We start from the raw sequence: 57,671 nt of genomic DNA, 5'->3' as shown, positions 1-57,671 counted from the left end.
CATGACGTCGATTTTGCTGTTGCTTGCCATTTCTATTGAGTCACTTGCACTGGCTTTTCTTACCTTGCTTGGCGCTAGTTGCAGCTTTGCATTGGCCTTCTATCGCTTTATGTACACCAACACCAACACCAACACCAACACCAACACCAACACCAACACCAACAAGTCAGTAGACGACATTGATAGTGGAATGTACGCGCTAAATGGCGCTTTAATTGGCTTATTTATCGGTAACTTTTTTGGTGTGACACCATTATTGGTTTTAGTGACTGTGTTAGGTGCGTTAGTCACGGTGCCGATTGCCCACATCGTATTCAGTTTTAAGAAATATCGCGGTTACACTAGCGCCTTTATCCTCACCACTTGGTTGATTTATATTATCCAATCAACCTTTGAACTATCAGCGTTCTCTGCACCTGATTCCGCACTGATGCCACTCATCAGTATTGAGGCTAGCTCATGGTTCAACCTGCCGACAGTGGTGACCCCGTTGTTAAAAGGGATAAGCCAAGTCAGCTTCATCGAAAATGCGTTGTCGGGGCTCGTAATCTTGGTTGCCATCGCACTCAACAATATCAAGCATGCCATTTGGGTTATGCTCGCAGTAATAATTAGCACCGTATTTAGCGGTTTGATTGGCGCTTCTAGCGAACTAGTAGCCCAAGGTCTTTACGGATACAACGCCATTCTTGCCACTTTAGCACTTGTGCTCTATCCGCGAATCCCTTGGCCGTTAATCCTATTAGGCATACTGTTAAGCTGCCTCATCACACTCGGTTTTCATGAACTGTCACTGTTACCACTCACCGCCCCTTTCATTTTGAGTACTTGGGCTGTGGTTTACTTGTCCAACCAGATCCATAAACGAACTATAAGTTAGGCAACATAGTTACAGGCCGGTTTTTAAGCGCTCAACATATTGCTTGGGTGTCAAACCTCGATGTTTCTTAAACATCCGATTAAAGCTCGCGACATTGGTATAGCCGAGCCTCGTCGCGACTTCTTTTATTGGCACTGAATACATCAACAACTCCACCGCCACGTTACTTAGCGCATAGCCCATAATGGTAGAAAAGTTTATGCCTAAGTTATGCAATCGGCGTTGAAATTGCTGTTCAGATAACCCAAGCAAACTCGACACTTTATGCAGTGTTGGCAGGCCGAAATGGCGACTGTAATTGATCATCTCATAGGTCACCTTATGCTCATCCGCGGCATCAGGCATGTTGAGATAATTATCTAAGTCATGAAAGTTCATTGCCAAGCTCATCTTGCCGCTAGAAGGGGCTTGATTACTCGATAACCTCGACTGGCTTGGTATCCAGATTTCAGTTCGTGACTGGCCCCACTGAATATTGCACCCAAAATACTCTTGATAGAGTTGAGTGTTCTCGCGATAACCTGCGATAGAGACGGCTGCGGGAGTAAAGTCGTCTCCCAAGTAACGCCTTAATATCTTCATCATAAAGATGGCAACTCGAATTGAGTCATGAACTTTACCCACCTCAGTATAAGCAGGATTGTCGTAGCACCATTTGATGAAATTACCGACTTGAGCGCCATACAGAAAAGCCCCGGACTGCAAACAGTGCAACCCGATGTTAACTCGGCGTATGGACGACGCCAGATCGTGCCCCGAGAAAAACCAGTTAGAGAGAGGGCCTAGCCTTTCAATATCCACTCTATCAGCCAGCTTCAAGATAATATCGGAATCATCAGTTTGTTGTTCAAGCAAGCCATACCATTTGTCCACTTCACTTACGGGGATAAGGTTCATCGGGTTATTAAACACCGATTTAGGAATACCTAATTGCTCAGTATTCACAGCCTTATTAGTCGTTGCGTATTGGTAAATACCCAAAATACCCAATGCTCTTAAGAAGTTACAATTGTTCATTAGCCACCATACTTAGAAGTCACTATTACAGATCAAATCATAATGACATCATTATTAAAGTAATTGGTAAATTATCAACTTCTAAATCTGATATCAATCACACTCGGTGCTCAATTTAACCTAGGGTATATCAATGAGTTTAGTTAGTGTCCCATTTGTCGGAACCGGCGCAGATACCGCACTACACGTAGTTGCAGGCGTAGTGTTGGTCGCAACCATCGCTGCTGCATGTTACGGCTTCTGGCGTGTACATGAATTACCAATCAACAAGGCTCACAGTAAAGAGCATCAACAACTCGGTTTGATCACCGCATTAACATGGATTGGTTTTGTATGGCACTGGGTATGGGTACTAGCAGTAATTTTGGCCTTCGTTGATATGGAAAAAGCCATCATCAATCTAAGAGACACATGGAAGTCACCGACCACAACCAAGGAGCAAACAACTTCCGACAAGCAAGATGAGGAGAGCCAAACATGTTAGAAGGCTTGGCAATTTGGGCACTGTTCATTTACTTACTCAGACTTGTTGGTATGCCTTGGAACAAAGGCACCAAGGCGTTTGCGTACCTAGGGGGTACATCTTGGTTGCTGTTTGTATGGGTTGGCCTACTCAACTTTACTCCGATGGATCTATCGGGAGGCTCAGTGGTACAGTCTCCACATATTCAGCTGCGTCCAGATTCAACTAATGTTTCGGGAAAAACTTCCAAAGTCCACATCGACCCGAACCAGGATGTGACTGAAGGACAGCTAATTTACGAAATTGATGACACCAAATATGTCATCGCAAGAGACAAAGCCAGCGTTCAACTTGAATCTGCAGAGGTCGCTTTAGACACAGCTCGCCAAGAAGTGAGCATTGCAAAAGTCAGCTATCAATCGGCGCTTGAAGACATCAAAGCTTCAGTCGCACAAATAGATTCGGCTAAAACAGACTTAGTACTGCAGTCAAAGACGCTTGATCGTTACCAGAAGCAAAACAAAGTGGTAGAACATACGATCACTGAAACTGACATCGACCAACAAACAGCAAAGGTAGACTTAGCGACGTATAACGTTACGACGTTGGAATCTCAACTTAGCAAGAAAGAAGTCGATGCCGAGAATGCGAAGTTAAACATCCACAAAGCTGAAACCAATGTAAGCAAGAAGCAGACTGAAGTCGATTCAGCAAAGGCAACACTGGCACAAGCACAATGGGACTTGAACAGCACCAAAGTCACGGCACCGACTGACGGCTTTGTAACGAACTTTATTCTTCGTGAAGGTCAGCGTGTTTCAATGATGCCTCGTATCCAGATGTATACCGAAGAGAAGTACGTGCTGATGCGAGTTAACCACCAAGCGATTCGTAATATTAAGGTCGGTCAACCTGCGGAATTTGCGACAGCGGTATACCCAGGAAAAGTATTCTCTGCAACCGTAGAAGGTATTGTAGAAGCGACTGGTGAAGCGCAAGCAAGCTTGCTGGGTATCGACGAGCAGGTTCGTGTTACCACAGGCAAAAACCTTCAGAACAAGCACCACTTTGTTCGTTTAAAAATTGATGAGGCAGAGGGTTACGATATTCCTGTTGGCTCTGTCGGATTAGCGTGGGTAAGCGGTGAGAAGCCTATCAGCTTTATGGCGTTCCTAGACGTAATACGCGGGATCATCATTAGAATGAAGTCTCAACTGTACTTCTTCTATTCCATCTAATACTTCCTATTGGTGAAACAATACCCAAGCCCGTGCGCTCTTAGATCGCACGGGCTTTTTGTTTATTCACTATTCGTCGCTAGAAAGAACACAAACTCGAAAAACGAATAAACACTCTAAAGTTGCAAATCGCAATTGCATTTTGCAACCAAACATTGCAAAAACGCAAATTAATCGCTCAAATACGCACCAGATTGCTATAAAACTGCCGTTTTACGTGGTTTTAAAAGTTGGCACACTAACTGCAATGTATATATTGACCCTTCTTAAGCCGAGGGTCACCTAGCCAACTGACGTTGTTAGTGAACCTATTCTTGTTCACAAAATATATAAGCCAATTGCGATTATTGCGATTGGCTATTTTTTTGCCTGCAGTTTGGCCGACCACTCTCCTTTTCGATACAGACACCCATTCAAACGTATAATAATCAACATTCATAGCCAACCAAGAACAGCAGATAACCAACCCGTTATAGAAAACGTTTTCTATTTATTTTTTTGAAATAAACTCAGAAAATAACCTTATGTTTTACAAGATAATTACTGCAATAACTGATTTTAAATCGCCCTTATTGACAAAATTAGCATTGACTATGTGATTTATATCACCATAATGCGCACGTTTGCCTGCAATACGGCGACCGTTAATTTTAATTTTGATCATTTGCGGAGGTAAAAAATGGCTGCTGATAATAACTACAGTCTAGGGCCGGTTCCTACATCGGCTAGGAAAGGAGTCGCTTCACTCACCATGGTAATGCTTGGACTCACTTTCTTCTCTGCAAGTATGTGGACAGGTGGTTCACTCGGGACAGGTCTTTCATTCAACGATTTCTTCCTCGCCGTTCTCATCGGTAACCTAATCCTCGGTATTTACACTTCTTTTCTTGGCTACATCGGCTCATCTACTGGCCTCTCTACTCACCTTCTTGCTCGTTTCTCTTTCGGTACTAAAGGCTCATGGCTTCCTTCTGCGCTACTTGGTGGTACACAAGTCGGTTGGTTTGGTGTGGGTGTTGCGATGTTTGCGATTCCAGTACAAAAAGCAACGGGCATTGATACCAACACCTTGATTATCGTATCTGGCTTGTTAATGACGGGGACGGTGTACTTCGGCATTAAAGCACTAATGGTACTTTCAGCGATTGCAGTACCTGCGATTGCGATTCTGGGTGGTTACTCCGTACTAACAGCTGTAGACAGTGTTGGTGGATTAGAGCAACTGCAACTTATTAAACCAGAGACGCCAATGGACTTCTCCATGGCACTAGCAATGGTTGTAGGTTCGTTTGTAAGTGCGGGGACGTTAACTGCCGATTTCGTTCGCTTTGGTAAAAAGCCAGCAAGCGCAGTATTGATTACTATGGTTGCGTTCTTCATCGGTAACTCGCTGATGTTTATCTTCGGCGCAGCAGGCGCAGCAGCAACCGGTCAGGCTGATATTTCAGATGTGATGATCGCGCAAGGTCTACTGCTTCCAGCCATCATCGTGCTTGGATTGAATATCTGGACAACCAATGAAAATGCACTTTATGCATCTGGTCTAGGTTTATCTAACATCACTGGTCGCTCAAGTACTACAATGTCTATCATTAACGGCATTATCGGTACGATTTTCGCGCTTTGGTTATACAACAACTTCGTTGGTTGGTTAACCTTCCTTTCGCTGGCGATTCCACCAATTGGTGGCGTAATCATCGCCGACTTCTTCGCGAACCGTAAACGTTACAAAGATTTTGCAAATGCAGAGTTCCAAACCGTTAACTGGGCTGGCATTATCGCGGTAGCAACAGGCGTAGCCGCTGGTCACTTCCTACCTGGCGTTGTTCCTTTGAACGCAGTGTTAGGTGGTGCAATCAGTTACCTCGTGCTTAATCCTCTATTGAACAAAAAAGCTCTGAAATCTCAGGCCGCTTAAGGACACACTATGACAACCTTATTAATCAAGAACGCGAAACTTCAAGACCAAGAGGGCTTGAAACAGATTCTGATTGAAAATGGTCAATTTTCTCGCATTCTCGATAATGACGCGCAAATCAATCATCAAGGCGACATCCTTGATGCTGAAGGTGGCATTGCAGTTACTCCTTTCTGTGAACCGCACATCCACCTAGATACTACTCAAACTGCTGGTGAGCCTAACTGGAACATCTCTGGCACTTTGTTTGAAGGTATTGAGCGTTGGGCTGAGCGTAAAGAACTGCTATCAATCGAAGACGTAAAGTCTCGTGCCAAGCAAACACTGAAATGGCAGATAGCTAACGGTGTTCAACACGTTCGTACACACGTTGATGTGTCAGACCCAACGTTAGTTGCGTTAAGAGCGATGGTTGAAGTTCGTGAAGAGATGAAAGAGTGGGTCGACATCCAGATCGTTGCATTCCCTCAAGAAGGTATTCTTTCATACCCTAACGGCAAAGAGTTGCTTGAAGAAGCAGTGAAGATCGGCGCTGACGTTATCGGTGCAATCCCTCACTTCGAATTCACTCGTGAATACGGCGTTGAATCTCTGCATTATGTGTTCGAGCTTGCACGCAAGTACGACTGTCTGATCGACGTTCACTGTGATGAAATCGACGACGAACAGTCTCGCTTTGTGGAAACATTAGCAGCCCTTGCTCATAAGTTTGAAATGGGCGAGAAAGTAACCGCTAGCCACACCACTGCAATGGGTTCGTACAACGGTGCTTACGCATCTCGCTTGTTCCGTCTATTGAAGATGTCTGGTATCAACTTCGTGGCAAACCCGCTAGTGAACATTCACTTACAGGGCCGTTTCGACGATTACCCGAAACGCCGCGGTGTAACGCGCGTTAAAGAGATGCTAGCAGCAAACATCAACGTTTGTTTTGGCCACGATGATGTGTTTGACCCATGGTACCCACTGGGCACAGCGAACATGCTTCAAGTTCTGCACATGGGACTGCATGTGACACAGGTTATGGGCTACGACCAAATCAACAACTCACTTGATTTGATCAGCAAGAACTCTGCTCGCACATTGAACATACAAGACAACTTCGGCATCGAAGAAGGTAAGCCAGGTAGCTTGCTGATTCTTCCTGCTGACAATGGCTTTGATGCAGTGCGCCGCCAAGTATCAGTGCAGTACTCAATACGCCACGGTAAGGTGATTGCAGAGACTCAACCAGCGAAAACAAAAATAAATTTAGATCAAACTGAAGATATCAACTTCAAGCGTTAATATCGTCTATACTAATGATCAAAAGGAAGCTGAGATGCTTCCTTTTGTTGTGTTGGACGAAGCGACAAAACTATCACTAAATCAGTGTAAATCTTGTACATTCGCACGGTATGACAAAAAAAGCACAAATTTCTTAAGCAATGCGTGTACATCTCAAAAGACTGTGTTAACATGCTCTCGCTCTGTTAGCCGGAGTTATTTAAGTTAGATGAATAGTAAAAAATTGACATGTAAAATCGTTACCCGTTTTTGTAAGTAGTTTTTCCTTATTTCTTAGCAATATTAAATAATTCAATTATCAGCGCATTGCATTAAATGCAATCAACAACTTAGAAAATTTATGAATAAGGGACAAATTATGTCTAACACAAATACTGGCACTGTAAAATGGTTTAACGAAGAGAAAGGTTTCGGCTTCATTTCTCAAGACAACGGCGGCGCTGACGTATTCGTACACTTCCGTGCAATCGTTTCTGAAGGCTTCAAAACTCTGAAAGAAGGCCAAAAGGTTTCTTTCGAAGTTGAAAACGGTCAAAAAGGCCTACAAGCAGCAAACGTTGTTGCTCAATAATTAGCTCTTATAGCTAAAAAGAATTTTAAAGCGCTGATTTTTATCGGCGCTTTTTTATGCCTGCTTATAAACATTTCCCCTCTCGATACAGGCTTCCCCCCGTAAACTCTGAACAAATGCAAATCACCAGCCAAGCGTCCTCAACCTAGACTTTCTCAGTTAAAGCTCAACGATCAATTTACGTCACTTTTTGTATGCACTTCCCTAGACAACACTTAATTCTCAGCAATCTTTTGATACTAACTCACGCTACGCCGAAAGTTTGATAAGCCCAAATATGGTTAAAGAACAATCCATTAGATTGCACTTATGAATACGCAATCGATATTCATAATAAAAATGAGTTATTTATCCAATCCTCATCCACTAATCATATAATTTTTAAAGCAAAGACCTTCGAAATCCGCTAACCTTGTTCGCAAGTGGCTTAGTTGTTTTGGTATCTGCAGTAAAAATAATGAACAAAGACGAATTTCAGAAATCCACCGCAAATCTAAAAAAAGCGGTGCCTCTTATGATGAAGAACAGGGTGTCAACGACACCTGCAAATTACGCACTTTGGTACACCTATGTCGATAACGCTATTCCCCAGCTGACTCAAGACATGGATGGTGTTTTAGAACACTACGGTATTTGTCCTCCTGCCGTTGGTGAGCAGCTATACAACAATTATGTTGCCAGCAAATCCGAAACCAATATCAATGACCTTCGCGCTAATTTGGAACTGTTAGTTTCTGAAGTTTCCAATTCAATGAATGACACCCTGACCGACACCTCCGCTTTTTCTGACATGATCGATAAAAGCTTCGAGGACTTGGCTCGTGTTGATAATGAAAGGCTATCTATTGATGAAGTCATGTCCTTAGTTCGACAGCTGGTGTCTGAATCCCGTCATATTCGTCACTCTACTCAGTTTTTAAACTCTCAGCTAAACTCTGCAACCTCAGAGATCACCAAGCTGAAAACTCAATTGGTAGAAGTGCAGAAAGATGCGCTCTTCGATAGTACAACCACACTCTATAACCGTCGCTCTTTCGACCGTGACATAGAAACCCTGTGTGAAGCACAACAATCTTTGTGTCTGATTCTTCTCGATATCGACCACTTTAAAAATTTCAACGACACCTATGGCCATTTGTTTGGTGATATGGTTCTTAAAGGGATCGCTCGTAAGCTGAAGTTAAGTTGCCGTGAAGGTATTTCTGCTTATCGATTTGGTGGTGAAGAGTTCGCACTGATTGTGCCTAACAAATCTTTGCGTATTGCTCGTCAACTCGCTGATACCAATCGTCGCTCTTTAGAAAAGCTGTCGATCAAAGATCGCCGCAGTGGTCAACAAGTCGGCAGTATCACTGCATCGTTTGGTGTCGCTGAACTTGAACCCGGCGAATCAGCTCAATCGCTGATCGAGCGTGCTGATAAGCTACTTTACGAAGCGAAATCACTTGGCCGTAACCGAGTCATGCCTTTGTAAGACACACCAACAATGCTCTTATCGACATATTAGTCGGCTCGTATTTAAAATACTAGAAAGCCCCAAAGACATTATCTTCGGGGCTTTTTCTTTAGCTGTGTAAATTGATTTAGCTACCTAGGTTTCACCGTTAGATCTGGAAGCAATAATTGAGGCAGTAGTCTTCACCACTCTTTGCTCTGAACTCTTTATCTTCACTGCATGCCTTTGGTTTACCCTTTGCGTCACCTTGAATCAAACTGATCCAGTGTCGCATCGCTGCAATGGTCTCTTCACGCATTGTGGTTGTTGCTTCCATTGGTGATTGACCAAACGTGGTACATGATTCCAACTGAATATCATCGATTTCCACTAGCTCAATACAACCTGTCCCTTTATGGCAACCAAACATCACTTCTAGGTGACTGCCACTGCCATCTCGGAACAAGATAGAGTCTGGGTCGTTCTTCTCACCCATGTAAGCGACAAACTGCTTAGGGTGCTTCAGACCACTGTGCTGACCATCTTTAAAGTAAGCCATAATATGACGGTAATCGACTACGTAGCTGGTTACGTCTTGGTGTGAGCCATTCTCTAGTGGGAATAGTCGATCAAGCAGCTGCTTTGCTTTCACTTGCTTTTCAGTTTGCTGATTAGCACTGATTGTCTCCACGGCAAAGACAGCTTCAGCGATAAATGGCTTTGATTGTTTTTGGATTTCTGTTTTATCGAATGTAAGCATATTCATAGTCTTTCCCTCTTGACCAGTCCGGTGATAACCACCGATTTCTACAGCAAAAATGTGTCCTAGAGCAATTATTCCAAACTAACGTTTAATTTATTTGTCATTTTGTGAATTGCTTAGTTTGTAGATTAGCGCTTTTTTACATACAATTTCACAACAAAAATTTTACAATGTGAATTTTACAAATATGGCCTTGTCAAAAAGTTTAGTTCGTCAGTCACATTTCCTAGGTACGAAGATACGTAACCTAAGAAAACGTAACCATTTAACGATGGAAGACCTGTCTGCGCGTTGTATTAGAATCGACCCAGAATGTGCCCCTTCCGTTTCTTACCTTTCAATGATTGAACGTGGAAAGCGGGTTCCGAGCATCGATATGCTGGAAGTGATTGCACAGGTCTTTCAGAAGAATCCGACGTGGTTCCTCGACGACGAATCTGAACAACAAGCCATTGCTCCTGATAAGGGGAATCGTGGTGGGATAAGTGGCATGGCGCTCGAGCCGAGCTTCCTATTCTCAAACGACATCCTGCAAATTGCGATTCCTGAGATGCTGTCACAAACGGGCATTTCAGGCCGCCAGTTTGCGCACCTCTTGATTCGAGCACACCAAGAGAGCAACCAGAACCACTTCCCTGACCTTGAGCGCGCTGCGGAAGAGGTAGGCTTAAAACGTCTTAACCTCAGCGTAGAAGACCTGATAGACATCGCTAGAAGCCTAGGAATCAACATCCGCTGGGTGACGCGCACGCCGCAAGACGTAGTCGATGAGCTCGGAATTAACGCTAAGCAGTTAGTGACCTCCTTCTTTGAGCCTCCCGGTACTATCTTCTTAAACGAGATTCTTAAAGAATACCCAACTCGTCTGAAATACGACCTTTCGGTTTATATCGGCCATTGCATTCTGCACAGCAAAGAAGGCCTAAAGAGTGTGTTGTCGGTCGGTAACAACAACACATGGGATGACAACCAGATATCAGGCTCTTCACAGCTCAACTCCCAAGACATTCTTCAAGCATGGCGAGACTTTGAATCCAGCTTCTTTGCTGGCGCACTTCTGTGCCCGAAAGTCCCGTTTAGACAGCTACTCGACCGCACTGGTTACGAAATCGACGTTCACAAAAGAGCAGGGGTTTCCCCCTCTGTTGCGATGCGTCGAATGACTGTAGTATCGCCCTACCCTCACTGGCACTACTTTGATGCTTATGGGCCGGGGAAACTCAAGGCGGTATATCGCGGGAACGGGATTCCACTACCTTGGGGAAATATGAGAACGGTCGCTGACCCATGTCAACATTGGGCTGTGTTCCGTCGATTATCAGAACCTCGAGCGGGAAGCTCGGCTCAAATCTCCATTTTGAATGTGGGTGATGAGCCAAGGATCTACTGCTGTGAATCCATCAATATGACGGATCCTGCGGGTAACAATCGTGTGTTGTGTGCTGGTATAGATCTCAACCCTGCGATTGATGCTCAAGGCGGTAATTCAAGAGACATAGCAGAGCAGCTAAAAGCGTCATGCGTTAACAATGGTGGCTCTGTGGCAATTCCGCGTAACATCAAGAAAGATCTCACGACAATAGCCAAGATTCTAAATATAAATTGGATTGAACGTGGGATTGAGACAGAGGCGAGGCTTATCTGCTCCAGAGGTGGAGAATGCCCACGCCAGCCAAGCTGTTACTCGAAGTGTGGTGAGTAAAAAAGTAATAACAAAAAATAGAACCTAAAATTCAGGCAAAAAAAAACCAATCACAATAAGGGTGATTGGTCATATATTTTGTGTGAACAAAAAAGGTTCACTAACAACGTCAGTTGGCTAGGTGACCCTCGGCTTAAGAAGGGTCACCATTACTAATGCAGCATGCGTGCCAACTTTTAAAACACGTATTTACTACGCATCTGGACACGTATTAGCCGTATATCCTTGTTTGTTTTGCAAACTGGAATTGCAAATTGCGAAATTCAACAAAAACGCTAGTGATTATGTTGTTATTAATAAATCATTAAAGATTCATTACCCTTCCCAAAAATGTCATATTTCCCTTAGATTCAATTACTTTAAGCAGCAATAAACCTCCCCCTAGGGTTACTCAACATAAACGGTTACTCAACATAAACGGCTACTCAACATAAACAACCCCCTAAACAACGCCCATAAAAAAACGCGAACATTGAGATTCAATATTCGCGCTTATTCGATTTCTATGACAGAAAGAACTTAACCCACGAGACGCCTTTTTATAAAGCGACTCCTGTTCTTCAATATCTCAGCAAAGATTACTTCTGAGGAGCTGGCTTAGAGCGGCTTCTCGACGGTGAAGGTTTGTTGCCTGTCGGCTTATTTGACGACTTGCTTGGGCCGTAGCTACCGCCGTAACCAGACTTCTTCGGCTTGCCTGCAGGTTTACCCGCGTTGTTTGGCTTACCAGTACCGTTAGATTTACCCGCACCGCTTGGTTTGCTTAGAGTATTCTGAGCACCCGCGTTATTTGCAGCAGGTTTATTGCCCGCACTACCGCGCTTAAAGTTGCTGCCGTTGTTTCTTACTGACTTATCTTCACCTGTCGCAGCTGAATTGTTTTCAGCCGGTTTCTTTCCAGATGTTGGTTTACGCTTTGGCGCCGAACCATTGCCTGCTACATGACGCTTGTTCTTACCTGCTGGCTTGTGCCCGCGAGCGTTATCACCAGAGCGTTGACCATCAGCATGCTCACGTGGCTGTTTTGCTTTCTTCGGTTTCTTTGGCTTGATTGGACGTGAATCCAAGCGAGACTCAGGTAACTTGTTTACTGGAGAGAAACCTTCAAGTTCACGACGCTCTAGCACTTGTTGAATAAGGCGTTCAATACCGAACAGTTCACCCACTTCATCCGCACAAACCAATGAAATCGCTTTACCTACTTCACCAGCACGGCCAGTACGACCGATACGGTGTACATAGTCTTCTGATACATGAGGAAGATCGAAGTTAACTACTTGAGGCAGTTGTGGGATATCGATACCACGAGCAGCAATATCAGTTGCAACAAGTACTCGTACCTTACCTGTTTTGAAGTTCTCTAAGGCTTTAGTACGTGCACCTTGGCTCTTATTACCATGGATAGGTGCAGCAGTGATGTCTTGCTCTTCAAGGAAGCGAGCAAGCTTGTTCGCACCGTGTTTCGTCTTGCTGAACACCAACACTTGTCGCCAATCGTTATCTTTGATTAGCTTCGCTAGCATTGCGCTCTTTTTCTTTTTGTCTACTGGGTAGATGCTTTGCTCAACCGTTTTTGCCGTTGAGTTTGCAGGGCTTACTGAAATCTCAACAGGATTGTTCACCAAGCCTTTCGCTAAGCTGCGGATATCATCAGAGAACGTCGCTGAGAACAGTAGGTTCTGACGCTTCTTAGGCAAGAAAGCTAAGATCTTACGGATATCGCGGATGAAACCCATGTCTAGCATGCGGTCCGCTTCATCTAACACGAGGATTTCTAGTTGGTCAAAACGCACTGCATTTTGGTTGTATAGGTCAAGTAGACGACCAGGTGTTGCCACCAACACGTCACTGCCTTTACGCAGTTTTTGCATCTGAGGGTTAATCTTCACACCACCAAACACTACCGTCGAAGTCAGCGGTAAGTTAATACCGTACTTCACTACGCTGCCATTCACTTGCGCAGCAAGCTCACGAGTTGGCGTTAGCACGAGCGCACGAACTTGGTTCTGACGTACGCGAGTACCTTTCGATAACATTTCAAGAATAGGTAGCGTGAAGCCTGCAGTTTTACCTGTACCTGTTTGAGCAGCGGCCATAACATCTTTGCCCGTTAGGACAGCTGGCACGGCTTTCTCTTGTATTGGTGATGGCTTATCGTAACCTTGTGCTTCAATAGCTTTAAGGATCGGTTCAGAAAGGCCAAGGGAGGTAAAACTCATAGATTATTTTCTCAGTTGAATAACATTTAGTATGAGCAACACGTTAAAAAGTGCGTTGCTTCAGCTTTTGCTCATCAAATACATTGATACGGAGCAAAGCGCGGTATTCTGAGGCTTTTCCCCACATTCAGCAACTAAATTCTAATCGCAGCTCAAATTCAACCTAGATAACTTGTCGCTTCTGTTCGTACATTTTTTCATCAGCGGCTTTTAAGAGCGCATCGACATCATTGTAGTTGTTATTGTGAATAACCCAACCCACACTGATTCTGAGATAAATAGAGTGCGCCTCGTACACAACTGGCGCCGAGCATATCGCCTTTCGTAGTTTAGTCACGATTGAAGATACGTATTGATCATCGATGATGCGTGGCAATAAGACCAAGAACTCATCACCGCCTATCCTTGCGACGATATCTGAAACACGCAGCTCACTTCTTATGCGGTTAGCACACTCGATCAATACCTGATCGCCTGCCGCGTGACCATAAGTGTCGTTGATTGCTTTAAACCCATCGAGGTCGATATTTACAACGGCAAAGGTTCTCGCTCTCTGTTTCTGAGTGGTTTTGAAGGCCTGCTTGAGGCTATACATGAAGTATCGACGATTCGGTAACATCGTTAGCTCATCATGCATAGAGCGGCTATCTGCAATGCGGTACAGGCGATAAATAGTAAAGAAGGCAAACGCCAGCACTAATATTATGGAGTAGCCCACCAGCCTTACCGCTTGGATGCGATACCAAGGCTCATCCATCAATACGTGTTCGTTGCCAGAAAGAGCAAGGTACCAACCACCGTATGGGAAACTCACCTGTTCAGTGGCGAACGCATTATCGAACACATCCTGAGTACCATAAAAGACAGCGCCACCTTTACCTGAACTGTTTGCACCACGAATTGCTAATTCATACTTGTTCTCGATCTTGCCGATGCCAACATCTTCAAACAGCTCATCTAAACCGATAACAGCACTGGAGACACCCCAGTAATCTTGATTGAAAGGCGGATCTCGAAAGATCGGAGTACGCGTAATGAGGGCTTGTCCACCTTGAAACAACTCAAAAGGGCCAGCAATAAAGGTGTTGCCAAGATTACGGGCTATCTCAACGGACTCCCATTGGTCTGGATAATCACGATAATTAATACCTAGAATCTGCTCATTACCTTCCATCGGGTAAACAAAGTTTAGAATGTCGTCTTTGGCGAGTCCGATAAGTCGAATATGGAAGCCATCTTGAATGATATTCTCAGCAATCTTATCCCAATGTTTCACCTCACCATCAGGATTGATCGTCACTAAGGTCGAGAAATTATTGAGGATATACATATCTGACACGATCGCGGCTTCGATCCGAGAACGAATGATGGATAATCGTTTTTTTCCCTCAGAATACGATTCATTCTTAAGAAAAGTTAATTGCTTAGCGTGAAAGAACTCAATCGCGCCTACTATCGCAAGGAAAAAAAGAAAAGATACTACTTTGACAGACCACTGCTTGCTAGAACCACTTGGCATTTACGAACCTCTAACACTATTGTTCTACATACTGCCTTATAACGGCTCATTTCTGGCTTATTGCCCCAGTATGCCGCTAAGTCATTAAAAATCCATACTAACGTCGACTATCTATCAAATATTGAGTGATCCATCACTTCAAAATTCTTTACCAAACGAATGATTTAATCAAAAAGGGTTACTGAACCTTATAAAGCTTACATTGTATTGACTCAATGCTTACATTTAAGGATTCATCAATGTTATTTTACATAGACTAATAATCAGCTTGGTACCTCACGACATGAAGTTAAAAACTATCACACTGTGTACATTGCTATCAGCCTCGGTTGCCGTTCACGCACAAGAAAACGTTCAAGCGCCAACCTCAGCGAGCGTTCAATCCCAAGCAGATTCGCTCAACTCTCAAGAACAATCTTTCAAGCAATCTGCTGACCTCATTCGCACAACCTACGAAAGCCAGCTTTACACTCTGCCTGCATTCAAAGAAGGTCACTACGGGCTGCGCATGTATCGCCAAACATTAGACGATAAGTATTCAGCGGCGGTGTGGAGCGACTTGGCTCGAGTGGCAAGCAAGCTAAGCACTCTGTCGAATGACGTTCAAACCATGGAACAAATCGTACTCTACTCAGAGAAGCGAGTTGCATCTTATATTGGTGATAACGATGAGCGCAGTGTTCGACGCTATAACATCACCAAGCACATGCCTGAATACCTTTACCTTGGTGTTGACCTTCTTGGCTCTATGGCTCGTGCTAATGAATACGGTTTAGAACACAAGAACGATGCCAAGCTGCGCGAAATCATTCGTCGCTATGACTTCTCTCGATACGTGACCAATGAAGACATGGTGAAAGCGTGGGCTGCTCAATTAGCGAATCAGGTTTACTGGTTGCGCCAACTGGGTGAGCAGGATGTCGTTGATGAGTTCATAGATACCTTCAAAAAAGCATACCCAAACGATAAAGACAGAAAGCTTTCAAGCCAGCAATACGGCAATAAGATCTATGGTATGACGCATGTGATCTTTGGTGATTCAGAATATTACCAACATCAAGTAAGCGAAAAAGATCATCAATGGATCTACGATTATTTCAGAGAGAACATTGATACCATTCTGCTGCGCGCTAAAGAAGATGTGATTGCAGAGGTTGGATTAACCTTCTTATTAGCTGGCTTAGAAGATGACCCTGTTGTCGAAAAAACACGACTCGCTATCCAAGCTTCTATCGACAAAGACCACGGCATGATCCCTTCTATCACAGGCGATTTTGACCTTGAGTACGGCGAACACCGCAACGTGCTAGCAATCATGCTACTCGATTGGCAGCAAGTGAATGAAGCGCCAACTTATGAAGGCAACCCTAAGGTGTTTACTAACATCCCTTACGGACTCATTAAAAACCAGCCGCAGAAGAACTAGCAACATACCTAGCCGAGGTTAATCTAAGAACCTAAAAAGCCGCACACCTTTCGAGGCCTGCGGCTTTTTTTATTCTTTCCACACCATCACTTCGCTCTGGCTTAGGTTTGAGTTTGAGTTTGAGTTTGAGTTTAGAGGCAGACTTTGTTCATCACTATCGTGAAATCCCCTTCTGCGTAACCCTCTATTAAAGAAACATCCTCACAAAACGTTTTACAGAAGCGATACACGCCCTGAGGGTGATAACTCATCAAGGTATTACGTGAAGGATATTGGCTTGAATTGAGAAGATTAAAAATCACCGTCTGATTCGCCAATTCATACATACGAGTAATCATGTTTGTCAGATAATCAGAATCACGAGAGATATAGTTCAGTGAACCACTCGCGATGACAATGTCGTGCGCCTCAAGGTTCATTTTGCTCATATCACCCGACAAAAACCGACAACGATCTTCTGTATAGTTTTGCTTTGCCTTCTTAAGAAAGCCTGCGTGTTGGTCAACGCCGGTATAAGATTGAATGCGATAGATGCTGTCGAGCAGCTCAAACAGCTCGCCATAGCCGCAACCTAAATCTAAAACACTCTTCTTTTCGAAGTCCGCCGCACGAGCGATCACTTCAAAGCGACACAATTGACTCTCTTCGCTAGTCCAACCTAAAGCTTTAGCCTTGTCGCCATTCGAGCGGTTAGTCTGCTTTCGATGATAGCGATACACCTTCCAACGATCGAGCCAGTGCATTACGAGAAATCCACCCACACTTCACGACCACCAGCCAGCTCTTGGTTATGGTATTGCCATTGATATTGCGCGAGCAGCTTTTCGGTGAGCTCTAACCCTAGACCAAAGCCCAAATGATTGTCTTCTATCGTGCCGTCAGTGTTGTGATTAACAATGGTGACTTTCGAGCCTACCTGAACGATGCCCACGGTACCGCTTCCTGTGTGTTGGAAAGCATTGCGAATCAAATTGGTCAGCACGATGCGAGTGAGTCCGACTGGCAACTGACATTGTGTGTCGTCGCTTTCAAGATTCACAGCCACGGCTTTGCCATTCAATAGATAGCTTAAATCGTGGTTTATTTGTTGCAGCAGTTCGCCGAGATGTATGTTTTCTAGAGGCAGATCTTTGTCTTGTTGTCGAGTAAGCCACAACAAGGTTTCTGTCAGGTCTGTCATGGTGAAACCCGCGCGCTTGATTCGGTCTATCACTTCAAGCTGCTTTTCTGGGCTCTTACCCTTTTGAATCAGCTTCTCTAGCAGTTCACTATTTGTTCTTGTGACCGCAATAGGAGTGCGTAATTCGTGGCTCGCGTAACCCAAAAATTTCTGCTCTCGTTCTAAGCTGTTTTGAACCGAACTCAAACTATCACGAATGATGTTAGCCAAGGTGTTCAGTTCACTGAAGTGAAAATCTGGTGTCGGCTCATTGAGGCTATCTTTATCTAGCGATTTGGCCCAGTTCTTTAGCTGCTCAACAGGCGATGCCACCTTACGTAACACCAAAACCAAGATAACGAAAAACAATACAATCGCACCCAATGCGGTCAAAAAAATCGTCACAAAATGTGGAAGCCCTTCTTCGTTATTGACGGGATCGTGTTTTTGACTAAATACCGCAGAAACATACCGAACCTCATTACCTTTCATCACCTTCATGGCGAAGTAGCCTTCCTCTGGCGGTGAGAATATAGATTTACCAATGATCACTTTAGTGATGAGGTTGAATTGCAGTTCACCTTGCTTGAGGTTACTTTGAACACTTTGTGGCAAGTCACTCCATTGGGTCGCTACAGTAAATTCTTGGTTGGTCATCGGCTTGCCCGGTTTCACCGCATCTTGCTGAGCTTGGGCAATCATAGAGCCACGCATCGCAATATCCAAACCCGAGACAAAGTAGTTTACGCTCAATGCAGATAGAACCAGAATCATCGTCACACCAGTGACCAGAATCGCCAATAAAACGTAGATCCTTAAACTAGGTCTGATCTTCATGCTTGTCGTAACTCCTTAATCGCAAACCCTTTACCCGCTATAGTATGCAGCAGCTTATTGTCTTGATCCGCATCCACTTGTTTACGCAGGTTGAAGATATGCACTTTCAAGCTGTTACTGTCTGGTTGATCGTCACCCCACACGCCCTGCATGATGGTCTCGCGAGAAACAGGGTTAGGGCTAGAGCGCATCAGGATTTCCAGTATTTTGAGTGCGGTAGGCGAAAGCTTTAAAGGGGAATTATCACGATAGGCTTGATGCTGTTTTAGGTCAATTTCCAAATCGCTTACCGACAAACGACGAACCTGACCACTGCGTCGCTTCGCCAGCACTTGCACTCGAACAATCAACTCTTCCATTGCAAAAGGTTTCACTAGGTAATCATCGGCCCCTTTTGAAAAGCCTGTCAGCTTATCATCAAGCGTATCACGTGCAGTGAGCATCAAAACGGGTGTATCAATACCCTGCGCTCTGAGGTTCTCACACACCTGCAAGCCGTTCATTTTCGGTAAATTGAGATCGAGAATTACCGCGTCATAGCGATTAGTTTCAATTAGATTGAGTCCAGCTAAACCATTCGCGGCATGATCGCACTGGATATCTTCTAAATCGAGGTAATCAATAACAGCAGTGGCTAAATCGAGGTCGTCTTCAACCAAAAGCAATTGAAGCTTATCTGTGAGTTTATTAGTGACGGATTCTGCCATCGCGACGACCTCTATTGTTAGTTGTAGTGTAGCTTTGTAGTGATCTTTAATATCTTGTTCGGTAATGAACCTAGACCGAAGTTGCTGAGCCTCGCCCGGCAATCATCAGCCTCGCTCGGCAATCATCAGCCTAGATATCATTAGCTTAGCCATTGTTAAGCCATTTGTTCAACGCCTTCGACTCGATTTGTGACTTTAAGAATCAGAGACTTAATCTCACACTGAATCATTAACAATGCAGGTGTCAGAATCAGTGTAATAAACGTCGCAAACAAAATACCGTAGCCTAGCGCCGCTGCCGCAGGAATCAGGAATTGAGCCTGCAAAGACGTTTCACTTAATAGTGGCGTCAAACCCGCGAACGTTGTAACCGATGTAAGTAATACCGCTCTTAGTCGACCAGAACACGCTTCAACAATCGCATCGTGAACCGACTTGCCCTGCTCTTTGATTAGTTCGTTAAAACGAGATACCAACAACAAGCTGTCGTTCACCACCACACCGCTCAACGCGAGAATACCGTTTAACGATAGGATACTGATTGTTAAGTCATTCCACCAGTGCCCTAAGATTGCCCCAACAATACCAAATGGAATCGCTGTCATGATGATCACTGGTTGAATGTAAGACTTCAGCGGGATAGCAAGCAGCGTATAAATCGCTATCATGGCAAGTATGAACATACTCATCATTGAACTAGCCGTCTCTTCTTGTTCTTCCGTTTCGCCAGCAAAGTCGACCGTTAACCCCGGATATTGCGCTTCTAAATCGGACACTAATGTATCTTGCAGCTGATGGACTAACTCAGCAGGTGCAACCACGTCTTTATCTAATACTGCACTGATGTACACCGCTCGTTGGCTATCAATGCGTGTGATCTCTGATACTTGGTAATCAGAATATACTTCAGCAACCGTGCTCAAAGGCACCACGGTACCGTCGTTGGTTCTCACGCTCGCTTGCTTGATATCCGCAATGGTTTGGCGATCCGATTCTGGGTAACGAACTCGAACTTTCACCTCATCTTTACCACGTTGGAATTGCTGAACGATATCACCACCAAACGCCTGTAATACTTGTTGTGAAAGGCTTGCCGTATCGAAACCTAACGCACGGCCTTGCTGTGTCAATTCAAAACGATACTGAGGCTCACCAAGATCCAAGTTATGGTCAATACCACTCACACCTTCAATCGCTTGCAGCTTGGTTAAGAACTCATTACCCGCCGCAGTCACTGATTCTTCATTCCACGCTTTCAATTCTACTTTGAAGTTGTCGACCATCTCCATTTTAGACAAGACTTTGAGCTTCTTAACCCCTTCCATCTGGCCCACTGTCTCTTGCCAAGCATCTGCAAACTCGTTCGATGTATAAACACTGTCGCTGTCCAATTCAATTCTAACTTGGCCAGAGTCATCAGCATCGGCGATAACTTGAAGACTCAACAGCTCAGATGCTTCATCTTGAGCACCGTATTGGGCTCTCAGTGTTTCATCTGTTTGGGTTGCCGCCGCTTCAAGCACCAACAAGTTTTGTTGTGTTTGGCCAAAGCTCGCGTCGTTTTGCATCGACATATCTGCAGTTACCGTATCGCCCGGCATATCAGGGAAGAACGCTACACGAACCGCCCCCGTCATTGGTAACCCAGCAACTAAAATAAGCAATGACAAGAAAACCATCACTACCGCATAACGCAGTTTCAGCGCCCATTCAATTGCGGGGCAGTAGATACGCTTATTAAACCAACCTAGCCCAGTATCGGCAGCATGTTGAACACGAGCCCACAGCCCCTTCTTCTCACTGCGCTTAGTATTAATATGAGCAAGGTGCGATGGCAGAATGAACTTAGACTCAACCAAAGACAGCAACAAACAGATAGTCACGACCGTACCGAATTGAGCGTAAATTTGCCCCATTTTACCGTCAACATTCGCTAACGCTAAGAAGGCAACAACCGTCGTTAACACACCAAATATAGTCGGTGATGCCACCTTCATGGTGCCTCGAATGGTACTGCCTATCGAATCGCCTTCTTCCTTACGTGTGGAGTAGATACTTTCCCCAACCACCACCGCATCATCGACCACTATCCCGAGCGCCATAATGAAACCAAAGGTGGTCATTTCATTGATGGTTAACCCCATGAAGGTATCTGTCATTAAGAACATGGTGCCAAAAAAGACAAACGGTAAGCCAGCTGCTACCCAGAAAGCGACACGTACGTTTAGGAATACCGCTAACACCATGAACACCAAAGCGATACCGGTGAGCGCGTTCTTCATCAATAGGCTTAAGCGGTCTTTGATCATGGTACTTTTGTCGTACCAAGTTTCGATTTCGACATCGCTCGGCAGCATGTTGCTGTTCTCCCAGCGCTCTACCACTTTCTCTGCTTGCTCAACAATGCTGACGACGTCTCCGTATTCATCCATCACGATCTGAATTGCCATCGCATTCTGTTGGTTATAGCGAGACAGCATGAAAGTGTCATCAGCAAACATATCTTCAACGTTGGCAATGTCACCCAAGGTAATTTGCGTACCATCAGTCGTCGTCATCACCGGAATCGCGTTGAAATCTTGGATCTCATACGCCTGTTCAGAAACCTTCAAACGAACCGTTTTTTCGCCATTGCGAAGGCTCGTCGAGATAGCCGCAGAAGACTCCGCATTGATCGCTTCAGAAACGTCAGTCAGAGTTAAGCCGTAAGCCTGTAGCTTGTTCTCATCAACCTCAACCGAGATCATAGGATCGGCTTTGGCTTTGATGTCCAAATCACGAATGGACGACTGGCTCAGTAGATCTGATTTCAATTGCTCGGCTAAGCTTTGAAGCGTTGTTCGGTCTGCGTCACCATAGATCTGCACCCATAGGGCATGATCTTGCATGCGAGCCTTATCAATCACAGGATTATCAGCGCCAGCAGGCAGGTTATTGCTCGCATCAACCTTAGTTTTAACGTCAGTTAACAGGGTATCAAGATCATAGGTGCTCGTTTTTTCGATCGAAACATGGCTGCCATTCGCATCAGAAGTTGACGTAATACGCTTAATACCCGGTACGGTTTCTAACGCGTCTTCAATCTTAATCGCTAGGCCTTCTTCCGCCTGAATAGGGTCACCACTGTCATAGGTTACCGACACTGTCACCACATCGGGTTCAAGGCTTGGAAATGCTTCTTTACGCAATGAGTTCAGTGATAACAGGCCAATGATGATCACGCCCACTAACAACAAGTTCGCTGCTACAGAATTATTCGCGAACCATGCGATTGCGCCAGTGTGTGGTTTAGTTGGCTTCTGGTTACTGTCCGCTTGGTTATTCGGTTTCAACTCATGAGACATGACTAATCCTCCGCCTTAGCCAGAACGACCATGCCCGCTTTAAAGCTGCTTAACGGACGCTTAACCACTTGAACACCGTCGCCAATTTCCACGCCCAGTTTGGTAGGATCGATGTAAATCAAACCACCCTTTTCAAATTCAACATTCGCGTTTGATTTCGAAAGTTGACCGCTATCATCCACAAACCACAGATCACCTTGTTGCGAAAGTGCAGAAGCCGGAAGCTCCCACAATTGAGTTAGTTGCTTACCCGAGATCGTTGCTTGCACGAACGTGCCTGGATAAAGATCTTTCTCTTGCTCCAAAGGGTTATCGACTTTAACGATCAATGAACGTTGACGCGTGTCTTGTTGTAAATGCTGCTCAACGCGCTCGACATAACCTTGCCATTGGAATTGACCATCAGAACTCGATAGAGTCACTGGCCACGGCTGCTCTTTCAATTGCGTGTTATCGCTGTTGGGTAGGCTCAACCATTGGCTTTCAGAAAGAGGTACAGAAACTTCAACCTCATCAACGCTGTATAACGTGGCTATCTGAGCGCCCGTTTGTGCGTAGCTTCCCGGTTGAACATCACGGCTCACGACCAACGAATCAAAAGGGGCAACCAAGGTTGTTTTTTCGAGGTCTTGTTCAGCCTTCACCAATTCAAGCTTGGCGTTCTCTAAGGCAGCGGTTACTTGTGCCAGTTGTGGTTCGCGTAATACTAAAGGTGAATCCGGCTCGCCAGACAAACCAGATCGTTGCCATTCAGACTTAGCTTGTTCGCCTTGTCTCTGCTCTTCCAACAAATCCAGTTGAGCTTGAGCCACATTTGCCTTCGCTTGGGTTACCGCTTGTTGGTAACTAGTCGAATCGATATTAGCGATCACTTCACCTTGGCCAATCACTTGCCCAGTTTCAAACTGCGAGCTGATCGTTTCTACTCGGCCACCAACTTCCGTCGAAAACATCAGCTCGTAACGCGACTTCGCTTCTCCGTAACCCACCACTTCTGCTTGGTAGTCACCGAGAGTGGCAAGTACCACAGAGACTTGCTGTTGTTGTGAAGCAGGCAAAGTCGTCGTATCAATAGACTTGGTTTGAATAGGCGTAGCTTGAGGCTCTGAAACCGTTAGTTCGTTCGTCTTTTGAGGAGCAGGAGCCACTTGTGAACCGTTGTAAGCAAGGGCAGCAAAAATGCTTGAACCAGCAACTAAGGTGATTGCAATTGTGATGGTGTTCAGTTTCATGAAGATACTCCCAAGCCCAGAGCTAGGCCTAAATCAATTCGGTTTACGAGACGGTTATAAATGGTTTGTGTTAACTGCGCTTCAAGGTCATAGGTTTGCTGCTGAACAGTAAGTAGATCAAAAATGTCGACTAAACCCTGACGATATTTCTCTTCATAGCTAGTGAAGCTGCGTTGTGCGCTTACCAAGGCGTTCGTTAGGTGTTGCTGTTGAAGCGTTAGTGAGGACTCTTGCCCCATTGCATTTTCCACTTCATTCACCGCATTGAGCAGTGTCTCTTGGTAAGCCCAGTAGCTGGTTTCTGTGGTTAGATCTGCAATTTCTGCCTGTGCTTTTAGCTTGCCACCTTGAAACAGGGGTGCAGACACTTGGCCAAGCGCACTCCATAAAGGCCCGGTAAGCAACGCTTCGCTCGGAGAATCCGCCATATCGGTTAGGCTTGCAGATAAGCTGATCGACGGCAGCATCGCTTTGTACGCCGCGTCAGCACGCAGAGTTTCTGCTTCGATATTAAAGAAAGCCGCTTGAAGATCGGGACGACCGGCTAGATCTTGCGTCGGCATGTTATCTAGCGGATTAATGATGGTTGGGAATGAACCGAGCTCAGCAAGGGATAGCTCATCAGACTCCCCACTCCATTGCCCTGTTAACAAAACCAACTCACGTCGACTTTGTGCAAGCTGCTCACGGTAATCAGCTAAGGTTGCTTGAGTCGATGCGCTGCTCGTTTTTGCATTATCTAGATCTTCAAGGCTACCTAGCCCTGCGCGATAACGTTCTAAAACCAGTTCTTCATTGTTTTCTAGAATCACCAAACGCTGCGATTCGATATCGACAAGCTGTTGCTTCCAACTGATATCAAGCCAACCTCTCATCACACTCGCGACCAAAAGATCTTGAGCGCCCTGAAGGTTAGCCTGAGACGTCGCAATGTCTTTCAAAGCGGCGCTGTTTGTGTCTGCAAGCTTCTGCCATAGATCGAGTTCCCAACCAACCGTGACATCTGTGGTGTAGGTTTCAGTCGTGCTTGAGCCGTTAGTGCCTTCGTCAGCTTGACCAGAAAAGCTCGCATCGACGGTTGGTAAGCGCTCACCTGAAGTTACACCTTGCTGCGCATAAGCTATTTTGAGTGCTGTAATGCTTTGTTGGAGGCTTGGGCTGTTCTGCAGAGCGCGCTCGATATAGAGATCGAGCTCCGGTGCATTCACTAAATCGGTCAGTTGTAGGTTTTCAGCGTCTAGATCTTGTCGAGTCGACGCTTGATCACTAGAAGCCTGTTGAATCAGCTCTGCGAGTAAGCTTTGTTGTGTCTGATTAGTGCTTTGCTCAGCGAGTGAAACATAGTCGGCCTGACTGGTTGTCGTGCAACCCATCAATCCGATTAGAGCAAGTGAAATAAGGGAATGTTTTAAAGGAAGATTCAATTTCATCTTCTTGTCTCCTGTAAGAATGGAGACAAGATAACGAGCTGGGGGTTAAGAGAGGGTTAAGGCGAACGTTAACCCCAAAGAAAATGCAAAAAGCGTACGTTTAAACTTCTGACTTACGCTTCTGACTTGCTGGAAAAGAGCCCACCAATTTTATAACCGATCGCATAGCAAACCACGGCGACCGTGACAAATACCAATGCCGAGAAGAAATACGCTACAGACGCTGCTACGCCAGCCCCCCAAACGACGCTGAACACCAAACCGAGGTAAGCCTCTTTTGGCCACTGGTAGATAGGAAACTGAGCGCCGCCAGCAATTAGGTAAACCATCGCAAACAAGCCAATGAAGGTAACAATAAGACCGATGAGAACGCGAATGTTCATGGAGAGACCCTTGATTAATTTAGCTTGGTTGCCATTGTTCTTAGTCGAAAGCGGATATGCTTAGTCGAAACCGAATATTCTCAATCGAAGCCGAATGTTATTAATCGCAACCTGATGATATTCAAGTATATCGGATAAAAGGAACTGGCTCTATTACTCTTCCGAGTGAGCTTTTACTCACTATAGACAAATCACAGTCGACGGCCAAAACCAGATTTAGCCTGATTAACAGGCACAAAAAAGCGGACACCCTCCTTACGTTGTCTCCGTAAGCAAGGTGCCCGCTTTAACTGAATCTAGCTTAAAGCAAGATAAAAATACCCGCTAAACATGCACTCATTAGGTTTGCTAGCGTACCAGCAGCTACAGCTTTCAAACCTAAGTTTGCCACTTCAGCACGGCGCTCTGGTGCCATAACACCGATTGAACCTAACTGAATCGCGATAGAACCAATGTTAGCAAAGCCACATAGAGCAAAAGTCACGATTACTTGGCTGTGTTCAGATAGTAAAGCTTTGTTCTCAACGAAGTCGATGAAAGCAACAAACTCATTCATTACGATCTTCTGACCGATGTAAGAACCTGCCATCAATACTTCATCACTCGGGATACCGATTAGCCATGCAAGAGGCGAGAACAGGTAACCAAAGATAGCTTGCAGCGTAATGCCCGCAAAACCGAACGTTTCGCCTAGGCTTTCTAGGCCAGTGTTGACCATCGCAATCACACTCACGAAGGCAACCAACATTGTACCAACCGCTACCGCAACCTTCATACCGTTCATCGCGCCGCTTGCCAATGCATCAATCACGTTGCTTTGGTCAGCTTTATCTAGTTCGATATGGTCGTAATCACTTGGTGTGCTGCGCTCAGGAACGATGATCTTCGCCATCAACAGGCTACCCGGAGCGGCCATAAAGCTTGCAGCGATAAGGTATTTAAGCTCAACACCAAGGCCAGCATAACCACCAAGTACGCTACCCGCTACCGACGCCATACCACCTGCCATTACAGCAAACAGTTCCGAACGAGTCATAGACTTTAAAAAGGGACGAATAAGAAGAGGAGACTCACCCTGAGAAAGGAAGATATTACCTGTAGCAACCAGAGATTCAGCTTTACTTGTACCCAGCAGTTTTTGCACCGCTCCGCCCAAGATTTGAATCACTTTTTGCATAACGCCTAAGTAATAAAGCGCAGAAATCAAAGCACTGAAGAAGATAATGATTGGAAGCACGCGAACCGCGAAAATGAAGCCTTCAGTAGCAAGGTCACCGAAAAGGAATGCGATACCAACGTCTGCAAAACCAAGCAGGCTAGAAACACCATTGCTTAGGCTTGTTAGCGCCAATTGTCCCCATGGGAAATACAATACTAAGGCTGCAAAACCGATTTGAAGTAATAGTGCACGAGAGACCGTTTTCCAGTTAATTGAAGAACGACTTTCAGATAGCAGGTACGCGCAAGCAATCAGTGCAAGAACACCGACAAAACCAAATAGAATATTCATAATGTGTCCTAGTAATCCTTAAAGAGTGAACATGAGCCAAGCAAATGACATCAAAGGAACAGGACAAAGAACCGCAAGCAAAACGCTACGCGATGAAGGAGCTAACAGGGTTAGCGAATGTAACAACGAGTTGTTCATGTAAAAAATCACCTTATACAAGCAGTGGAACGTAGCTGGTCCGGTCCGTGGGGTCATTCACATATCCATGTGACGGCTTGTATTGGCTAAGCACCGGCTTAAAACCGGAAAAGAAGTATAAACAGTTAAGTGAGACTTTCATCACATTTTTTAACGCAAACGATCGCGCGGTCATAAAATGTACAAATCGAACTACTTCTCGCAATAATTCATTTTTCCAGCAAGAAATAATGCAAAAAAAAACATCATTAAAACAAAAAGCCACAGAGAGTGGCTTTTTCAAAATATGAGATCAAAGTGAGAATAACTAGTTTAGCAGGGCATTTTTCACTTCAGCATCTCGGAATATCTCTTCAAAACGCTGTTTGTAGATCAGTTGCATCTCATTGATGATTGCACCACCATCAGGTACATCATTCTCGCCTTGGAAATTTTTGCTGAGTAGCTTATTACCTGCTTCATCATAGATCATCACATTAACGTTGTACCAAGAGTTATCCGCAAATGCGTGGAAGTCATACTTCCACTCATTCAAGACAAACATCATCGATTTGTTGTCGAATGCTTTCATCTGCTCAGCAACCTTGGTGATATCCTCTTCAGGCGTCGTCTCAACCGACTCAACAGCTACTTGCTGTTTTTTCAGGCCTGCGACCAATCTGTCAGTCAAAAATTGAGACATTGGCTGCTGTGTCGCCGTGTTGTAGGTATAAGGAATACCTAACGAACTGCGAATAATTCCCTCAAATTTTGGCTCTTTATCATGATCGAGAACGTATGGTCTCTTATCGATTACAGCGACGGTCAACGCTTTTTCCTGTGGAACTTCATTAAGTTGAGGCGCACTTTGTTCTGCTGTTAATACCGTTGCACAACCAGAAAGCCCTAACGATACTGCAGCGAGCAGTAAACTGACGAGTTTTTTCATAGATTTACCTATCTTATTGTTTTGAATAGGCTGTTCTAACAAAAATTGACTTAATGAGTAAACATTCATCAAATCAATATTTTATATAATTGTTATTTATATAAATTCGCTCACACATCGGGTTAAATTTATTGAGTCATCAGCCAATAAATTTTTAAGTAACAGAGTCTTGTAAATGAAAATTGTGAAATGAACAGAACATGTTCAACCTATGTAGGGCACTGAGTAACCTCTGGGTTAATTCTGTGTGATTCTTACTACTTTTCTGTGCTCTGCCTCATTTCCCGAGACTTCAAGATTCATCTTAAGTTTAGATGCGTATATACTTTGTATGATCTCACCAAATAATTATCTATAAAATACCAATAGAGCTGATTAGATATAACAGCCATTGAGACTAAGAGAGGAAACACGTGAAGAAAATGGAAGCTCCGCACGACATGAACAATGGAGCTAGATTCAAAACAAATAGACACGGCTATGTGACAGTAGTTGAGTATTATAATACCTATACTGTTATTGTCGCGTTTGAAAATACCGGAAATATCCGCGCTATTAGTGCGGCGAAATTACGTACAGGTCAACTCACCGATCGTTCTGTTGCGCCTGAATCAATTATGATTGGTGAAAAGGTTGAATCGGTTAAACACGGGATATTAACCATTACTCAAGTTGAATCTGAAAATATTGTGGTACTGACCAATGCCAATAACGAAGAAATTAGAATGTTATTGCCTGCCGTACAGAAAATGAAAGATAAAACTGAAGAAGTCGACAGTGAAAATGTTGCCTCACCAAAACCAACCTCTCTTAGCCAACTGACTAAAAGAAATAAAAAGACCAAAGACGTTAATAGCATGCTTAAGAAAATGCTTACTGACTACGGTCGATACGATTAATTCTCTATTTTCTACAATAAAGCCTCTATAGATTTATATTCTGATATAAAAATTAATTAAGCCCGCCTTTCTCAATAAAATACGTTGCATATTCGAGTGAAAAGTTAAATTTGATCAAAGTCTCACTCTGGATCTTTACTACAAATTAACGAGATCTCCATCACAATCTCATTTTATCTTTGTGATGGAGATCTTATTGAAATCTGAATATTTCCATTACTATGCTCTCACACAATAAGAGAACGAAGTTTCTCAACCCCTAAAATCCAATTGAGACAAATATTATGAAAAAGATTCTTGTAGTTTGCGGTAACGGCCTTGGTACTTCTCTAATGATGGAAATGGCAGTAAAAGAAGTCGCTAAAAAAATCGGTTTCGAAGCAGAAGTTGATCACGAAGATCTATCATCTGCAGCATCAAGCAATGCGGATATTTGGGTTGCAGCAACAGACGTTGCAAACCAACTAAAAGACGCTGGTAAAGAGAACATCATCAGCCTTAAAAATATTTTTGACAAAGCATCAATTGAAGAACAACTAAAAACTTTCATGTAAGGTCAAAATTATGCAAAACTTTTTCGAGTTCATGCTCGGCTTATTAAAAGAGCCGGCGATCATGGTAGGTTTAATTGCTTTTATTGGCCTAGTTGCACAAAAAGCAGATGTTTCTACCATTCTAAAAGGCACAATTAAAACCGTAATGGGTTTCCTAATTTTAGGTTTTGGTGCTGGCGCTCTTGTTGGTGCACTAAATAACTTCTCAGTTGTATTTACTGAAGCATTCGGCGTAAGTGGTGTTATTCCAAATAACGAAGCAATTGTTGCATTAGCACAAGAAGCATTCGGTTATGAAATGGCTCTAATTATGTTCTTCGCATTCGTTGTGAATATTTTATTGGCTCGTATTACTCCTTTAAAATATATTTTCTTAACGGGTCACCACACAATGTTCATGTCTATGCTGGTAGCGGTAATCCTGTCTACAGCTAACATTGAAGGCACTGCTCTCGTTGCAATCGGCTCGATCATTGTGGGTTCACTGATGGTTATCATGCCTGCACTTGCTCAAAAATACACAGAGAAAGTGATGGGTACTGATCAGCTGGCGATGGGTCACTTCTCAACATTCTCGTACTTAGTATCGGGTTACATTGGTAGCAAGTTTGGTGACACTTCAAAATCAACAGAAGACATCAACGTACCTAAAAGCCTAATGTTCTTGCGTGACACGCCCGTCGCTGTAGCAACAACAATGGCCATCTTCTTTATGTTTGCTTCTATTGTTGCTGGCGGTGACTTTGTTGAAACAGTATCAGGCGGTCAAAACTGGGTAGTATTCACCTTCATGCAGTCTCTTGTGTTTGCCGGTGGTGTATACATCGTACTGCAAGGTGTGAAGATGCTGATTGCTGAAATCGTTCCTGCATTCAAAGGTATCTCTGACAAACTCGTACCGGGCGCAAAACCTGCTCTAGACTGCCCTATGGTATTCCCTGTAGCACCAAACGCGGTACTTATCGGTTTCCTTTGTTCTTTCGCTGCTGGTCTACTAGCAATGGCAGTTCAAGGTGCACTTGGCTGGACAATCATAGTAGCTGGCGTCGTTCCACACTTCTTCGTAGGTGGTGCAGCAGGCGTTTACGGTAATGCGACAGGCGGTCTACGTGGTGCAATTCTAGGTTCATTCACGCAAGGTCTATGTATCTCTTTCCTACCAATGCTACTGCTTCCAGTACTGGGTGGCCTTGGTCTTGAAGCGACAACATTTGCTGACTTCGACTTCGGTGTTGTTGGTCTTATCCTAGGGTGGATTGTTTCATGAGCTTATTCGATTTAATTGGTAACCAAGGCGTTATCATCAACTCTGAAGAAAACCTAACGGTTGATGCAGCGATTGATGTGACCTGTTCAACACTGCTAGCAAGCAACAAAATCGAAGCAAGCTATGTTGAAGCTATCAAGCAAAAGCACAAGGACATCGGCGCGTACTATGTTCTGGCACCAAAGATTGCGATGCCTCATGCTCGCCCTGAAGATGGTGTGAACGAAGCATCACTGCAAGTAACGGTATTCAAAAAGGGTGTTGATTTAGAGTCAGAAGACAACGGTGACGTTTACCTTTCGATTACTCTGGCAGCGATGGACTCAGATAGCCACATCCATACGATTATGGCGCTATCAGAATTGTTCCAAAATGATGATGACATTGATGCCATTATCGCAGCGGAAACTGAGCAAGCGATCATCGAGATCTTAAAGCGATACTAATCTCGATCTAAAGATCCTGATAAGCCCCCATTAAAAAAGCGATAGCCTCGGCTATCGCTTTTCTGTTTCTGGTGTTTAGTCATTTCGACCGAGTATGAGTTAGGGCATCACACCTCGAAAGCATTCAGTGGCGTTAAAACGCGTACATTCTTTTATCGGTCGATAATTCAAAGCAATATTGCGCGTGTTTATTAAGGCACTCAAACACTTCTCGATCCAACTTAAAGTTATCAACGTGGTCCGTCAAAATAGCGAGTGTTTCTTCTAACGTCATACCTGCACGATAAGGGCGAGACTGAGTTAGCGCTTGAAACACATCCACTACAGCAACAATTCGACTGGGTTGATCCAGCTCTTCAGCCGTTTTGCCCATCGGGTAACCCGAGCCATCTAACCTTTCATGATGATTAGATGCCCACTGACAAACCTGAGGTGAACTGAACAACTCCTGCAATGCGAATCGAGTGTCCGTTGCATGGCGTTTAATACAGCAATACTCTTCTTCAGTGAGTAAATCCGGTTTATGCAGGATGTCATTAGGGGTTTGCAGTTTACCGATATCATGGACCAACCCAGCCAGATAGAGTTTGCGCTGAGTGGTGTATGAATAGCCCAATTGTTTAGCGAGGTATTCTGAAAGCTGCCCAACCTTCAAAGAGTGCTTAAAGGTAAACGAACTTTTGGTATCAACAACGTTGGCAATAAATTCGGCAAAGGCCACCGTCTCATCCAGCGACATCTGTTGGGAGAAGAATGGCACAGGCTCAAAATTATCCCTCATGTTCTCGATGTATGGGATCTCCATAGAAAACCAGAAATCATCCAGATCGACCAACTCACACATGTGTTGCACAAGGTTGGTTTCGAACATCTCATCCGCTTGTTCAGTCAAACGTTCAATGATGCTTGCTTTGCCATCGGGTGTTAGGTTTCCATAACGATCAGAAGAGGTTATGCCGTATAGATAATCGACCCTATCGGCAAGCATCACGATGGCAGCTAGCTCTCTTTCTAACTCGCTGATATGAATAGCCTTTAGCTCAGACCACGGAGTATGATGATAAAGAACCGGCTTAGCGAATATAGAAAGAACTGGGCACTCTTTTAATATTTGGTAGCCCTTTTGACAATGGTGATAGCTTGAGTCGGGTACAAACCCAGACGTTAAGCTGAGCTGTTCATCAATTTGCGAGACACCACAGTCGTGAATCAAGCCTAACGAAAATGCGAGCTGCGCTTGCTCTTCTTCCCACCCCACACTCAGAGCACATCGATACGCGATGTAGCCCACTCTCTGTCCATGATTTTTACTTTCGAAACCGACGTTATCAAGCGCCTTAGCAATACCGAATAGAGCCTTCCTTAGGTCTACGGTCACGTCCTGGCAATGTTGATTCATTATTTAAGCCTAGCATTTTTATAGTTTTTATATATTTAGGCTGCTAATACTAATGCATAGCTAATGATTATATACACAACTATTGTAAGGTTTAATGAGTTTCGTGATAGATCTAACGTATCACGAAAAATCCGTGCTACAAGTGGTTGCATATTAAAAATCATGCGACATTATAGCCTGCCGACTAAGATTCGCTTTAATAAGCAGCCATAAGAAAAGGAAAGACATGTTTAAAACGGTTATCGACAACGAACTCTCCATCGCATTGGTTGAAGAGAGCTTCGCTTCTCACTACGCGGAAATCTCACAAAGCCAGAATGAGTACCTAAGCCAATGGCTCGTGTGGCCGCCACATTGTAAAACCGAGCAAGATTTTAGGATCTTCATCCAACGCTCGCTACACGATTATGCCGAAGGGAAAAGCATGACTTGTGCAATCGTGTATCGAGACAAGGTCGTCGGTAACTGTAGTTTCAATACTATTGATCATGATAAGCAAAAGGTGACCATAGGTTATTGGTTATCTGAGACATACCAAGGAAAGGGGATTGTGACGCGCGTTGTCCAGAAGCTGATTGATATTGCTTTCAATGAGTTAGATATGGAAAAGGTAGAGATATCAGCCGCAACCGGTAACCAAAGCAGCCGTAAGGTTTGTGAGCGCTTACATTTCACGTTAGAAGGTATCATCACGCGTAACGAAAACTTGAATGGTCGCATCGTTGACCACGCTATTTATGGCCTTCATCGCTCTAAGCTCTAAGCTCTAAGCTCTAAGCAGTAGTAACTAAGCGGTCACTCGCTTGTAAATCGGAATATGAAAAAGCCACGGTATTAAGTCCGTGGCTTTATTATTTGACGAGCCTGAACAGCTCTTAAGGCTCCATCTTATGCGATCTTAGGAATCACGATACTGAACTTGGCACCACCATAGTTGCTGTCGTCGATTTTGATATCCCAAGAAAGCTTTTTAGCCGCAGATAGAGCAATCGCGAGGCCTAATCCCAATCCACCGGTGGTCAACGTTCTGCTTGAATCTAATCGAGAGAACGGTAGAAATACCTCATCACGCTTATTCTCCGGTATTCCAGAACCATTATCTTCAATCACCACCAGCCAGTTTTCTGAGTTCTCATCTAACGTCATCCACACTTTGTCTTGTGTGTAATTGCCAGCATTCTTGAGAACGTTATCGAACACCAAGCGCGCCATTGAACAGTCACACTTAATCTTGCACTCTAGCTGTACCTTAGATTCAAAGGTGGCATTCTCTAGTTTCGAGTAACGAATTCGGTCTAGGCAATACTCACGAAGATCGGAGGTCACTTTAACGAGTTCAAAGAAAGAGTTATCCATGACATTCAACTTCGAAAGCATGATGATTTCTGACGTGAGCTCGTTGATATCCTCAATGTAGGTATCAATGTCATCGAAAAGAACCTGATGATTATCGGGTGCTCCCCTTCTTAATATATCGGTCGCCAGCTGAATACGACTTAACGGAGTTCGTACTTCGTGTGGGATAGCTTGAGCGAAGATATGACTTTGTTTTACTTTGCTCTCAATCTCTTCAGCCATGAAGTTAAAACTGCTGGCCAAATCAGAAACAGGATGGATGTCGTCCATGTCAGATCGAGTACTAAGCTTGCCCTTACCAAACTGTTTCTGCTTCTCGACGAGCAACTCTATTCTCTCTTGAAAACGCCTCACAGGTAAGTAAACACTTGCTCCAATCGCCACAATCACAGCCAATAACAGCCCTAACAAAAAGTGGCGTTCTGAATCCTCATACCATTCAATGTCAGGAGAGAAAAAGTCCCCTACCTCACTGAATCCAAAACTAAATTTAGAGTTTGGTAGCTGAAACACGGCCGAATAGAGGTTGTCATCACTTAGATATATCGGCACACCGTTTAAGGTTGTGTATAACTCACATTGTTGGCAAGGCGCCTCGCCCGACCAATTCTCCAACAGGCGTAAATTGAAGATATAAAATTGTTGGTAGCCTGTTCTATCGAGCTCTTTATAGAGTGAATTTTCTTGATTGTGTTGACGAACATACTGCTCCACAAAGTAGATGCCATCATTGAGGAAGGTTTCAATCTCGGTGCGTCGCATGTGCCCCTCACCAAGGTTCAAGAAAAAAAATATCGTTGCCGACATCCCAGTCACAATCCCAAGGTATAAGCGAGCAAACATCGAAACCGAGCGAAGCTTCGTAGCAATGAACTTACGCAACCAGCATGTACCCCTTGTTGCGAACCGTACGAATCAACTGTTTGTCTTTTGCGTGAATGCGCAGCTTTCGGCGTAACCCAGACACGCGCATATCAATCGAGCGGTCGTTGAACGCGTAATCTATCCCTCTAAATAACTGACAGCACTGGTCTCGAGTCACGACCTGACAGATGTTATTAACGAGAAGGTTTAAGATTTCAAATTCAGCAGAAGTAAGCTTAAGGTTTTGGCCGTAGAGCGTGGCACTTTGAGCAGAGCTGTTGATTACAATATCGCACTGTTTTTCAGCCGTAGTTTCTTGCGCAGTTGTTACGGGAGTCGCTCGACGCAATAACGCTTCAATTCGCGCTAACAAGGCATGGCCACGAATCGGTTTGGCAACGTAATCGTCCGCACCAAATTTAAACAAGCTGACCTCGCTCATTTCATCGGCGGAAGCCGTTAGCACTAAAATCATTCCATTGTAAAACTCACGGGCTTGACGGCAAATTTGCGCGCCGCTCATCCCTGGAAGCATCAAGTCCAACAGCACTAAATCAGGTTCAATACTGCGGATCGCTTCAAGTGCCAAGTTCCCTTCATGAACAACGCTAACATTGTAACCTTCAGCTTCGAGGTAAAGCGTCGTTAGACGAGCTATCTCTTGGTCATCTTCAACAATGAGCACTTTGGTTTTCGACATTCCTATCACCAGTATTTATTAAAAGCGAAGGCAGTATATATACTGGTCATAGATCATCAATGTTGGAATCAGAGCCCTACATTTACCGTACGCAAAACATAGTAATCACTTTTGTACATACACGTTTACAGAATAGAGAACCAACAACCGGTGCGCCTTGGTTTATCAAGGTTTCCTCCTTCAGAGCACATTATTTGCTGTGTTTTAATCGCCTACCACCCGCTTACATTTGCTTTATTTTCTTACGCGCACTTACATTTGAGGTGTTTACAAAACCCAATCAAATCAACTACCCACATATCCAGTACATATCAGTTAATAGCACTAAAAATGAATAGATTAGCGGCCTAAAAAACCGATCAAATGAACTTACAATCAAAAGAAATCGATTACCTTATTAGTTCACCAGTGTTTTCCATTGTTGAGCACACGACAACGCCTGTTAAGCGAAAGCTTCTTCACGTACCATTCAGCTAGCCAATAGATTGAATCCATATAAGCATTAATCACGTCTTCTACTGACGGTTAAAAACCAGAATTCAATTTGATACGCGACAACCGAACACATGATTTCGGTCGTTGCTGTTCGACCAAAATATCAGTTCACCGAGTTCAATATGATGACAAGTTATCAACCCTTCGAGCATCTCCAGTGTCCAATTTGGATATATGACATTGATAATAAGAGAATAAGTTGGGCAAACAGCAGCGCCCTTCCTCTGTGGGAGTCTGAATCTCTATTTGAGCTGACATCACGCGACTTTAGTGTCGAGATGTCAAAAGCAATCGAAGCGACATTGGAAGAGTACCAAAGGCAATTTCTACGCAACGAAAGCATCAAGACATGGTGGAACTTCACTCCCAACTACATTTCGAAGCGTGCATTATGTCTGTTTTCTGGGATCCCACTGCCGGACGGTAGAACAGGCATGCTGGTACAAGTCGTCGCTGAAGAAGGCAGTTTAAGGCACGATCTCGCTTGCTCTGATGGTGCAAACCTCTCCCTTCTATTTGATAAGTCGGGAAGCGTAGTGAGTGCTAACTCCGCATTTTTTCACAACTATGGCTCACCGTTTAGCACCCTATCCGACTTCGTTTCAAGTGAAGAGACAGCAGCACAATGGCTGTTTACCGTGCGTAAAGGCCGAGAGATATTAGAAGAAGTCAGCTGCGAAATAGATGGCAAGACACACCATTTTGATGTGCAAGGAAAGTGGCTCTTTGATAAAAGCGAATTGCTGTTAAACCTTACCTGCACAACTAAGCAAAAAGAGAAACTGATAAAAGCCAGGTACAACGCAGAACACGACTGTTTAACGGAGCTATATAATCGCCGTGGCATCACCAACCTTCTAGAAACCAGCATTGCCTATCGCTCACCGTTTGAATTGATGTTTGTCGACCTTGATGGCTTCAAATTAGTTAATGACACTTATGGGCATACTGTCGGAGACCAACTACTCAAACAGGTTGGTGAACGCCTTAAACAGTTGGTTGATGAGAAATGCATGATCGGGCGATTTGGTGGCGACGAATTCATTGTGATTGCCCACACCTGCCGAAATCAAAATATCCCACTACTCTGCTCTCGTATCATTGATGCATTAAACCGAAGTTTCCATATCAGAGGCATCGGCAGCTTGTCTGTCGGTTGCAGCATAGGTACCGCGCATTTCCCTGATAACGCGGTTGACCAAGAAACATTGCTAAAGCAAGCGGGTATGGCGATGCATCTTGCTAAAGCGAATGGTCGAAACCGCTTCCAAACGTTTACCCCAGACTTAGCGCAAACCCTGCATCGCAAAGTAGAGATCCGCCACCGACTGGCACGCGCCATCGAAAACGACGATCTCAACCTTCACTACCAACCGATCATGAACACCTACAGCGACAAGGTAAAAGGGTTTGAAGCCTTGCTTCGATGGTCGGACAAAGAGCTAGGTAACATCGGCCCTGATGAGTTTATTAGCTTAGCGGAGGAGACAGGGCAGATTGTGCCGCTCGGGAAATGGGTTCTTAACTCTGCACTCAAACAGCTATCTATATGGCAACGAGAGTTTGATAGTGAGTTGATGATGAGTATCAATATTTCGAGTATTCAGATGCACGCTACCTTTGCCGAGCAGCTATTAGCAATGTTGAACTTCTATAATATCCAACCTCAAAGCATCGCCCTTGAGATCACCGAATCTTCCATGATCTTCAAGCACGGTGAAGTCAGGCAAGCATTAAGCGATATTTCTAAATTGGGTGTTGAACTTCACCTTGATGACTTTGGCACAGGCTACTCGTCACTGTCGATGTTGCATGACTTACCGATTAGCACCGTGAAACTCGATAAAAGCTTTGTCCACGGTTCACACAAAGGGAGCAAAGCGATTGTCCAAGCCACCCACGCTATCTGTGAAAAATTGGGGTTAAAAGTGGTTGCTGAAGGTGTCGAAACCGAAACGCAAAAAGCGTTCTTAATCGATTGTGGATACGAGTATCTTCAGGGATTTTTATTTAGTAAGCCAATTCCCTCAAATGAAGTCGAAAGTCAGTTTTTGAGTGGTCGACAATCCTACAATTAAAGACTTATTTATCAATAAATTAAGTCGTTTTAATATTTCGTAAACAATCGGCTGCTGTGGGTGTGCACGCTTACGTATGCTTACATAGCGTTTAACAGTAAGCAAAAATAATTAAGCTATTGTTTATAAAGAAGATTCCTTATAAATTCACACAATAAAACACCAAACCATTATACCCACTAACTGTAATGACTCTGGTATTTAGATTACCCTCATTCCGTCCCTTTAGCAGAGCAAATAATCGGTAACCATGAACAGACAAAACGGCTTCACTCTCTTAGAGCTCATCATCTCTGTATTAATTTTAGCGATCGTTTCGGCGACAGCTATGGTCAAATTCTTAGACGTTCAAGGAAGTGCTCGTGCGAGTAAAATACACGATGTGGCTGGTAACCTTCGCACGGGTATCGATATGATCTACGCGAAGTCAGCGATTGCTGGCGTTGAGGATGAATGCAACTATGTTGAAAAGACGGAGATTGAAACCTACTACGTCTGCCATGGTTATCCAATCGCCTATGTTGATTCGTTAAGAAGACTGCTCAATATCGACGCAACAGAGCTTCATGTCATCAACAAAGAAGTAGACTCTGGCAGCAATGCAGAAAGAGTAGCCGCCATCTCTTTCGACACCGAAAACTACACCTATTTGCCAGAAGGAGACTTTTGTCAGGTGCTTTATCAGCCAGAAAAAGAACCACAAATCGTGGTGCTTGATGGTGCATGTTAAATACTCAACGATTGCACGCTTTCATAGTTAACACAAAACCACCGCAACAGATCTTTGAATATCATGTGGTTACGCTAACATTTGCTCAAAAATAACACTAATTGTTCTAACTTGTTACTGCTTACACTTTTAGGTAGTGCTCATGGTATAACACCAACCTCATTCATATCTTATTTTCATCACTAGCCGATGAATATTTACATGGACACATGTTTGATACATGTGTCCATGATAATCCCATTAAAATCCTTTAATCAACACCTCATGATAAACATCATCCTTTCCCTATTTTAAATATCCCACCTTAAAGTTTCATTATTTAAATTTCTTAACAGAATAAATTAAAGTCAATTATTCAACAAATATAATTAATTCTATCATTGATCACTTTAATTAAATCACCAAAACAATAAGCCGTTTAAATTATATTAATATCACATAAACTGACATAATTTAATTTTATCCTGAAAAATTCTGATAAATCTGACACATCGATAAGCTGAATGAATATCACCAGAAGCTACATTAGAAACCTCTAAATCCAGTCACTAAACACGCCGAGTAGAAGCTGTGAAATGGATAAATACCAAAACAAATGGATAAATCCCCTTTACCCCTTGTAAATCATTGGCTTTCATTTATAAATTCAACTTTTGGGTGAACATCTCCATAACCTTTCATTAAAGCCCAAATTCTGCGATTAGTATCAACATCTTAAGAGAAAATGGTGACATTTTGGTTATATTATTTAGATCGAACTCTTGTGTTGAATGACAATCCCAGCCATCACATATCCATCACACAAATATAATAACTATCGCTTAGGAGTTGAGCTATGCACTGTTCTTTCAATATAAATAACAATAATGAGAGCTTGCAACTGATCTACAATGAAGAAAAAATATACATAAAAAGAGACAGTAATAAGATATCAGAAGAAACTCTTAATAGTAAAGAGAGTTTTGTTTTCAAATACCTTATTGAACACTCGTCAATATCAAACCCTCAATCTGCACGAGATGTTGAAGAATCTTTTAAATTACACTTTGACGAAGAGTTTAGCTTATACGCGTTAAAAAATATTATTGCTTCTATAAGAAAGAAATATCGAAGCTTATGTAAAAAAGCGAAGGTAGATAATAATAGCGAACTTATCTCTAACCTTTATAAGGTAGGTTACTTTATCGATCTCGATAAAAGCTCAACCAACCGTATCGCACCTAAGTATGACATCAACCAGTTCAAGCCCAGCCAGTTCGAGATGTTGAAACTGATGTTCAACACCTATCATCGAGAGCTGATCAAGGCTCTGATAGCCGTGTTCACCATCTCTTCCTTTTTCCTATTCGTTGTCTACTTTTTCCAAATCCTTTATACGACGAAGATTGCGAATGAATACAGTGAGAACACCAAACACATTGCAGCGGAAGTCATGGACTACGGTTGCGATAGCCACGGGGCTGTGCACTCGCTAAGGCACTCGCTCAACCTTGATTCTGTCATCATGACCACACCTTATGGCTCCTGCTATATCTCGAAAACACGTTCTAAGATGATAGAGCTCAATCAAGTAGACGACTTCTACGATAGTGCTGACTTTGCCTATTCACGCTTCATAGATACCGAACACGACATTGAGATGGTTGCTCGAATATCTAAGCGCTCTATCGAAGCTCGATACAACAACTCACTATTGCCTCTGTTAGTCGATTCTATTTCCATCCAGAAGAATGGTTACTACATCTTAAACCTTGGCGAAGAGAGTAAATCTATCTATCAAACATCCCTACCAACCGGTGCAACCATCACCTTCTACAGTGACGACATTGTTGCACTATGGATTGCGCTTTCTCTTATACTCGCCACCCTGCTTTATCGATCCTATATTCTGGGCTTTGTGATCTACCTGTTTCGTTGGAAACACATCTCCTTTGAAGAAGAACCGATCATCAACACCGAAGACAGCAGCGTTCTCTATTACGAGTTGTTATCTCGTGTGCGTAACGTTGGCGTTTTAAGCTTCATCAACACCATGAGACGCACCAATTTACTCACCTTTCATACAATCTTGCTCATCGAGACGGTCAGAAAAGCCAAATTACACAACAGCCATGAGATCTATGGTGTCAACGTGTGTCCGAGCGCTTTGGTGGGGTCGAACTTCGCAAGGCTCAGAGAGCATTTGGCCGCGATGGAAGCGAATGAATTTGTCGTCGAGATTACTGAATATTCGAACATTGGCTATGGATGTGAGGTTATCGATAACATTAAGGATATCAAAAAGCTTGGTATCACTATCGCTCTGGATGACTTTGGTACAGGCAATAACAACATCGAAATCATCAATGTTATCTCTCCGGCCTATCTAAAACTGGATCGCTGTTTTGTTAAGGATATCGAGTCAGGAGAGCATCATCAGGGTGTATTGCTTAATATCTCTGAGATTGGACGCTTATCAAATATCACGATGATTTATGAAGGTGTCGAGACGCGCAGGCAGCAATACATCTTGTGTCAGTTGGGCTACAACTTACATCAAGGTTATCTGTATAGCAGGCCGAATGACTCAAAGGAGCAATAGGCCCAGCCTAATAGGAATTTTGATCAGCAACCATTCCCTATTCAAATAATCGTCTCTTATACAACTGCTTGAGAGCCCACAAGGATGTAGGCTTCAAGTGCCCTCCCCACCAAACATGCTTTATCTAAACATAAAAATACCCGATGCATTTTCATAAAATCCTTGCCAATTCGAATAAATAGGTTAGTGTTATACATATGTATATCACCATGCAGTTTTAATTATGACCGAATGGAAAGACGACCAGCCGATCTTTAGGCAGCTTGCCGCCAAGATCAGTGACCAAATTCTTCAAGGTGTTTGGCTAGAGCTACAAGCATTGCCCTCTGTACGTGCGGTTGCCGCCGATCTCAAGATCAATCACCTTACTGTCATGAAAAGCTACCAGTTACTGGTGGATGAAGGCTTGGTAGAGAAAAAACGCGGCCAAGGCATGTATGTGGCCGAAGGGGCACTTCAAAAATTGAAAGAGTCTGCACACCAATCATTCATCAACACACAGATCCCAGCCATCGCTGAGACGCTAGGCATCATTGATATGAGTGTCGAAGAACTCGTGAAACAGCTAGCACAACATATAAAGGACAAGTCATGAGTACGTTACTTTCCGTGAAAAACGTAACCAAAACCTATTCAAATCAAGTGGGTGTCGAAAACATCAGCTTTGAGTTAAAACCGGGGCAAGTGCTTGGACTGCTAGGCCACAATGGCGCAGGTAAATCGACTCTGATCAAATCACTGCTTGGCGGACACAGCTATCAAGGTGAGATAGAGGTTAATGGCTACCACCCTATCCACCAGCATGCAGAACTCATGCTGCACTTATCGTACATCTCAGATGTTAACGTGTTACCCGAGTGGATGACCGTTAAGCAACTGCTCCGATATACCCAAGGTGTACACCCTAGCTTCAATAAACAAAAAGCAGAGCAGACGCTAAGCAGCACCAACATTAAGCTGACTTCGACTATCAAGCAGCTTTCTAAGGGTATGAAGGTACAACTTCACCTTGCGATCATCATCGCGACTGACACCCAAGTGTTGATCTTAGATGAGCCTACACTTGGCCTAGATTTACTGTACCGCGATACTTTTTATCGCCATCTACTTGAGTGGTTCCACGACGGCGAACGCGCCATGATCATTGCAAGCCATGAGGTTTCAGAGATTGAACACTTATTAACGGATGTGCTGATTTTGAAGCAAGGCCATTGTGTGCTGCAAAAGAGCATGGAAGACATCGAAAACGACTATTTCATTATCGAAGTCGCAAATAACCATTCAAGCGAGATACAGAAACTCAACCCACTGACCTCACAATCCGGCCTAGGTACCACCAAGTGGTTGTTGGAAGGTCAGTACAAAGCGCAGGTTGAATCACTGGGTAACATCTATAACGTTGGTCTCGCAGATCTATTCCTTGCAACACAGACGGAGAAGGCATAATGCATCCAGGTTTTTACATGCTAGAAAAAGAACTCATCGAGCACAAAATTAACACTCGATTGCCTCTGTTTGTCGCGTTATGTGGTTTCTTACTGTTCGTTAGTCTGTTCTTCAATGGCGCAGCGCAGCATGAGTTTTTCTTCGAAATGCAAGTGAACGGCGACGTGAGCGACATCCACAGAGAGTTCGCACAAGACCTCAATTCAGTGATCTACTTTGGCGCGGGCCTTATTTCACTGATCCTGTCGACGCTTTACATCCCTAAAACGCTGCGTAAAGAGCGCCAAGAAGGCAGTTCGATGTTTTGGAGAAGTATGCCGGTATCTAACGCAATGACTCACGGTGTGAAACTCAGCTTCGGTTTAGTGGTTATTCCCGCAATCTGTGCGTTGCTCGTGCTGTTCGCCGATTTCCAATTCTGGATATTGAACGTGTCTAGCGAACAACAGTTGGCTCTACTGGTTGAGCAGCAATCCCTACTGTATGTGCTGAGCAACTGGGTGGTGTTCTTTGGACGAATGATGTTAGTTGCACTGGTTTTATTGCCACTGGCAACCGTGACCCTAGCGATATCGCAGTTGGTGAACTCTCCATTGCTTGTCATTTTTATCTCAAGCTATGCGATTAAGTTCCTCTCTGTCGCTGTATTTGGGTTCTATGGCATCAACGACTTCCTATCTCTCATCGCATCACTGCCAATGAAGGTGCTGACAGCAAACAACCCATTCAGCGCGATTGCTGAAGCGCCAGTTTTATCGTTAAGTATTTACGTACTGATTGGCGTTGGCGGTTATCTGCTGAGCCTAAAGCTAAATAGAACGGACGATGTGAGCTTAAAGACGCTGTTCCAACGCTAGAGTCTATCCTAAGCAAGAGCCTTTGTCGGGCAGTCACATCAGGTACCAAAATCTAAATCAAAGCTTCTGAGAAATCGGGAGCTTTTTTATTATCAGGACGTTAGCGAATACAGGGATGCGAGAACAAGGAACAAACAAGTTTTAATTTGGAGAACAGATTTAACAAACGAAGCTAAACTTAGAGGAGGTATTAATGAGCTGACATTGAATTGCATTGTTGTTAATGCCTGCCAGCTCTTTGAGGATGATTTCGTTAGTCGCCGACCAGATGAAGGTCCTTGAGAGTGCTAATGAAATCGGTTTGTTGCGTTTTACATTTGATTAAGCTTTTCAGCTTTTAAAGCTTTACGATTTAAAGCTTATTTCTTTGATGCTTCTTTTGACGTGTCTTTCCAGTATTGGATACGAACGCGATGAAGCTGTGCTCTTCTCATTTTTTTCATAAGGGATATTTCCTTTTCTTTAACTGCTCTTCATGAGCTATTTTTATTGCCAACCATTCGAATCTAACGGTGTTTGATGCCCAGATCAATGATACAAATCACAAAATATATAGAGTTTTGAGTACCATTTACATCAAAGTATGACCTAGATATCAACTATGGCTCAATTCAATCCTATGAGCCGCTGTTCAAAATTAAGGTTAGTTCTCTCAGATGACAAATTCATTTCAGTATCAATACAGTTCAATGATACTAATTTAATAGACCGGACCAACGCGGATTTAGTTCCAGTGTCTTGTCATTTATTGATTACATCGCCTTAAAGTTACGGTGTAACTACAGATGCATTCGATGTGAGCAAATAATCGCCACATTAGCCTATACGTCACAACATCAAAATGGGATTATGTTTGTAACGGATAAAGCTTTTGATAGAAAAAATCCGTAATGGACCAAATTAAATAGACGTAATTAAATGGACGTAATTATGAGTAAAGTAATTCTGCAAGGGCATATTCTAGTGCCAGACAACGATCTAGAAGCCGTCACACAAGCCTTAGCTGTGCACAAAGAACTGACACTGGAAGAACCTGGTTGTATTGTGTTTCGAGTCAGTCAAAGCACACTTCAACCTAATCGCTTTGAAGTGTATGAAGAATTCACTAGCCGAGAAGCATTCGAAGCCCACCAACAGCGAGTAAAAGCCTCTGAATGGGGTGAAATCTCCAAGAACGTGACTCGTCATTATCAAGTCACCGATGTTCCGACATCATAATGATACATCCGCTAGCCAAGCGCATCGTCACGTTGATCAAACAAGATCCCTTACGAATGCAGGTTTTAAACTGTGTCGCTCAGTTGGATTTACCGCAGTGTTATGTTGCTGCGGGCTTTGTGAGAAACCTCGTTTGGGATCACCTGCATGGTTATGCCTTCCCGACCCCACTCAATGATATTGATGTGATCTACTTTGATCCCATGGATACCTCTTACGAATCGGTTATTCAATACGAAACCCAGCTTCAAGAGAGATTACCTGAACTCAACTGGCAAGTTCGTAATCAAGCCAACATGCACATTAGAAACAATGACGAGCCTTACCAAAGCTCATTAGATGCGATGAGTTATTGGCCTGAAAAAGAGACGGCGTTCGCCGTAAAACAAAACCTCGATGGAGACATAGAGTGTATCTCGGCTTTTGGTTTAGAGAGCTTATTTGATTTGAAGCTCACACCGAACCCCAATCGCAGCAGAGACGTGTTTGACCAACGAGTTCAATCTAAAAACTGGTTAACCCAATGGCCTAAGTTAACGGTTGGAAACAGTTAACTGGCCGTCGAATTCAAAGCTAAAACCATTGACTCAAAGTCCAATCAGATCGAACATGCCCCACTTCTCAAATCAAACGCGCACTTCACCAACTGCTGCGCCCTCGTCATACTGAGTAACGACCATGAACCAACAATACATGTTGCAAGCACTCGAAGCTTCGCGCCAAGCCTTACCTGATTGCCAACCAAACCCGCCAGTAGGCTGCGTTTTGGTGAAAAACGAGAAGGTGGTGTCTGTTGGGTATACACAGAAGGTCGGCGGAAACCACGCCGAGGTTGAAGCACTCAATACTTATAACGACAAAACGGACGGAGCAATGGAAGGGGTTACCGCTTATGTAACTTTAGAGCCATGTTCATTTGTCGGCAGAACACCCGCTTGCGCCAATACATTGGTTAAAGCAGGTGTAAAACACGTGGTAGTGGCGATGCTAGACCCAGACCCTCGTAATAATGGTCGTGGAGTTGCGATCCTTGAATCGCACGGCGTAAAGGTGGATGTGGGGTTATGCCAAGCGCAAGTGAGCGCCTTTTTAACCCCTTACCTTGGTAAGTCCTAGATCTTAAACAGCCAGTATTAGTTCAATTTTACTCGATAAAGCGGATTGACAGGCTTATCGACAAAATACGACCAAATATGATCGTAGACGGCATGTTGGTTAGGGAATGGCGCTAACGCTTTTGCCTCTTCTAAATTGCACCAACGGTACTCAGTATGCTCGTCATTCAGTTCAATCGCTTGGTTGGGTGGGCATAACACCGCAAAGACAGGGATTAGCTGAATCACATTCACGTGCGCCTCATAAAACTGCTCCAGAAACTGCGCGTTATACAAAGCTTCCACTTTAATTTGGGTCTCTTCTTCAAACTCGCGCACGATAGCCTGCCAGCCTGTTTCACCCGCTTCAATCGAGCCTGCGACATGGCACCAAAACTCGCCCTTCACACGCTTCATTAGTAGCATTTTCATTTGTCCGTCGATCTCTGAAATAGCGACACCAGATACAATCGAAGTATTGAGTGGAATCATAACGTTACCTTAGTTTTCATAAGAGGGCGGCAAGGCTACCACCCTTCGTTTGTTAAATTGTCTTCTATGATTAAAAACGAGAAGTTACTCATCAATTAATGGCGTTCAAGCCATAACTCATAGGCTCAGTGTTAACCGTCTCGCTTAGCTATCCTGTAATAGAACCATTTCTTATTTGAGGCGCTTTTCGATAAAGAGTAGAATCGCCGCCTTGTACTGTGTTTAAAGTCTCTAAACATACACAGTAGACTCACAACCATTTATCACCACGATATAAGTATTAATACGACTATGCACTCATCAAAACCAACGCACGACTCAGAAAACAGCCACACACCTGAGCATTGCTTCACTCGTTTTCAACAGCCGATCGAGTCATATTCGTTGCCTGAGCGTTTCACATTCCCGTTCTACTACGAACCGCACCCTCTGTGTGAAATCGCCTCTCATCAGCTTCAACAGTATCTAGAAACTCAAACCGATTGGCAGCATGACTTCGGACTGGATTCTGACGCTGGTCGCGGCAAAATGTTTGGTGTGTTACTGGTGAAAAGCCCAGAAGGTGAATTGGGTTACTTCTCTGCTTTCTCTGGAAAAATCGCCGACCAAAACCTACTGCCTCACTTTGTACCGCCCGTGTTCGACATGCTGAGCAGTGACAGCTTTTTCCATCAAGACACAGCCGACATGATGGCTGTCAACGCTGAGTTTAAAGCGCTGCAAGCAAATACTGAATACCTTGAATTGTGCGAGCAACTGGCGCAGCAAAAAGCGCAAGCGGAGCAAGAGATTGAAGCTCAACGCCTATTGATTATTGAAGGCCGAAAAACGCGTAAAGAACAACGTGAACAAGGTAAAGAAAACCTTGATGAGCAAGCTTTCGAACAGCTAAATAACGAGCTAAACAAAGCCAGTGTTGCCGACAAGAACCAGCAAAAGTACCTAAAACTTAACTGGGAACAGACTCTGCAAGTGTTGCAGGCTAAAGTTGATGTGTTCACCACTCAACTGGCTGAGCTAAAAGAGCAAAGAGCGCACATCTCTCATCAGCTTCAACACAAGTTGTTTTCACAATACGCTTTCCAAAATGCAGAAGGAAACGTTGAAGACCTTAACCAGATCTTTGAAAACACGCCAAACAAGATACCACCAGCAGGCTCTGGCGAATGCGCTGCGCCAAAATTGCTGCAATACGCGTATTTAAATGGCTACACTCCGTTGGCATTGGCTGAGTTTTGGTGGGGTCGCTCTCCAAAATCGGAAATCCGCAAGCACAAGAAATATTACGCTTCTTGTCAGAGTAAATGTGTGCCGATTTTAGGTCATATGATGAAAGGCCTAGAAGTCGATCCAAACCCATTGCTAGAGAACCCTGCTGAAGGCAAAGAACTGGATATTCTGTTCCAAGATGAGCACATCGTGGTAGTACACAAGCCAGCAGGTTTTCTATCCGTGCCGGGTAAGACCATTAAAGATTCCGCCTACACACGCGTTCAAGAAATGCATCCCGACGTTGAAGGCCCATTTGTTATTCACCGCTTAGACATGGCGACCTCTGGCATTCTCATCTTCGCTCTCACTCGACGTGCGAACAAGAGCTTGCAGAAGCAGTTCATTACTCGTGAAGTCGAAAAGCGTTACGTGGCAATGATTGAAGGCGTTCTAACAGAAGATGAAGGCTATGTCCGACTGCCATTGCGTGGTGATTTGTATGACCGTCCTCGTCAGATTGTCTGCTTCGAACACGGCAAACCTGCAGAAACCAAATGGGAAGTGATTGAGCGAAACGAGCAAACCACCAAGGTTTACCTGCATCCTAAAACAGGGCGTACACACCAGTTGCGTGTTCACTGTTCACACGAAGAAGGCCTTAACATGCCTATCGTCGGTGATGGCCTATATGGCAATAAAGCCGACCGATTGCACTTACACGCGGAAAGACTTGCGCTGCACCACCCTGTGACCAAAGAGTGGATGGAATTCCAGTTCGACGCTGAATTCTAAAATCTCTCAGTAGTACCGAGCTTTGATAAGGAGTCACAACCGCTTGTGGCTCCTACCTCTTTTGGGTATATATCCACGCTTATTGCACTACATCAAGATTCACTTTGTTGTGAAGAGTAGCATGCCCTCCTTCTTCTCTCCTTGAGGCCTTTGATATGTCATCAGCTGCTTTGAATTTACAACCTAACAAACTGACTTCCCCATTAATTGTGACGCAAGCACCAAGCCTGAAGCCACTTACATCCAAAAAGCCAGACTTAAACTCGGCAATGCTCAACTTAATTGAAGAAGTTAAAAACGAGCTCCCACTTTACGAGTCAGAGACGTTTATCTGTGGTCCAAAAGGAAATTGCTCGGGTTGCTCTAAGAAACTACTTGAGATGGTCGACAGCGAGTTAATGTATTGGGAGCACAGTATTTCCATTGGCCAAGGCCCTAACTTCGAAGAACTGCGCCGCTTTGGTAAGCTTTGCAGCAGCGTTCGACGTGGTTTAGAGCGTAACGGTTTAGTCGAAAAACGCCCAAAGAAAAGATAACAAGCCAACTCGATAATCATTACAATGTGTCGCTGGCGATTACAAGCTACACTGCTACTAACTGATTGAACTCGTTAGCTATAAAAGCAATAATGTTTTGTAATACAATTCAGTACGCAGACCGACTTGATAGGTTCGAACTCATAGAGATAAGTTCATCGATACTTTCACCATATTCTTGAACGACTCTATCCTTCTTGTCTGACGTGCCTTTACCTTCTGTATAGCAATATCACACCATTTAAAAACCTATTTTGGACAACGGAGAGCCACCTTGAAGAGACCACAACCAGTACTGGGAAAGACCGGTATGCTATTTTTTCTCGTCATAATAAGTGCTTTCCCTCCATTGACCATCGACCTTTACCTACCTGCGCTTCCGCAGATGGTCGAGGTGTTTAATACTGACCGATCCATGGTCAACCTAACCCTGAGCAGCTACTTCGTTACTTACGCCATCGGTCTTTTGTTCTGGGGGCCGCTCAGCGAAAAATTTGGTCGTAAACCGATCCTATTAATTGGATTAGCGGGTTATATGGTCGCGAGCATATTGTGCGCGATGACCAATAGCATCGAACAGTTAATTGGCGCTCGTGTATTCCAAGCCTTCGCTGGCAGTGCTATCACCGTTATCGCTACCGCCATTGTCAAAGATCTTTATGATGGCCGAGAACGTGAAAAGATCATGGCGACTATCATGTCACTGGTGATCATCGCGCCAATGGTTGCGCCTGTATTTGGTGCCTTTCTACTGAAAATTGCGTCTTGGCGAATGATGTTCGTCACCCTCGCCATTTTTGGTGCATTTGCGTCAGTATTAGCTTGCTGCTATCGAGAAACGCTCGAAACCAAATACCAAGGTTCCATGTTCCGCTCATGGGGAAGAATGGGCGTGGTCATGAAAAACAGCTCGTTCCTAAAGTTACTGCTCATTTTCTCTATCATACCAATGGCGTTAATGGGCTTTCTTGCGGCGGGTTCTTATATCTACATCGATCACTTTGGATTGACCGAACAACAGTTTAGTTATGCGTTCGCATTCAACGCATTGTGCGCTTCATTTGGTCCAACAATTTACATGAAGTTGTCCTACCGAATGCCGGTTCAAAAGGTCATCTCAGGGTGCTTTGCTTTATTAGCGCTTGCGGGCATCTTCACCCTAACCATTGGTGACCTGTCCCCTTGGTTCTTTATGTTCATCGCTGCACCAGCGACACTGATGGCGATCATCATGCGAGTACCGGGCACCAACTTAATGTTGAATCAACAAGATCATGACACAGGCTCTGCCGTCGCACTGATTCAGTTTTTCAGCATGATTTGTGGTTCGCTTGGCATGGTATTAGTTTCAATACGCCCTGAGTCACTGATTGAAAACCTAGGCTTTATCCAATTATCCATCGGTACGCTTGGCGGCCTAATGTGGATGATGGTTAGAAACAAAGAGTTTGTGACGACGAAGCTGAATTAGGGTTGTTCAAATATGGCTATGTTGTGATGAGAAACCTCTATCTGCATAAAGACTTAGACCTCGGGTCACTCCGGGTAAGTTCCTCAGTGACCCTTTGTAGACCGCATAGTAATAACAGACACAAAAAAGGCGCCGATTACGGCGCCTTCTCATTAAAATCTATTCTAACTAAGCGTTAGCCACTTTACGCGCTGGGTGTTTAATAAACACAGCGACTACAGCCACGATTGCAAGCGCGAAACAGTAGTAAGAGTTAGACACGATCTCTAGCGGCGATAGGTTAAACACAGAGCCCAATAGCAATACCTGAGCACCGTAAGGCAATACGCCTTGAATCACACACGAAAAGATATCCAACAAGCTTGCAGAGCGACGTGGAGATACATCGTTCTCTTCAGCTAATTGGCGAGCCACACTACCAGAAACAATGATTGCTACCGTGTTGTTTGCCGTACATAGGTTCACCATTGATACTAAGCCTGCAATGCCTAGCTCACTTGCGCGGCCATTCGCTTGCTTAGAGTGAGAAGAACCAAATGCACGAATCAAACCGCTCACTAAGTTAGTCAGAAACGCTAATCCACCTTGGCGACGCATCAGCTCACTCAAACCACCAATCAGCATCGACAGTAAGAAGATCTCTTGCATGTTGCCAAAGCCTGCGTAGATGTCTTGAGCGTAATCCGTCATACCGTAGTTCTCAACAGAACCTAGGCTCACTCCACCCGCTAGCAAGATACCAATCGTCAACACAACGAACACATTCATGCCCGATACCGCAAGGATTAGGATAGTGATGTACGGTAGTACTTTCAGCCACTCGATTGGGCCTGTTTCAGGCACCTGAGTTGCCGTGCTGTTGAAAGCAAAGATAACAATCGCGATAAGTGCAGCAGGAAGTGCAATGCGGATGTTCTCTTTAAACTTGTCTCTCATCTCACAGCCTTGCGAACGTGTCGCGGCAATCGTGGTATCAGAGATGATAGAAAGGTTGTCACCAAACATAGCACCACTTAACACCACACCAGCAGTCAGAGGAATGCTCATGCCAGCTGAGTCAGCAATGCCTAGCGCAACAGGGGCAACCGCAGCGATAGTACCCATAGAAGTACCCATTGCCGTCGCAATGAACGCCGAAATAAGGAAGATGCCCGGTAGGATCATGCTCGTTGGGATAGCAGATAGACCAAGGTTTACCGTCGCGTCCACGCCACCAGAAGCTTTAGCCACAGCAGCAAAAGCACCCGCCAATAGGTAGATCATACACATTGCAATAATGTCTTTGTGACCCACACCACCCAAGAACTGCTCGATCGCACGGTTCAATTTATCTTTGCTCAATAGCAGCGCTAACATCACGGCAGGAAGAGCCGCAATCGGAGCTGGAAGCTGATAGAAAGCAAAATCGACGCCTTGTAGCGACAGGTATGTACCCACGCCAATAAACAGCGCAAGGAAAACGATCAGAGGGATAAGCGCCACTGCCGAAGGGGCAATTACCGCATTAGAATTTTTCGAATTGGACATGGAACGACAACACAATAAAACAGGAAGGAGAGCAGACTAATGTCACACTTAGAACTTGTCAACGTCTAGACGTCTAAACGCCTAATTTAATGCAAAGTAATAAGAACCCTATTGAGCATCACGTAATAAAAAAAGGCTATTTACTCATCAGTAAACAGCCTTTCGATAACAGATAGTGCGCCGCTAGGAGTTAGCGTTTCTGCTTGAACGTTACTTGGTATTCGCCAATACCTTCATAATGGAAGGTCGTTGGTTTATCGAATTCCATTTCCACGATACCGCAGTAAGAGCCCGTGATAATTGCTTCACCCGCTTGGAAATCAACACCACGACGCGTCATGTAGTTAATCAACCAGTAAATTGGGCTTGGTGGCAGTGTATTCGGGTGCTTACCGTCGAATGCTTGAACTTGCTCGCCTTGAGTCACTTCAATACTGATCTCTGCAGAAGTGAACGCTTTTTCGCGATCAATCTCAGGGCCAATGAATAGACCTTGGTTTACTAGGCCATCGGCCAGTTTTTCATAGAACTCAGCGCCGCTGTCATCCGCAAAACGAGACTGCATTAACTCAAGTGCCATGTGGCAAGAACCAATCGCTTCGTTGATTTGCTCTTCGCTGTAGCCTTCTTGGCTTGCAGGCAGGCTCTTAGCAAGCGTAAATGCGATTTCAGGCTCAACGCGTACTACGTCGTTGTCAGCAAACAGTTCACAAACTTCGCCTTGTTGAACGCTGCCCGAGAAGATTGGCGCAACAACAAACTTGTCTTCAGCCAGAGGAAGTAAGCACTTCCAACCGCCGACTTTATCGCTTTTCAAATCGATCATTGAAGATTGGATCTTTAGCGCATCTTCCAAGTTATTCGGACGGTACTGTTCGTCTAATCTTGGGGCTTTGGTGCCAGCAACGCGACGACTCAACAGTTCTTCAGCTGCTTTTTTAAATATACTTGTCATATAATACCACCTTTAGTTTTATGACCAGTATAATATCGGATTTCTTAAAGCTTGAATAGACAATTCAACAACGGTGCTACACCGAAAATTCAGCCATCAATTTTCGCATATTCTAGACGCAAACAACTGAAATTATTTTGATTTAAATTTAAGAAAAGCCAGTAAGTTGATTACTGACTTTTAGATGTATTACTGATAGTTAGGCTTTACTGCCCTTTCAAGGTCTTCTTGAGGTTTTGCATGAAGTCTCTGAAGTGAGGCATAAAATTCACAAACAGAGGATGCTTTCTATCTTGCATCATCAATGGACCGAGTAAGCGGATACTCACGCCTAGTCGCGTTGCTGATTGCTCATCTAAGCCGCTGTCTTGTTTGATCTTCTCAACAATCGCGAACATGTTTTCTCTGTCTTCAATTTCAAACTGCATGGTTTGAAGTTCGCGGTCTTCTTTAACGCTCACTTCTTCAATAGTAATGCGGTAGTTATTGTGTTTGCCTGTAAATGCTTTCATGTGGATCTCCTACAATGCTGTGAAATGTTTTGGCTAGCTCTTCATGAATCGTTCTAGCTTAGGTTTAACCGTCATCGACATTACGACCATGATCGTAAGGCCAACAGGAAGCGCGGCAATAAATCCATTAAACCATCCACCGGTAAACGCCGATGTATCCGAAAATCCAATATTATTTGCCGCTGTTACAAATGCCATCATGGACTCCATTATGAATGCCATGATCAGTCCCACGATCAGGTTGCGAACTTTCTCGCCATAAGTTGTGAACACTCTAGCAACGGCTTTGGTTACTAAAGTCATCATCACCGCGCCCATTGGCATCATGATCACGACAACAAGGGCTAACGAAGAAAGCCAGTTGCCAATAAATGCCTCGCCGAATCCGACATTCATGTAGGTCATCACAGCCGTTAAACTGCCGCCAATCGTCAGCATTAAGCTCATCATGACCAAAATTTTGTATAAAACCGGTGTGCCTTTTTGCTCAGGAAGAGTTGGCGTTAGAGTTGCTTGAATCGTCATATCTATTTCCTGTCTTGAATTTACGAACAATTAAGTTGATAATGTCAACTATAAATACAGTGGTTGATAATGTCAACTATATTTCTAAGGATCGTTTATGTCTGATAACACATCGCTAGAATCAATCTTTCGTCTAGTGCACTCTTTGAAACGTCAAATGAGCGAACAGATTGAGAGCTTAGACTCAGAGATCGCACCTATGAACATTCGTGTCATGAAGATCATTACTAAGAAGTCTCCATGTACCGCTATCGATATCGCACACTTCCTAGATCGTGATAAAGCACAGGTCACTCGGCTTATTAATGCCTTGATCAATCAGGAACTTGTGAAAAAGTCTCCGAACCCGGAAGACAAGCGCAGCCAGTTATTGGTTCTGACTGATAAGGGTCAAGAGATCATGAGTAAGGTCTCGGATATCGATCGAGACATGCTGAAGAGAATGACCAAAGGCATGGCCGAAGATGAGTTAGAACAATTCAGAAAAATTGCGAAGAAAATGGCGCAGAACTTAGAAAGCTGATCTTAAAAATAAACGAAAAAACGCCACCGAATCGTAAGATCGGTGGCGTTTTTTATATAAGTTGGGTTGTACAGCTTAGTGGTTTAGCTATGTCTATTTGGATGACAGCTCTAATTCGATGCTAGTTTCCACCATGCCTGAACAGGTACCGGCTCTGAGATCACCAAACGTTCACCCATCACCGGGCTTACCATTTGCACATTTCGCTCTTTGCTAATCGCCAGAGCTTGTTCCATTGGGTCTTGCCAATCGTGCATAGAAAGATCGAAGGTACTGTTGTGGATTGGCATCATCACCTTACCTTGCAGATCAATATGCGCTTGAACGCTCTGCTCCGGGAACATATGAATATCCGCCCAAAGAGAATTATACGCGCCCGTTTCAACCATGGTTAAATCAAACGGCCCGAAGCGGTCGCCAATCTCTTTAAAGCCGCTGAAGTAACCGGAGTCACCGCTAAAGAAGACTTTCTTGTCTGAAGCGTTAATAACCCAGCTACCCCACAGTGTTTGGTCACGATCAAGCAAGCCACGACCAGAGAAATGCTGTGTCGGTGTCAACGTGAACTCAATATCTGAGGCCGTTGCCGATTCCCACCAGTTCAATTCAATGATCTTCTCTTTATCCACGCCCCACTTTTCCAATAGTGCGCCCACTCTTAATGGCACTAGGAACGTACCCACTTTGTCGGCGAGCACCTTAACGGCACCTTTGTCTAAATGGTCGTAGTGATCGTGGCTGATCACCACCACGTCGATATCGGGTAGGTCTTGCAGTGTGATTGGTGTCGGATGAAAACGTTTTGGCCCCATCCATTGCACAGGTGATGCGCGATCACTGAACACAGGGTCAGTCATCACTAACTTGCCATCCAGTTTCATCATCACACTGGAGTGACCTAAGCGGTACGCAACGTCTTCTTGCTCTTCGACCAATTGCTCGGCTGTCATCGGCATTAAAGGCAATGCAACACGTGGCACTGGCTCATTTCTTTCCACGGTTACATACGCTTTCAAGATTGAAAAAATATCAGACATGCCCGATTTGTACTCTAACTCACTGTTAGCAAACTTCTTTGGAAGCTTATCTAGATTGTCATTTGATTGTGAACCTGTGCTTACGATAGCGACCACGGCAAGTACTCCTAAAATCGGTAATAGATATTTTTTCATTGGTATCTCTTCAACTGTTGGGAAAGCCCAACTCAAAAACTACACTGGCTAGTTTACATACCAAAAAACAAAAGTAAACCAGTGAGTGTAATTTTTTATTCATTGAATTTGGATCTGAAACGCTCCGTATGCCGAGCAAAGACCAATGTGGACATATTAAAACTGTACAAATATCGCACAGCACTCATTTCTAGACTTCATTTATTGACCAAAAAGTCAGGTTTTAATTAACATTACATTTACAAATGGAATTGAATGTTTTTAGAAGGGAATCTAAATTGCACTTTACGATACGAACTAAAGCAATATTGGCGACGATCATCGCTGCGCTGGCCATTATTAGCGTGATGGGGATATATTCATTTCAATCAAGCCGAACCATCCTGATTGACAGAACCTTTGAAAGAGAGCTTCCAGCGTCACTTGGCGAGGTGAGTAATGAAATCAATCTCAAGTTAGAAACGCCTATTCTTGCATCAAAGATGATGACGCTTTCACCTTTAATGCAGCAAACCAGACTTTCGGAACAAGAGCTTCAAACCTATCTTCAATCTGTTAAAAATGAGTTCAACGCGATCAGTGCCTATTACGTCTCCAACGAAGCAAGCACTTACTACACCCATAACGGTGTGCTAAAAACGATCTCTACCAATGAACAAAGCGACCAATGGTTCTATCGATTCATCGAGTCAAATCAGCCATTTGAGCTCTCTTTAGATATTGATGCAGCCACCGGAATCCCGGCACTGTTTGTTAACTATGCAGTCACTCGCAATGGCGAACGTATTGGCGTGACTGGTATTGGCTTAACGTTGGAAAGTATTACTCAATTGATCAGCAACTATAGCGTCGGAGAAAGCGGTATTGTTTTTCTTGTCGATCGACAAGGGATCATCAAGGTTCACCCAGATAAGAACCTGATTGGACGTTCACTAGACTCTTTAGGCATTAAAGCTAGTCAGTTAATCGGCAGTAAACAAACTGTCGTTCATGAAGCTATCGTCGAAGGTCAGCCGCAAATTCTGGGTTCCAAAGCGATGCCAAGTATAGGTTGGACTCTAATTACGCAAATTCCTAAACAAGACGTACTAGGTGAATTAAACGGCTTTAGCCAAACCATCATCTTTATGGCTCTGCTCATTGCTGCCATTTATACGCCGATCGCAGCATGGGCGACCAACAAGCTCTTGCTTCCGTTTGTGGAAGTAGCCGATCGATTACAACAGATAGGGAAAGGTGGTGGTGACCTCACCTTTCGCTTAGATGATTCGCGACATGACGAAATAGGACAAATCGCGAAAGGCTACAATCAGTTCGTGCAATATCTGAGTGATTTACTCAAAGATGTCTCAAATACAGGTATCCAAATATCTGAATCTATCCAAGGTGTCGATCACATGGCGCAGTCGATGGAGCAAGACATCAAACAACAAACCAGCCAAATAGAACAAGTTGCAACAGCCATTCACGAGATGGGAGCCAGTTCTGACGAAATCGCACAAAATGCCAATGGTGCCGCCGATAGCGCACAACACGCAGCGAGTGCGATCAGCATTGGTCAAAAGTCCGTTTCTGTCACTTCAGAAAGCATCGAGCATATGAACAAGCAGCTCGATGACACAACGGAGATTATCAATCAACTCGCTCAAGATGCGAACTCCATTGATAGCGTGTTAGATGTCATCAACAGTGTCTCTGAACAAACCAACTTATTAGCTCTTAATGCCGCGATAGAGGCCGCTCGAGCTGGCGAACAAGGTAGAGGTTTTACGGTGGTAGCAGACGAAGTAAGAACTCTCGCCTCACGAAGCCAAGCATCGACCGAAGAGATTCGAGGTATTATTGAAAAGCTTCAGCAACGTAC

General features: G+C 44.1%; 50 protein-coding genes (2 of these 50 cut by a window edge). 28 read left to right on the top strand and 22 right to left on the bottom strand.

What is annotated here, in order from left to right; all coding sequences use genetic code 11:
• Positions 1–880: the 3' portion of an urea transporter gene (locus MSG35_RS11500; protein WP_248383968.1), read on the top strand. 77 nt of this gene lie to the left of the window's left edge; the window shows 880 of its 957 coding nt (coding positions 78–957); the start codon falls outside the window, past its left edge; its stop codon occupies positions 878–880.
• A 9-nt stretch (positions 881–889) separates the two neighbouring features.
• Here the strand turns inward: MSG35_RS11500 and MSG35_RS11495 are convergent, their stop codons facing one another.
• On the bottom strand, positions 890–1,897 hold the full coding sequence (locus tag MSG35_RS11495) for an AraC family transcriptional regulator (RefSeq protein WP_248383967.1): 1,008 nt from the start codon (positions 1,895–1,897) through the stop codon (positions 890–892).
• Positions 1,898–2,030: 133 nt separating this feature from the next.
• Between MSG35_RS11495 and MSG35_RS11490 the strand changes: the two genes are divergently transcribed.
• The 6 genes from MSG35_RS11490 (at position 2,031) to MSG35_RS11465 (ending at position 8,848) form a co-directional block, all read left to right on the top strand.
• Entirely contained in the window at positions 2,031–2,381 is a 351-nt protein-coding gene (locus MSG35_RS11490; RefSeq protein ID WP_017066493.1) for an MFS transporter, read from the top strand.
• The gene (locus MSG35_RS11485; RefSeq protein ID WP_017066494.1) at positions 2,375–3,598 is read left to right on the top strand and encodes a biotin/lipoyl-binding protein; all 1,224 of its coding nucleotides are present in this window, start codon (positions 2,375–2,377) and stop codon (positions 3,596–3,598) included. The genes MSG35_RS11490 and MSG35_RS11485 overlap by 7 nt, the downstream gene beginning before the upstream one ends.
• A gap of 679 nt (positions 3,599–4,277) precedes the next feature.
• Positions 4,278–5,516 carry a cytosine permease gene (gene codB, locus MSG35_RS11480; RefSeq protein WP_032546874.1) on the top strand — a complete coding sequence of 413 codons (1,239 nt, stop codon included), beginning with the start codon at positions 4,278–4,280 and terminating at the stop codon, positions 5,514–5,516.
• A gap of 9 nt (positions 5,517–5,525) precedes the next feature.
• A complete protein-coding gene (locus MSG35_RS11475; RefSeq protein WP_248383966.1) occupies positions 5,526–6,803 on the top strand; it encodes a cytosine deaminase in 1,278 nt (425 codons plus the stop codon).
• Positions 6,804–7,161: 358 nt separating this feature from the next.
• Positions 7,162–7,374, top strand: a complete 213-nt coding sequence (locus tag MSG35_RS11470) for a cold-shock protein (protein ID WP_004740083.1) — start codon at positions 7,162–7,164, stop codon at positions 7,372–7,374.
• 457 nt (positions 7,375–7,831) lie between these two features.
• A complete protein-coding gene (locus MSG35_RS11465; RefSeq protein ID WP_248383965.1) occupies positions 7,832–8,848 on the top strand; it encodes a GGDEF domain-containing protein in 1,017 nt (338 codons plus the stop codon).
• A gap of 130 nt (positions 8,849–8,978) precedes the next feature.
• Here the strand turns inward: MSG35_RS11465 and MSG35_RS11460 are convergent, their stop codons facing one another.
• A complete protein-coding gene (locus tag MSG35_RS11460) occupies positions 8,979–9,575 on the bottom strand; it encodes a malate synthase (RefSeq protein ID WP_048608941.1) in 597 nt (198 codons plus the stop codon).
• Positions 9,576–9,744: 169 nt separating this feature from the next.
• Between MSG35_RS11460 and MSG35_RS11455 the strand changes: the two genes are divergently transcribed.
• Positions 9,745–11,274 carry a DUF3612 domain-containing protein gene (locus MSG35_RS11455; protein ID WP_082153947.1) on the top strand — a complete coding sequence of 510 codons (1,530 nt, stop codon included), beginning with the start codon at positions 9,745–9,747 and terminating at the stop codon, positions 11,272–11,274.
• 578 nt (positions 11,275–11,852) lie between these two features.
• On the opposite strand, the gene MSG35_RS11450 is transcribed toward MSG35_RS11455, so the two are convergent.
• Together MSG35_RS11450 and MSG35_RS11445 are read right to left on the bottom strand one after the other, a co-directional pair.
• Complete coding sequence (locus tag MSG35_RS11450; RefSeq protein ID WP_048617026.1) at positions 11,853–13,493, bottom strand: DEAD/DEAH box helicase; 1,641 nt, start codon at positions 13,491–13,493, stop codon at positions 11,853–11,855.
• Positions 13,494–13,656: 163 nt separating this feature from the next.
• Positions 13,657–15,012 carry a diguanylate cyclase gene (locus tag MSG35_RS11445; RefSeq protein WP_248383964.1) on the bottom strand — a complete coding sequence of 452 codons (1,356 nt, stop codon included), beginning with the start codon at positions 15,010–15,012 and terminating at the stop codon, positions 13,657–13,659.
• A gap of 283 nt (positions 15,013–15,295) precedes the next feature.
• On the opposite strand from MSG35_RS11445, the gene MSG35_RS11440 reads away from it, so the two are divergent.
• Positions 15,296–16,438 (top strand): DUF3541 domain-containing protein, encoded by a 1,143-nt coding sequence (locus MSG35_RS11440; protein WP_248383963.1) that lies wholly within the window; start codon positions 15,296–15,298, stop codon positions 16,436–16,438.
• A 131-nt stretch (positions 16,439–16,569) separates the two neighbouring features.
• Here MSG35_RS11440 and MSG35_RS11435 read toward each other — a convergent pair whose 3' ends face one another.
• The 9 genes from MSG35_RS11435 to MSG35_RS11395 all read right to left on the bottom strand — a co-directional run bounded on the left by MSG35_RS11435 (position 16,570) and on the right by MSG35_RS11395 (position 28,106).
• A complete protein-coding gene (locus tag MSG35_RS11435; RefSeq protein WP_248383962.1) occupies positions 16,570–17,181 on the bottom strand; it encodes a class I SAM-dependent methyltransferase in 612 nt (203 codons plus the stop codon).
• The gene (locus MSG35_RS11430; RefSeq protein ID WP_248383961.1) at positions 17,181–18,434 is read right to left on the bottom strand and encodes a HAMP domain-containing sensor histidine kinase; all 1,254 of its coding nucleotides are present in this window, start codon (positions 18,432–18,434) and stop codon (positions 17,181–17,183) included. Before MSG35_RS11430 ends, MSG35_RS11435 begins: the two co-directional genes overlap by 1 nt.
• Complete coding sequence (locus MSG35_RS11425) at positions 18,431–19,141, bottom strand: response regulator transcription factor (RefSeq protein ID WP_248383960.1); 711 nt, start codon at positions 19,139–19,141, stop codon at positions 18,431–18,433. The genes MSG35_RS11430 and MSG35_RS11425 overlap by 4 nt, the downstream gene beginning before the upstream one ends.
• Positions 19,142–19,296: 155 nt before the next feature.
• A complete protein-coding gene (locus tag MSG35_RS11420; protein ID WP_248383959.1) occupies positions 19,297–22,485 on the bottom strand; it encodes an efflux RND transporter permease subunit in 3,189 nt (1,062 codons plus the stop codon).
• 2 nt (positions 22,486–22,487) lie between these two features.
• Complete coding sequence (locus MSG35_RS11415; RefSeq protein WP_248383958.1) at positions 22,488–23,717, bottom strand: efflux RND transporter periplasmic adaptor subunit; 1,230 nt, start codon at positions 23,715–23,717, stop codon at positions 22,488–22,490.
• Entirely contained in the window at positions 23,714–25,147 is a 1,434-nt protein-coding gene (locus MSG35_RS11410; RefSeq protein ID WP_248383957.1) for a TolC family protein, read from the bottom strand. The genes MSG35_RS11415 and MSG35_RS11410 overlap by 4 nt, the downstream gene beginning before the upstream one ends.
• A 113-nt stretch (positions 25,148–25,260) precedes the next feature.
• On the bottom strand, positions 25,261–25,530 hold the full coding sequence (locus MSG35_RS11405; RefSeq protein ID WP_017060599.1) for a hypothetical protein: 270 nt from the start codon (positions 25,528–25,530) through the stop codon (positions 25,261–25,263).
• A 301-nt stretch (positions 25,531–25,831) separates the two neighbouring features.
• Positions 25,832–27,040 carry a NupC/NupG family nucleoside CNT transporter gene (locus tag MSG35_RS11400; protein ID WP_017060598.1) on the bottom strand — a complete coding sequence of 403 codons (1,209 nt, stop codon included), beginning with the start codon at positions 27,038–27,040 and terminating at the stop codon, positions 25,832–25,834.
• 445 nt (positions 27,041–27,485) lie between these two features.
• Complete coding sequence (locus tag MSG35_RS11395; RefSeq protein WP_248383956.1) at positions 27,486–28,106, bottom strand: hypothetical protein; 621 nt, start codon at positions 28,104–28,106, stop codon at positions 27,486–27,488.
• Between the two features lie 422 nt (positions 28,107–28,528).
• On the opposite strand from MSG35_RS11395, the gene MSG35_RS11390 reads away from it, so the two are divergent.
• The 4 genes from MSG35_RS11390 to MSG35_RS11375 all read left to right on the top strand — a co-directional run bounded on the left by MSG35_RS11390 (position 28,529) and on the right by MSG35_RS11375 (position 31,272).
• Entirely contained in the window at positions 28,529–29,005 is a 477-nt protein-coding gene (locus MSG35_RS11390) for a hypothetical protein (RefSeq protein WP_048609093.1), read from the top strand.
• A 284-nt stretch (positions 29,006–29,289) separates the two neighbouring features.
• The gene (locus tag MSG35_RS11385) at positions 29,290–29,559 is read left to right on the top strand and encodes a PTS sugar transporter subunit IIB (protein WP_017064872.1); all 270 of its coding nucleotides are present in this window, start codon (positions 29,290–29,292) and stop codon (positions 29,557–29,559) included.
• A gap of 10 nt (positions 29,560–29,569) precedes the next feature.
• Positions 29,570–30,826: a PTS ascorbate transporter subunit IIC gene (locus MSG35_RS11380; RefSeq protein ID WP_048612870.1), complete on the top strand. Its 1,257-nt coding sequence runs from the start codon at positions 29,570–29,572 to the stop codon at positions 30,824–30,826.
• Positions 30,823–31,272, top strand: coding sequence for a PTS sugar transporter subunit IIA (locus MSG35_RS11375; RefSeq protein ID WP_017070990.1), 450 nt, complete (start codon positions 30,823–30,825; stop codon positions 31,270–31,272). Before MSG35_RS11380 ends, MSG35_RS11375 begins: the two co-directional genes overlap by 4 nt.
• A 133-nt stretch (positions 31,273–31,405) precedes the next feature.
• Here the strand turns inward: MSG35_RS11375 and MSG35_RS11370 are convergent, their stop codons facing one another.
• Positions 31,406–32,671 (bottom strand): HD-GYP domain-containing protein, encoded by a 1,266-nt coding sequence (locus MSG35_RS11370; protein WP_248383955.1) that lies wholly within the window; start codon positions 32,669–32,671, stop codon positions 31,406–31,408.
• Positions 32,672–32,897: 226 nt separating this feature from the next.
• On the opposite strand from MSG35_RS11370, the gene MSG35_RS11365 reads away from it, so the two are divergent.
• Positions 32,898–33,434: a GNAT family protein gene (locus MSG35_RS11365; protein ID WP_248383954.1), complete on the top strand. Its 537-nt coding sequence runs from the start codon at positions 32,898–32,900 to the stop codon at positions 33,432–33,434.
• Positions 33,435–33,559: 125 nt separating this feature from the next.
• On the opposite strand, the gene MSG35_RS11360 is transcribed toward MSG35_RS11365, so the two are convergent.
• Both MSG35_RS11360 and MSG35_RS11355 read right to left on the bottom strand, forming a co-directional pair.
• Positions 33,560–34,909 (bottom strand): HAMP domain-containing sensor histidine kinase, encoded by a 1,350-nt coding sequence (locus MSG35_RS11360; RefSeq protein WP_248383953.1) that lies wholly within the window; start codon positions 34,907–34,909, stop codon positions 33,560–33,562.
• Positions 34,902–35,591, bottom strand: coding sequence for a response regulator transcription factor (locus tag MSG35_RS11355; RefSeq protein ID WP_029405609.1), 690 nt, complete (start codon positions 35,589–35,591; stop codon positions 34,902–34,904). Before MSG35_RS11355 ends, MSG35_RS11360 begins: the two co-directional genes overlap by 8 nt.
• Before the next feature lie 566 nt (positions 35,592–36,157).
• On the opposite strand from MSG35_RS11355, the gene MSG35_RS11350 reads away from it, so the two are divergent.
• From MSG35_RS11350 to MSG35_RS11310, 9 genes are all read left to right on the top strand, one after another.
• Positions 36,158–38,164 (top strand): EAL domain-containing protein, encoded by a 2,007-nt coding sequence (locus tag MSG35_RS11350; RefSeq protein ID WP_248383952.1) that lies wholly within the window; start codon positions 36,158–36,160, stop codon positions 38,162–38,164.
• Between the two features lie 250 nt (positions 38,165–38,414).
• On the top strand, positions 38,415–38,894 hold the full coding sequence (locus tag MSG35_RS11345) for a type II secretion system protein (RefSeq protein ID WP_248383951.1): 480 nt from the start codon (positions 38,415–38,417) through the stop codon (positions 38,892–38,894).
• Positions 38,895–39,729: 835 nt separating this feature from the next.
• Positions 39,730–41,475, top strand: coding sequence for an EAL domain-containing protein (locus tag MSG35_RS11340; protein ID WP_248383950.1), 1,746 nt, complete (start codon positions 39,730–39,732; stop codon positions 41,473–41,475).
• 223 nt (positions 41,476–41,698) lie between these two features.
• The gene (locus tag MSG35_RS11335) at positions 41,699–42,070 is read left to right on the top strand and encodes a GntR family transcriptional regulator (protein ID WP_102331995.1); all 372 of its coding nucleotides are present in this window, start codon (positions 41,699–41,701) and stop codon (positions 42,068–42,070) included.
• On the top strand, positions 42,067–42,921 hold the full coding sequence (locus tag MSG35_RS11330) for an ABC transporter ATP-binding protein (protein WP_248383949.1): 855 nt from the start codon (positions 42,067–42,069) through the stop codon (positions 42,919–42,921). Before MSG35_RS11335 ends, MSG35_RS11330 begins: the two co-directional genes overlap by 4 nt.
• On the top strand, positions 42,921–43,778 hold the full coding sequence (locus tag MSG35_RS11325; RefSeq protein WP_248383948.1) for a hypothetical protein: 858 nt from the start codon (positions 42,921–42,923) through the stop codon (positions 43,776–43,778). The genes MSG35_RS11330 and MSG35_RS11325 overlap by 1 nt, the downstream gene beginning before the upstream one ends.
• A 930-nt stretch (positions 43,779–44,708) precedes the next feature.
• Positions 44,709–44,996, top strand: coding sequence for an antibiotic biosynthesis monooxygenase (locus MSG35_RS11320; protein WP_248383947.1), 288 nt, complete (start codon positions 44,709–44,711; stop codon positions 44,994–44,996).
• Positions 44,996–45,550 carry a nucleotidyltransferase family protein gene (locus MSG35_RS11315; RefSeq protein ID WP_248383946.1) on the top strand — a complete coding sequence of 185 codons (555 nt, stop codon included), beginning with the start codon at positions 44,996–44,998 and terminating at the stop codon, positions 45,548–45,550. Before MSG35_RS11320 ends, MSG35_RS11315 begins: the two co-directional genes overlap by 1 nt.
• A gap of 124 nt (positions 45,551–45,674) precedes the next feature.
• Complete coding sequence (locus MSG35_RS11310; RefSeq protein WP_248383945.1) at positions 45,675–46,112, top strand: bifunctional diaminohydroxyphosphoribosylaminopyrimidine deaminase/5-amino-6-(5-phosphoribosylamino)uracil reductase RibD; 438 nt, start codon at positions 45,675–45,677, stop codon at positions 46,110–46,112.
• 17 nt (positions 46,113–46,129) lie between these two features.
• Here the strand turns inward: MSG35_RS11310 and MSG35_RS11305 are convergent, their stop codons facing one another.
• Positions 46,130–46,582 (bottom strand): NUDIX domain-containing protein, encoded by a 453-nt coding sequence (locus tag MSG35_RS11305; protein ID WP_016769103.1) that lies wholly within the window; start codon positions 46,580–46,582, stop codon positions 46,130–46,132.
• Positions 46,583–46,873: 291 nt separating this feature from the next.
• Here MSG35_RS11305 and MSG35_RS11300 point away from each other — a divergent pair, with 291 nt between their 5' ends.
• The 3 genes from MSG35_RS11300 (at position 46,874) to MSG35_RS11290 (ending at position 50,593) form a co-directional block, all read left to right on the top strand.
• Positions 46,874–48,586, top strand: coding sequence for an RluA family pseudouridine synthase (locus tag MSG35_RS11300; RefSeq protein WP_248383944.1), 1,713 nt, complete (start codon positions 46,874–46,876; stop codon positions 48,584–48,586).
• Between the two features lie 155 nt (positions 48,587–48,741).
• The gene (locus MSG35_RS11295; RefSeq protein ID WP_248383943.1) at positions 48,742–49,122 is read left to right on the top strand and encodes a hypothetical protein; all 381 of its coding nucleotides are present in this window, start codon (positions 48,742–48,744) and stop codon (positions 49,120–49,122) included.
• Between the two features lie 310 nt (positions 49,123–49,432).
• Positions 49,433–50,593, top strand: a complete 1,161-nt coding sequence (locus MSG35_RS11290) for a multidrug effflux MFS transporter (RefSeq protein ID WP_248384362.1) — start codon at positions 49,433–49,435, stop codon at positions 50,591–50,593.
• 168 nt (positions 50,594–50,761) lie between these two features.
• Here MSG35_RS11290 and MSG35_RS11285 read toward each other — a convergent pair whose 3' ends face one another.
• From MSG35_RS11285 to MSG35_RS11270, 4 genes are all read right to left on the bottom strand, one after another.
• Positions 50,762–52,120, bottom strand: coding sequence for a Na+/H+ antiporter NhaC family protein (locus MSG35_RS11285; protein ID WP_050621767.1), 1,359 nt, complete (start codon positions 52,118–52,120; stop codon positions 50,762–50,764).
• A gap of 190 nt (positions 52,121–52,310) precedes the next feature.
• Positions 52,311–53,075: a hydratase gene (locus MSG35_RS11280; RefSeq protein WP_248383942.1), complete on the bottom strand. Its 765-nt coding sequence runs from the start codon at positions 53,073–53,075 to the stop codon at positions 52,311–52,313.
• A gap of 206 nt (positions 53,076–53,281) precedes the next feature.
• Entirely contained in the window at positions 53,282–53,587 is a 306-nt protein-coding gene (locus tag MSG35_RS11275) for a DUF3861 domain-containing protein (protein ID WP_050711803.1), read from the bottom strand.
• A 33-nt stretch (positions 53,588–53,620) separates the two neighbouring features.
• On the bottom strand, positions 53,621–54,112 hold the full coding sequence (locus MSG35_RS11270) for a DUF2798 domain-containing protein (protein WP_248383941.1): 492 nt from the start codon (positions 54,110–54,112) through the stop codon (positions 53,621–53,623).
• A gap of 97 nt (positions 54,113–54,209) precedes the next feature.
• On the opposite strand from MSG35_RS11270, the gene MSG35_RS11265 reads away from it, so the two are divergent.
• Positions 54,210–54,635, top strand: coding sequence for a MarR family winged helix-turn-helix transcriptional regulator (locus tag MSG35_RS11265; RefSeq protein WP_017060573.1), 426 nt, complete (start codon positions 54,210–54,212; stop codon positions 54,633–54,635).
• Between the two features lie 110 nt (positions 54,636–54,745).
• Here MSG35_RS11265 and MSG35_RS11260 read toward each other — a convergent pair whose 3' ends face one another.
• Positions 54,746–55,807 carry an MBL fold metallo-hydrolase gene (locus MSG35_RS11260; RefSeq protein ID WP_248383940.1) on the bottom strand — a complete coding sequence of 354 codons (1,062 nt, stop codon included), beginning with the start codon at positions 55,805–55,807 and terminating at the stop codon, positions 54,746–54,748.
• Positions 55,808–56,085: 278 nt separating this feature from the next.
• Between MSG35_RS11260 and MSG35_RS11255 the strand changes: the two genes are divergently transcribed.
• On the top strand, positions 56,086–57,671 hold the 5' portion of the coding sequence (locus MSG35_RS11255; RefSeq protein WP_248383939.1) for a methyl-accepting chemotaxis protein. Its footprint extends 313 nt past the window's final position; the window shows 1,586 of its 1,899 coding nt (coding positions 1–1,586); the start codon lies at positions 56,086–56,088; its stop codon lies beyond the right edge, outside the window.

Source organism: Vibrio sp. 1CM23M, from assembly GCF_023161755.1.
Classification (GTDB): domain Bacteria; phylum Pseudomonadota; class Gammaproteobacteria; order Enterobacterales; family Vibrionaceae; genus Vibrio; species Vibrio coralliirubri.
The sequence above is the reverse complement of the archived record's forward strand: the minus strand, read 5'-3'. Positions and strand labels throughout refer to the sequence as shown.

Excerpts from the sequence above, each read along its gene's own strand:
- MSG35_RS11430 (WP_248383961.1), bottom strand. The coding sequence starts at position 18,434 with ATGAAGATCAGACCTAGTTTAAGGATCTACGTTTTATTGGCGATTCTG.
- MSG35_RS11425 (WP_248383960.1), bottom strand. The coding sequence starts at position 19,141 with ATGGCAGAATCCGTCACTAATAAACTCACAGATAAGCTTCAATTGCTT.
- MSG35_RS11445 (WP_248383964.1), bottom strand. The coding sequence starts at position 15,012 with ATGCCAAGTGGTTCTAGCAAGCAGTGGTCTGTCAAAGTAGTATCTTTT.
- MSG35_RS11320 (WP_248383947.1), top strand. The coding sequence starts at position 44,709 with ATGAGTAAAGTAATTCTGCAAGGGCATATTCTAGTGCCAGACAACGAT.
- MSG35_RS11330 (WP_248383949.1), top strand. The coding sequence starts at position 42,067 with ATGAGTACGTTACTTTCCGTGAAAAACGTAACCAAAACCTATTCAAAT.
- MSG35_RS11415 (WP_248383958.1), bottom strand. The coding sequence starts at position 23,717 with ATGAAACTGAACACCATCACAATTGCAATCACCTTAGTTGCTGGTTCA.
- MSG35_RS11475 (WP_248383966.1), top strand. The coding sequence starts at position 5,526 with ATGACAACCTTATTAATCAAGAACGCGAAACTTCAAGACCAAGAGGGC.
- MSG35_RS11375 (WP_017070990.1), top strand. The coding sequence starts at position 30,823 with ATGAGCTTATTCGATTTAATTGGTAACCAAGGCGTTATCATCAACTCT.
- MSG35_RS11400 (WP_017060598.1), bottom strand. The coding sequence starts at position 27,040 with ATGAATATTCTATTTGGTTTTGTCGGTGTTCTTGCACTGATTGCTTGC.
- MSG35_RS11350 (WP_248383952.1), top strand. The coding sequence starts at position 36,158 with ATGATTTCGGTCGTTGCTGTTCGACCAAAATATCAGTTCACCGAGTTC.
- MSG35_RS11465 (WP_248383965.1), top strand. The coding sequence starts at position 7,832 with ATGAACAAAGACGAATTTCAGAAATCCACCGCAAATCTAAAAAAAGCG.
- MSG35_RS11265 (WP_017060573.1), top strand. The coding sequence starts at position 54,210 with ATGTCTGATAACACATCGCTAGAATCAATCTTTCGTCTAGTGCACTCT.
- MSG35_RS11390 (WP_048609093.1), top strand. The coding sequence starts at position 28,529 with ATGGAAGCTCCGCACGACATGAACAATGGAGCTAGATTCAAAACAAAT.
- MSG35_RS11440 (WP_248383963.1), top strand. The coding sequence starts at position 15,296 with ATGAAGTTAAAAACTATCACACTGTGTACATTGCTATCAGCCTCGGTT.
- MSG35_RS11420 (WP_248383959.1), bottom strand. The coding sequence starts at position 22,485 with ATGTCTCATGAGTTGAAACCGAATAACCAAGCGGACAGTAACCAGAAG.
- MSG35_RS11405 (WP_017060599.1), bottom strand. The coding sequence starts at position 25,530 with ATGAACATTCGCGTTCTCATCGGTCTTATTGTTACCTTCATTGGCTTG.
- MSG35_RS11340 (WP_248383950.1), top strand. The coding sequence starts at position 39,730 with ATGCACTGTTCTTTCAATATAAATAACAATAATGAGAGCTTGCAACTG.
- MSG35_RS11395 (WP_248383956.1), bottom strand. The coding sequence starts at position 28,106 with ATGAAAAAACTCGTCAGTTTACTGCTCGCTGCAGTATCGTTAGGGCTT.
- MSG35_RS11450 (WP_048617026.1), bottom strand. The coding sequence starts at position 13,493 with ATGAGTTTTACCTCCCTTGGCCTTTCTGAACCGATCCTTAAAGCTATT.
- MSG35_RS11295 (WP_248383943.1), top strand. The coding sequence starts at position 48,742 with ATGTCATCAGCTGCTTTGAATTTACAACCTAACAAACTGACTTCCCCA.
- MSG35_RS11305 (WP_016769103.1), bottom strand. The coding sequence starts at position 46,582 with ATGATTCCACTCAATACTTCGATTGTATCTGGTGTCGCTATTTCAGAG.
- MSG35_RS11270 (WP_248383941.1), bottom strand. The coding sequence starts at position 54,112 with ATGACGATTCAAGCAACTCTAACGCCAACTCTTCCTGAGCAAAAAGGC.
- MSG35_RS11300 (WP_248383944.1), top strand. The coding sequence starts at position 46,874 with ATGCACTCATCAAAACCAACGCACGACTCAGAAAACAGCCACACACCT.
- MSG35_RS11285 (WP_050621767.1), bottom strand. The coding sequence starts at position 52,120 with ATGTCCAATTCGAAAAATTCTAATGCGGTAATTGCCCCTTCGGCAGTG.
- MSG35_RS11260 (WP_248383940.1), bottom strand. The coding sequence starts at position 55,807 with ATGAAAAAATATCTATTACCGATTTTAGGAGTACTTGCCGTGGTCGCT.
- MSG35_RS11345 (WP_248383951.1), top strand. The coding sequence starts at position 38,415 with ATGAACAGACAAAACGGCTTCACTCTCTTAGAGCTCATCATCTCTGTA.
- MSG35_RS11280 (WP_248383942.1), bottom strand. The coding sequence starts at position 53,075 with ATGACAAGTATATTTAAAAAAGCAGCTGAAGAACTGTTGAGTCGTCGC.
- MSG35_RS11485 (WP_017066494.1), top strand. The coding sequence starts at position 2,375 with ATGTTAGAAGGCTTGGCAATTTGGGCACTGTTCATTTACTTACTCAGA.
- MSG35_RS11410 (WP_248383957.1), bottom strand. The coding sequence starts at position 25,147 with ATGAAATTGAATCTTCCTTTAAAACATTCCCTTATTTCACTTGCTCTA.
- MSG35_RS11355 (WP_029405609.1), bottom strand. The coding sequence starts at position 35,591 with ATGTCGAAAACCAAAGTGCTCATTGTTGAAGATGACCAAGAGATAGCT.
- MSG35_RS11490 (WP_017066493.1), top strand. The coding sequence starts at position 2,031 with ATGAGTTTAGTTAGTGTCCCATTTGTCGGAACCGGCGCAGATACCGCA.
- MSG35_RS11365 (WP_248383954.1), top strand. The coding sequence starts at position 32,898 with ATGTTTAAAACGGTTATCGACAACGAACTCTCCATCGCATTGGTTGAA.
- MSG35_RS11435 (WP_248383962.1), bottom strand. The coding sequence starts at position 17,181 with ATGCACTGGCTCGATCGTTGGAAGGTGTATCGCTATCATCGAAAGCAG.
- MSG35_RS11495 (WP_248383967.1), bottom strand. The coding sequence starts at position 1,897 with ATGAACAATTGTAACTTCTTAAGAGCATTGGGTATTTTGGGTATTTAC.
- MSG35_RS11470 (WP_004740083.1), top strand. The coding sequence starts at position 7,162 with ATGTCTAACACAAATACTGGCACTGTAAAATGGTTTAACGAAGAGAAA.
- MSG35_RS11275 (WP_050711803.1), bottom strand. The coding sequence starts at position 53,587 with ATGAAAGCATTTACAGGCAAACACAATAACTACCGCATTACTATTGAA.
- MSG35_RS11370 (WP_248383955.1), bottom strand. The coding sequence starts at position 32,671 with ATGAATCAACATTGCCAGGACGTGACCGTAGACCTAAGGAAGGCTCTA.
- MSG35_RS11315 (WP_248383946.1), top strand. The coding sequence starts at position 44,996 with ATGATACATCCGCTAGCCAAGCGCATCGTCACGTTGATCAAACAAGAT.
- MSG35_RS11385 (WP_017064872.1), top strand. The coding sequence starts at position 29,290 with ATGAAAAAGATTCTTGTAGTTTGCGGTAACGGCCTTGGTACTTCTCTA.
- MSG35_RS11335 (WP_102331995.1), top strand. The coding sequence starts at position 41,699 with ATGACCGAATGGAAAGACGACCAGCCGATCTTTAGGCAGCTTGCCGCC.
- MSG35_RS11325 (WP_248383948.1), top strand. The coding sequence starts at position 42,921 with ATGCATCCAGGTTTTTACATGCTAGAAAAAGAACTCATCGAGCACAAA.
- MSG35_RS11380 (WP_048612870.1), top strand. The coding sequence starts at position 29,570 with ATGCAAAACTTTTTCGAGTTCATGCTCGGCTTATTAAAAGAGCCGGCG.
- MSG35_RS11290 (WP_248384362.1), top strand. The coding sequence starts at position 49,433 with ATGCTATTTTTTCTCGTCATAATAAGTGCTTTCCCTCCATTGACCATC.
- MSG35_RS11460 (WP_048608941.1), bottom strand. The coding sequence starts at position 9,575 with ATGAATATGCTTACATTCGATAAAACAGAAATCCAAAAACAATCAAAG.
- codB (WP_032546874.1), top strand. The coding sequence starts at position 4,278 with ATGGCTGCTGATAATAACTACAGTCTAGGGCCGGTTCCTACATCGGCT.
- MSG35_RS11310 (WP_248383945.1), top strand. The coding sequence starts at position 45,675 with ATGAACCAACAATACATGTTGCAAGCACTCGAAGCTTCGCGCCAAGCC.